This window comes from Mesosutterella multiformis (genome assembly GCF_003402575.1).
In the GTDB taxonomy this organism is placed as follows: Bacteria; Pseudomonadota; Gammaproteobacteria; order Burkholderiales; family Burkholderiaceae_F; genus Mesosutterella; species Mesosutterella multiformis.
In genome coordinates this window covers 859426-917096 of the sequence record NZ_BGZJ01000001.1, presented here as the reverse complement: position 1 = coordinate 917096, position 57671 = coordinate 859426, and the positions used below count along the sequence as shown (strand labels likewise).

Annotated in this window: 49 protein-coding genes, 5 tRNA genes and 1 pseudogene (2 of these 55 only partly in view); 36 read left to right on the top strand and 19 right to left on the bottom strand. The window is 57.8% G+C overall.

Annotated features, from left to right (window positions below; genetic code table 11):
* Together pepN and M4NBBH2_RS04320 are read left to right on the top strand one after the other, a co-directional pair.
* Positions 1-547, top strand: partial view of an aminopeptidase N gene (gene pepN, locus M4NBBH2_RS04325; protein WP_116269857.1) — the end only. 2105 nt of this gene lie to the left of the window's left edge; only the last 547 of its 2652 coding nucleotides appear in the window; its start codon lies beyond the left edge, outside the window; it ends in the stop codon at positions 545-547.
* Positions 548-590: 43 nt separating this feature from the next.
* Entirely contained in the window at positions 591-1607 is a 1017-nt protein-coding gene (locus tag M4NBBH2_RS04320) for a class 1 fructose-bisphosphatase (RefSeq protein WP_116269856.1), read from the top strand.
* Positions 1608-1693: 86 nt separating this feature from the next.
* Here M4NBBH2_RS04320 and M4NBBH2_RS04315 read toward each other — a convergent pair whose 3' ends face one another.
* On the bottom strand, positions 1694-2191 hold the full coding sequence (locus M4NBBH2_RS04315; RefSeq protein WP_116269855.1) for a DUF1049 domain-containing protein: 498 nt from the start codon (positions 2189-2191) through the stop codon (positions 1694-1696).
* A 169-nt stretch (positions 2192-2360) separates the two neighbouring features.
* Between M4NBBH2_RS04315 and upp the strand changes: the two genes are divergently transcribed.
* From upp to larC, 4 genes are all read left to right on the top strand, one after another.
* Complete coding sequence (gene upp, locus M4NBBH2_RS04310) at positions 2361-3011, top strand: uracil phosphoribosyltransferase (RefSeq protein ID WP_022443208.1); 651 nt, start codon at positions 2361-2363, stop codon at positions 3009-3011.
* 254 nt (positions 3012-3265) lie between these two features.
* Positions 3266-4063: a succinate dehydrogenase/fumarate reductase transmembrane subunit gene (locus M4NBBH2_RS04305; RefSeq protein WP_116269854.1), complete on the top strand. Its 798-nt coding sequence runs from the start codon at positions 3266-3268 to the stop codon at positions 4061-4063.
* Positions 4064-4542: 479 nt separating this feature from the next.
* Positions 4543-5895, top strand: a complete 1353-nt coding sequence (locus M4NBBH2_RS04300) for an anaerobic C4-dicarboxylate transporter (RefSeq protein ID WP_116269853.1) — start codon at positions 4543-4545, stop codon at positions 5893-5895.
* Positions 5896-6053: 158 nt separating this feature from the next.
* A complete protein-coding gene (gene larC / locus M4NBBH2_RS04295) occupies positions 6054-7286 on the top strand; it encodes a nickel pincer cofactor biosynthesis protein LarC (protein WP_116269852.1) in 1233 nt (410 codons plus the stop codon).
* 62 nt (positions 7287-7348) lie between these two features.
* Here larC and larB read toward each other — a convergent pair whose 3' ends face one another.
* The 3 genes from larB to M4NBBH2_RS04280 all read right to left on the bottom strand — a co-directional run bounded on the left by larB (position 7349) and on the right by M4NBBH2_RS04280 (position 10172).
* Complete coding sequence (larB, locus tag M4NBBH2_RS04290; RefSeq protein WP_116269851.1) at positions 7349-8011, bottom strand: nickel pincer cofactor biosynthesis protein LarB; 663 nt, start codon at positions 8009-8011, stop codon at positions 7349-7351.
* A gap of 67 nt (positions 8012-8078) precedes the next feature.
* On the bottom strand, positions 8079-9362 hold the full coding sequence (locus M4NBBH2_RS04285; RefSeq protein WP_116269850.1) for a nickel-dependent lactate racemase family protein: 1284 nt from the start codon (positions 9360-9362) through the stop codon (positions 8079-8081).
* An 81-nt stretch (positions 9363-9443) separates the two neighbouring features.
* Entirely contained in the window at positions 9444-10172 is a 729-nt protein-coding gene (locus M4NBBH2_RS04280; protein ID WP_116269849.1) for a LuxR C-terminal-related transcriptional regulator, read from the bottom strand.
* 406 nt (positions 10173-10578) lie between these two features.
* On the opposite strand from M4NBBH2_RS04280, the gene M4NBBH2_RS04275 reads away from it, so the two are divergent.
* From M4NBBH2_RS04275 to M4NBBH2_RS04245, 7 genes are all read left to right on the top strand, one after another.
* Positions 10579-11328: a YebC/PmpR family DNA-binding transcriptional regulator gene (locus M4NBBH2_RS04275; protein WP_116269848.1), complete on the top strand. Its 750-nt coding sequence runs from the start codon at positions 10579-10581 to the stop codon at positions 11326-11328.
* Between the two features lie 148 nt (positions 11329-11476).
* The gene (gene purD / locus M4NBBH2_RS04270) at positions 11477-12763 is read left to right on the top strand and encodes a phosphoribosylamine--glycine ligase (RefSeq protein WP_116269847.1); all 1287 of its coding nucleotides are present in this window, start codon (positions 11477-11479) and stop codon (positions 12761-12763) included.
* A gap of 149 nt (positions 12764-12912) precedes the next feature.
* Complete coding sequence (locus M4NBBH2_RS04265) at positions 12913-13554, top strand: hypothetical protein (protein WP_116269846.1); 642 nt, start codon at positions 12913-12915, stop codon at positions 13552-13554.
* Positions 13551-14234 (top strand): nicotinate (nicotinamide) nucleotide adenylyltransferase, encoded by a 684-nt coding sequence (nadD, locus tag M4NBBH2_RS04260; RefSeq protein WP_116269845.1) that lies wholly within the window; start codon positions 13551-13553, stop codon positions 14232-14234. Before M4NBBH2_RS04265 ends, nadD begins: the two co-directional genes overlap by 4 nt.
* Before the next feature lie 5 nt (positions 14235-14239).
* A complete protein-coding gene (rsfS, locus tag M4NBBH2_RS04255) occupies positions 14240-14623 on the top strand; it encodes a ribosome silencing factor (RefSeq protein WP_116269844.1) in 384 nt (127 codons plus the stop codon).
* 12 nt (positions 14624-14635) lie between these two features.
* Positions 14636-15103 carry a 23S rRNA (pseudouridine(1915)-N(3))-methyltransferase RlmH gene (gene rlmH / locus M4NBBH2_RS04250; protein ID WP_116269843.1) on the top strand — a complete coding sequence of 156 codons (468 nt, stop codon included), beginning with the start codon at positions 14636-14638 and terminating at the stop codon, positions 15101-15103.
* Between the two features lie 3 nt (positions 15104-15106).
* Positions 15107-15736: a Maf family protein gene (locus M4NBBH2_RS04245; RefSeq protein ID WP_116269842.1), complete on the top strand. Its 630-nt coding sequence runs from the start codon at positions 15107-15109 to the stop codon at positions 15734-15736.
* Here the strand turns inward: M4NBBH2_RS04245 and M4NBBH2_RS12015 are convergent.
* Together M4NBBH2_RS12015 and M4NBBH2_RS12010 are read right to left on the bottom strand one after the other, a co-directional pair.
* Positions 15723-16058, bottom strand: a complete 336-nt coding sequence (locus M4NBBH2_RS12015) for an FKBP-type peptidyl-prolyl cis-trans isomerase (RefSeq protein WP_269148214.1) — start codon at positions 16056-16058, stop codon at positions 15723-15725. The genes M4NBBH2_RS04245 and M4NBBH2_RS12015 overlap by 14 nt on opposite strands.
* 48 nt (positions 16059-16106) lie before the next feature.
* Positions 16107-16409, bottom strand: a pseudogene (locus M4NBBH2_RS12010) (FKBP-type peptidyl-prolyl cis-trans isomerase); the annotation flags it as partial.
* A 306-nt stretch (positions 16410-16715) separates the two neighbouring features.
* Between M4NBBH2_RS12010 and M4NBBH2_RS04235 the strand changes: the two are divergent.
* The 7 genes from M4NBBH2_RS04235 to M4NBBH2_RS04205 all read left to right on the top strand — a co-directional run bounded on the left by M4NBBH2_RS04235 (position 16716) and on the right by M4NBBH2_RS04205 (position 27858).
* Complete coding sequence (locus M4NBBH2_RS04235) at positions 16716-18497, top strand: DEAD/DEAH box helicase (RefSeq protein ID WP_116269840.1); 1782 nt, start codon at positions 16716-16718, stop codon at positions 18495-18497.
* Positions 18498-18607: 110 nt separating this feature from the next.
* Entirely contained in the window at positions 18608-19039 is a 432-nt protein-coding gene (locus M4NBBH2_RS04230; protein WP_116269839.1) for a hypothetical protein, read from the top strand.
* A 39-nt stretch (positions 19040-19078) separates the two neighbouring features.
* The gene (locus tag M4NBBH2_RS04225) at positions 19079-20866 is read left to right on the top strand and encodes an aminopeptidase P family protein (protein ID WP_116269838.1); all 1788 of its coding nucleotides are present in this window, start codon (positions 19079-19081) and stop codon (positions 20864-20866) included.
* A 61-nt stretch (positions 20867-20927) separates the two neighbouring features.
* Positions 20928-22040: an efflux RND transporter periplasmic adaptor subunit gene (locus tag M4NBBH2_RS04220; RefSeq protein ID WP_116269837.1), complete on the top strand. Its 1113-nt coding sequence runs from the start codon at positions 20928-20930 to the stop codon at positions 22038-22040.
* Between the two features lie 17 nt (positions 22041-22057).
* Complete coding sequence (locus M4NBBH2_RS04215; protein ID WP_116269836.1) at positions 22058-25219, top strand: efflux RND transporter permease subunit; 3162 nt, start codon at positions 22058-22060, stop codon at positions 25217-25219.
* Positions 25219-26613 carry an efflux transporter outer membrane subunit gene (locus M4NBBH2_RS04210; RefSeq protein ID WP_116269835.1) on the top strand — a complete coding sequence of 465 codons (1395 nt, stop codon included), beginning with the start codon at positions 25219-25221 and terminating at the stop codon, positions 26611-26613. The genes M4NBBH2_RS04215 and M4NBBH2_RS04210 overlap by 1 nt, the downstream gene beginning before the upstream one ends.
* Before the next feature lie 45 nt (positions 26614-26658).
* Positions 26659-27858 (top strand): multidrug effflux MFS transporter, encoded by a 1200-nt coding sequence (locus M4NBBH2_RS04205; RefSeq protein WP_116269834.1) that lies wholly within the window; start codon positions 26659-26661, stop codon positions 27856-27858.
* Positions 27859-27969: 111 nt separating this feature from the next.
* Here the strand turns inward: M4NBBH2_RS04205 and dnaJ are convergent, their stop codons facing one another.
* The 6 genes from dnaJ to glnE form a co-directional block, all read right to left on the bottom strand.
* On the bottom strand, positions 27970-29121 hold the full coding sequence (gene dnaJ, locus M4NBBH2_RS04200) for a molecular chaperone DnaJ (RefSeq protein ID WP_049686620.1): 1152 nt from the start codon (positions 29119-29121) through the stop codon (positions 27970-27972).
* A gap of 154 nt (positions 29122-29275) precedes the next feature.
* On the bottom strand, positions 29276-31216 hold the full coding sequence (gene dnaK / locus M4NBBH2_RS04195; protein WP_116269833.1) for a molecular chaperone DnaK: 1941 nt from the start codon (positions 31214-31216) through the stop codon (positions 29276-29278).
* 125 nt (positions 31217-31341) lie between these two features.
* Positions 31342-31947: a nucleotide exchange factor GrpE gene (grpE, locus tag M4NBBH2_RS04190; protein WP_116269832.1), complete on the bottom strand. Its 606-nt coding sequence runs from the start codon at positions 31945-31947 to the stop codon at positions 31342-31344.
* A gap of 81 nt (positions 31948-32028) precedes the next feature.
* A complete protein-coding gene (gene hemH, locus M4NBBH2_RS04185; protein ID WP_116269831.1) occupies positions 32029-33036 on the bottom strand; it encodes a ferrochelatase in 1008 nt (335 codons plus the stop codon).
* A 111-nt stretch (positions 33037-33147) separates the two neighbouring features.
* Positions 33148-34152 (bottom strand): YheT family hydrolase, encoded by a 1005-nt coding sequence (locus M4NBBH2_RS04180; protein WP_116269830.1) that lies wholly within the window; start codon positions 34150-34152, stop codon positions 33148-33150.
* Positions 34139-36979, bottom strand: a complete 2841-nt coding sequence (gene glnE / locus M4NBBH2_RS04175; RefSeq protein WP_116269829.1) for a bifunctional [glutamate--ammonia ligase]-adenylyl-L-tyrosine phosphorylase/[glutamate--ammonia-ligase] adenylyltransferase — start codon at positions 36977-36979, stop codon at positions 34139-34141. Before glnE ends, M4NBBH2_RS04180 begins: the two co-directional genes overlap by 14 nt.
* A 254-nt stretch (positions 36980-37233) precedes the next feature.
* Between glnE and M4NBBH2_RS04170 the strand changes: the two genes are divergently transcribed.
* From M4NBBH2_RS04170 to aroG (M4NBBH2_RS04150), 5 genes are all read left to right on the top strand, one after another.
* On the top strand, positions 37234-41214 hold the full coding sequence (locus tag M4NBBH2_RS04170; protein ID WP_116269828.1) for a YhdP family protein: 3981 nt from the start codon (positions 37234-37236) through the stop codon (positions 41212-41214).
* 74 nt (positions 41215-41288) lie between these two features.
* On the top strand, positions 41289-41903 hold the full coding sequence (locus M4NBBH2_RS04165; RefSeq protein WP_116269827.1) for a lysophospholipid acyltransferase family protein: 615 nt from the start codon (positions 41289-41291) through the stop codon (positions 41901-41903).
* A gap of 12 nt (positions 41904-41915) precedes the next feature.
* Positions 41916-42872 (top strand): phosphatidate cytidylyltransferase, encoded by a 957-nt coding sequence (locus M4NBBH2_RS04160; RefSeq protein ID WP_022443265.1) that lies wholly within the window; start codon positions 41916-41918, stop codon positions 42870-42872.
* A 291-nt stretch (positions 42873-43163) separates the two neighbouring features.
* Positions 43164-44240 (top strand): 3-deoxy-7-phosphoheptulonate synthase AroG, encoded by a 1077-nt coding sequence (aroG, locus tag M4NBBH2_RS04155; protein WP_269148210.1) that lies wholly within the window; start codon positions 43164-43166, stop codon positions 44238-44240.
* 296 nt (positions 44241-44536) lie between these two features.
* Positions 44537-45616, top strand: coding sequence for a 3-deoxy-7-phosphoheptulonate synthase AroG (aroG, locus tag M4NBBH2_RS04150; protein ID WP_116269826.1), 1080 nt, complete (start codon positions 44537-44539; stop codon positions 45614-45616).
* A gap of 43 nt (positions 45617-45659) precedes the next feature.
* Here aroG (M4NBBH2_RS04150) and M4NBBH2_RS04145 read toward each other — a convergent pair whose 3' ends face one another.
* Positions 45660-46025 carry a hypothetical protein gene (locus M4NBBH2_RS04145; RefSeq protein WP_116269825.1) on the bottom strand — a complete coding sequence of 122 codons (366 nt, stop codon included), beginning with the start codon at positions 46023-46025 and terminating at the stop codon, positions 45660-45662.
* A gap of 275 nt (positions 46026-46300) precedes the next feature.
* On the opposite strand from M4NBBH2_RS04145, the gene hemG reads away from it, so the two are divergent.
* Both hemG and M4NBBH2_RS04135 read left to right on the top strand, forming a co-directional pair.
* Complete coding sequence (gene hemG, locus M4NBBH2_RS04140; protein WP_022442833.1) at positions 46301-46837, top strand: menaquinone-dependent protoporphyrinogen IX dehydrogenase; 537 nt, start codon at positions 46301-46303, stop codon at positions 46835-46837.
* Between the two features lie 84 nt (positions 46838-46921).
* Complete coding sequence (locus tag M4NBBH2_RS04135; protein WP_116269824.1) at positions 46922-48604, top strand: AMP-binding protein; 1683 nt, start codon at positions 46922-46924, stop codon at positions 48602-48604.
* 11 nt (positions 48605-48615) lie between these two features.
* Here M4NBBH2_RS04135 and M4NBBH2_RS04130 read toward each other — a convergent pair whose 3' ends face one another.
* Both M4NBBH2_RS04130 and M4NBBH2_RS04125 read right to left on the bottom strand, forming a co-directional pair.
* A complete protein-coding gene (locus tag M4NBBH2_RS04130; RefSeq protein WP_116269823.1) occupies positions 48616-48846 on the bottom strand; it encodes an RNA-binding S4 domain-containing protein in 231 nt (76 codons plus the stop codon).
* A gap of 2 nt (positions 48847-48848) precedes the next feature.
* Positions 48849-49943, bottom strand: a complete 1095-nt coding sequence (locus M4NBBH2_RS04125) for an NAD(P)H-dependent flavin oxidoreductase (protein WP_116269822.1) — start codon at positions 49941-49943, stop codon at positions 48849-48851.
* A 139-nt stretch (positions 49944-50082) separates the two neighbouring features.
* On the opposite strand from M4NBBH2_RS04125, the gene mnmA reads away from it, so the two are divergent.
* Positions 50083-51192 carry a tRNA 2-thiouridine(34) synthase MnmA gene (mnmA, locus tag M4NBBH2_RS04120; RefSeq protein WP_116269821.1) on the top strand — a complete coding sequence of 370 codons (1110 nt, stop codon included), beginning with the start codon at positions 50083-50085 and terminating at the stop codon, positions 51190-51192.
* Between the two features lie 66 nt (positions 51193-51258).
* Here mnmA and M4NBBH2_RS04115 read toward each other — a convergent pair whose 3' ends face one another.
* From M4NBBH2_RS04115 to recA, 3 genes are read right to left on the bottom strand one after another with little or no spacing between them, the layout of a single operon-like run.
* Positions 51259-51972 (bottom strand): TerC family protein, encoded by a 714-nt coding sequence (locus M4NBBH2_RS04115; RefSeq protein ID WP_170135134.1) that lies wholly within the window; start codon positions 51970-51972, stop codon positions 51259-51261.
* Positions 51973-52022: 50 nt separating this feature from the next.
* Entirely contained in the window at positions 52023-52523 is a 501-nt protein-coding gene (gene recX, locus M4NBBH2_RS04110; RefSeq protein WP_116269819.1) for a recombination regulator RecX, read from the bottom strand.
* 5 nt (positions 52524-52528) lie between these two features.
* The gene (recA, locus tag M4NBBH2_RS04105) at positions 52529-53743 is read right to left on the bottom strand and encodes a recombinase RecA (RefSeq protein ID WP_116269818.1); all 1215 of its coding nucleotides are present in this window, start codon (positions 53741-53743) and stop codon (positions 52529-52531) included.
* 332 nt (positions 53744-54075) lie between these two features.
* On the opposite strand from recA, the gene M4NBBH2_RS04100 reads away from it, so the two are divergent.
* From M4NBBH2_RS04100 to trmB, 8 genes are all read left to right on the top strand, one after another.
* Positions 54076-54151 (top strand) — tRNA-Lys (locus tag M4NBBH2_RS04100).
* 22 nt (positions 54152-54173) lie between these two features.
* A tRNA-Lys gene (locus M4NBBH2_RS04095) sits at positions 54174-54249 on the top strand.
* 36 nt (positions 54250-54285) lie between these two features.
* Positions 54286-54361 (top strand) — tRNA-Lys (locus M4NBBH2_RS04090).
* A 35-nt stretch (positions 54362-54396) separates the two neighbouring features.
* Positions 54397-54472: transfer RNA gene (locus tag M4NBBH2_RS04085), tRNA-Lys, on the top strand.
* Between the two features lie 205 nt (positions 54473-54677).
* Entirely contained in the window at positions 54678-55733 is a 1056-nt protein-coding gene (locus M4NBBH2_RS04080) for a methionine ABC transporter ATP-binding protein (protein ID WP_116269817.1), read from the top strand.
* Positions 55717-56376 carry a methionine ABC transporter permease gene (locus M4NBBH2_RS04075; RefSeq protein ID WP_235005592.1) on the top strand — a complete coding sequence of 220 codons (660 nt, stop codon included), beginning with the start codon at positions 55717-55719 and terminating at the stop codon, positions 56374-56376. The genes M4NBBH2_RS04080 and M4NBBH2_RS04075 overlap by 17 nt, the downstream gene beginning before the upstream one ends.
* 60 nt (positions 56377-56436) lie before the next feature.
* A tRNA-Gly gene (locus M4NBBH2_RS04070) sits at positions 56437-56510 on the top strand.
* Between the two features lie 60 nt (positions 56511-56570).
* On the top strand, positions 56571-57290 hold the full coding sequence (gene trmB / locus M4NBBH2_RS04065; RefSeq protein WP_116269815.1) for a tRNA (guanosine(46)-N7)-methyltransferase TrmB: 720 nt from the start codon (positions 56571-56573) through the stop codon (positions 57288-57290).
* Positions 57291-57342: 52 nt separating this feature from the next.
* On the opposite strand, the gene M4NBBH2_RS04060 is transcribed toward trmB, so the two are convergent.
* Positions 57343-57671, bottom strand: partial view of an undecaprenyl-diphosphate phosphatase gene (locus tag M4NBBH2_RS04060; RefSeq protein ID WP_116269814.1) — the 3' end only. It continues 496 nt past the right edge of the window; 329 of the gene's 825 nt are visible here — the last part of the coding sequence; its start codon lies off the right edge, out of view — the gene reads right to left on this strand; it ends in the stop codon at positions 57343-57345.

The window sequence follows — 57671 nt, the reverse complement described above, 5'->3', positions numbered from 1 at the left end:
GGCGCTGATCGCGCTTCGCGGCCAGTTTGAGAAGGCCAACAATCTGACGGATAAGCTTGCCGCTCTCACCAGTGTCGTGAATTCGGCAAGCCCCGCAAAGACCAACATGCTGGTTGAGGCCGCCAAAGAGTGGCAGGGCAACCCGATCCTTATCAACAAGTGGCTTACGGTCCAGGCCTCTGCCGGCACACAGCCTGGCGAAGCCGACACGCTTACCCGTGTCCGCCAGCTGATGGACTGCGGAGCGTTCTCCATCAAGAACCCGAATAACGTCTATGCGCTTATTCTTGCCTTCTGCAACAACGAGCCGGAGTTCCACCGCAAAGACGGCAAAGGCTACGAGTTCTGGCTGCAGATTCTGAGGGAGCTCTGCTCTGTCAACGAGTATGTCGCTGCACGTGTTGCCCGGACACTTGATCACTGGAAGCGCTACACCCCGGACCGCGCTCAAATGATGTACAGGGTTCTTAACGAAGCGAAGCACATTCCCGGACTTCCGGTCGGCGTCCAGGAAATCCTCGACAAGTCTCTTGGTCTCACCGATTGATACCGTCTTTTTCAGAACTGATTACTTAAGGAGTAGTTCAAACATGGCTCTGATGACTCTTCATCAGTATCTCGCCCGCGAAGAGCGCGAGAACAGCGTTCCCCACGAGCTCACCACGCTGCTGCTCTCCGTCGCTGACGCGGCGAAGAATATCCGCGGGAAAGTCTCCCAGGGAGCGCTTGCCGGCGTTCTGGGTCTGGCCGGAACGGAAAACGTTCAGGGTGAGGACCAGAAAAAACTCGACGTGATCAGCAACGAGATCATGTGCACGGCGAATGAGCCCTGCGGCATGCTCTCCGGCCTCGCGAGCGAGGAGATGACGGAAGTCCTCCGCGTCTCAGACGAATATGCTGTCGGTCCCTACCTGATCCTTTTCGATCCGCTCGATGGCTCGAGCAACATTGATATCGATGCCCCGATCGGCACTATTTTCTCGGTTCTTCCCTGCCCGGGCGGCAAGAAGCGCGACATCACGGAGGCTGACTTCATGCAGCCTGGCATCAACCAGGCTGCCGCTGGTTACGCGCTCTACGGCACGCAGACCCAGCTCGTTTTCACACTGGGTCACGGTGTTTCTGCCTTTACGCTTGATCCTTCGACCGGTGTTTTCTACCTCACGAAAGAAAACATCCGCATCGCCGCCGAAACAGCGGAATTCGCTATCAACTGCTCCAATCAGCGTCACTGGCTGAAGCCCGTGCAGCAGTACGTCGGCGAACTGCTTGATGGCAAGAAGGGCCCCCGCGGCAAGAACTACAACATGCGCTGGATTGCCTGCTTTGTGGCCGAAGTCCACCGTATTCTGTGCCGCGGCGGTTTCTTCACCTACCCGAAGGACGATAAGAATCCGGATCGCCCCGGCAAGCTCCGTCTGATGTACGAAGCGAACCCGATGTCTTTCCTGATTGAACAGGCTGGCGGCAAGGCTACCAACGGTTTCCGCCGCATCATGGAAATTCAGCCTGAGAAGATCCACCAGCGTGTCGCCGTGTTCCTTGGCGCCGCTGAAGAAGTGGATTACATCACCCGTCTGCATCAGGAATCCGGTCTCACGGAGTAATTCCGGAAACCACACTCCCTGACGAGCAAAAGCCCCGCGGAATCAAAAGATTCTGCGGGGCTTTCAGTTTTCCGAATCCAACCGTGTCAGATCAGTCTCTGATTGGTCTGTTCCTCGACTTCCTTCAGAGCCTTCACTGAAGCATCAAGACTCTGCTTCATCTGCTCGATTGTCTGCTGCAGATCCTTCTTCACGGCTTCGTCTGACTCACGGCTCGCCTTCAGCTCACCGGCCACCTTTTCAAGCAGATCTTTTTCAAACCGGACAAAGCGCTCATCAAGCCCCTCTTCAAATTTCACGATCCGGGAGCCTTCAGCGGTCTCAGCCGCGGCGCGGGCGGTTCTCGCTTCGCGGTTTGCCTTCTGCAGGTCGACCAGCGTTGTCGCCTGTTTCCAGAGCATCCAGAGGAGACAAACCACGAAAACCAGTGCTCCGCCCACGATCAGGAAGAGCCCCAGCGGCGCATTGACGGTGAAGAGAATGAAGCTGATAGGCATCGGCGTCATGATCGGGCCCCAGTTGACCACGACGAACAGCAGCGACACCAGGAAAACGATCAGAACACCCATGGATCGAAATGTCATTTTTTTCTCCTTTCACCGCGGATTTGCTCACGAATTCCGCGCTTTGAGACAGCTCATAATTCAATCCTATAGCAAAGCCACATCTGTTGCCGAAAACTTATGCAGATTCCGAATTCATGCATGGTATTAAAATTACCCGGTTAATCATCGTTTTTATCTGGAGTCTCCCTTGAAAACCGATCCCCGCTATCCCCACCTTCACATTGTTGATCATCCGCTCGTGCAGCATAAGCTCACCCTTATGCGGGAAAAATCGTGTTCTACCAAGGATTTCCGTATCCTTCTGAAGGAAATCACGATGCTGATGGGCTATGAGCTCACCCGCGACACCCCCCTCACGACCCGCCGTATCGAAACTCCTGTCGCTCCGATGCGCGCCCCCGTGATCGCCGGCAAGAAGGATGTGATTGTTCCCGTGCTCCGCGCCGGCCTCGGCATGTCTGACGGTCTCCTCGCTCTGATGCCTTCCGCCCGTGTCGGCCATATCGGTCTCTACCGCGACGAAAACAAGCAGCCGGTCGAGTACCTGGTCCGTATGCCTCCGGAACTGAAGAACCGTCGCTGCATCATTGTGGATCCGATGCTCGCCACCGGAAACTCCTCCGTGCACGCTGTCAATGTGCTTCTGAAGCGCGGCGCCATGGAAGATAACATCAAGTTCCTCGCTCTCGTTGCTGCTCCTGAAGGCGTTGAAGTTTTCTTCAAGGCTCACCCGAATATCGACCTCTATGTCGCGTCGGTGGATGAAAAGCTGGATAAGAATGCCTATATCGTTCCGGGCCTTGGCGATGCCGGCGACAGAATTTTCGGCACGCTCTGATCTTTAAGTTTTTCGCTAAATTTAAGGGTTAACCTCTATAAAACCTGATAAATCAGGTTTTATTTAAGGGTTAGCCCTTATTTTTTGACCTTTTATCTTCCTTAATAGGGCTTATTTATTGATATAGGTTAAATTCACTTCCGGTGGCGGAGAGCACAATGTAGGCCATCAGACAAAAGTAGTATGGTCTGCTAGAAAAAATACTTACGCCGGTCAATAAACGGCGACACACTGCAATTTTGGAGACCTGTTCCATGCAACTCCCAGACAATATCCTCCGCGCCCATACGCCGACGCTGGATGAAAACATCAAGGGTGCCATCAACGATAAGGACATGCCCCGCCGCTCCAAGTGGACGGCCTGGTGCGATGTCGCCCAGTCTGTGACCGGTGGTCTGCTGGCCATTTTCCTTTTCTGCCACATGGCATTCACGAGCTCCATCCAGATCTCCAAGGATCTGTTCTGGAACCTGGTGGCGACCTCCGGCCTCACCTTTATCGGCGGCCATCCCCATGAATGGGCTCACGTGATCTTTGTCGGCCTGATCACGCTCCTCATCTGCATCCACGGTCTCTGCGCTCTGCGCCGCTTCCCGAGCAGCTATCATCAGTGCCGCGACATGAAGAACCATGTCCGCCTGATCCACCACACCGACACCACCCTCTGGGCTATCCAGATCGTGACCGCCGTCGTGCTGCTGATCTGCGTCTTCCCGCACGTGATCTCCATGCTGACCAATCCGTCCGGCATCGGCCCCAACCTTTCCGGCGTGCATGCCTATCATGACGGCCTGCTCTACACCTTCATCTTCCTCGTTGCCGCTGAAACGCACGGCCTGATCGGTCTGTACCGCGTGCTCGTGAAGTGGGGCATCTGGAGCGGCGAACGTGAAGGTCTCCGCAAGGCCATGATCGTGATCACAGTTCTGATGATCCTCTGCGGTGCCGCCACCGCCCTGAAGTACTACAGCATCGGCGCTGACCAGGTGAAACTTGGAACCCCGGCTGAACGCTATGTGCCTCAGCATCCCTGGTACGATGTGAACGAGTAATTCCGCTCACTCCGGTCTGACGACCGGAACCAGAGAAAAGCCCCGCAGAAATGCGGGGCTTTTTTTATGCCGGGAATGAAAAATGGGGCTGAACCACGGCTTCAGACCGCTCTCTGAAATGCGCCCAAAATGTTTACTCTTTATAGGTACTCATCCGGAAAAGCCCCTGATCATCTCCTCCATCAGGTGAATACACCGTGGAAAACAGCATGTTTCGCCGGATTCTATGCAATCAGTGCTTCATGAATGCAAGATATCACCCTCCGACATGCCCGATTTCCGGGTTTCTTTATATGTTCGGATATATAAAATCTATCTAAGCATTTTTCCTGAATTCATTAGTACCAAGTCAACCCGATAAAAAATAGCTATCTTTACATATCGTCCTAAATCAAGAATTAGTCCTTTTTTCCTACCTAGTACTACCTCCTTATGAGAAACTAACACCGTCTTATTCTTCTCGGAGTAGAGAGAGAAAAATGATTCCAACAATATTCTGGATTGAACTTCTAGTCGTACTGATCTGCTTGTTCTACGGTGCAAGAAAGGGCGGTATGGCTCTCGGCCTGATCTCCGGTATCGGTCTGATCGTACTGGTGTTCTGCTTCCATGTGAAGCCTGGCAAGCCCCCGGTTGACGTGATTCTGACCATTCTGGCCGTGATCATGGGTTCCGCTACGCTGCAGGCTTCCGGCGGTCTTGACTGCCTGCTGCAGATCGCTGAAAAGGCTCTTCGTTCCCATCCGCGTCTCGTGGTGTACATCGCTCCGTACTGCGCCTGGATCCTCACGATTCTGTGCGGTACCGGCCACACGGTTTACACCCTGCTGCCGATTATTTATGACGTGGCTATCAAGACCGGCATCCGTCCGGAGCGCCCGATGGCCGCTTCGACGATCGCTGCTCAGATGGGCATCATCTGCTCTCCTGCTTCCGTCGCTCTGGTGTCTGCCGTCGCAATTCTTGACGGTCACACTCTGCCGAACGGCCAGGCTGTCAACCTTCTGACGATTCTGTCCGTCACGATCCCGGCTGGTTTCATCGGTGTGTTCGCTGAAGCCACCTACTCCGTGTTCCGCGGCAAGGATCTGGACAAGGATCCGGAATTCCAGAAGCTGATCTCCGATCCGGAGCAGAAAGAGTACGTCTACGGCGACTCCACCACGCTGCTCGGCAAGAAGTTTGCCAAGTCTCAGTGGGCTGCCCTCTGGATCTTCCTCGGGTGCGTGGCAATCGTGGCTGTCTTCGGTGCTACCAAGGGTCTCCGTCCGGTGTTCGGCGGCAAGGCTATGTCCATGACGCTCATCATTCAGATGATGATGCTGACTGCCGGCGCTCTGATGGTGATCTTCTGCCGCACCCGCGCTGCTGACGTTGGCAAGAGCTCCGTGTTCCGCGCTGGCGCTGTCGCTATCGCTGCCGTGTACGGCGTGGCGTGGATGTCTGACTCCCTCTTCCAGGCTCACCTGCCTGAACTGAAGGTTGCTCTGACGGGCGCTGTCACGTCCTACCCCTGGCTCTACGCCGTGGTGCTGCTGGTCGTGTCCAAGTTCGTGAACTCTCAGGCCGCTGCTGTGGCCATCATTCTGCCTGTCGCTGTTCAAGTCGGTGTTCCGACCGGCATCGCAGTCTCCATGATCTCCGCCTGCTACGGTTACTACATCCTGCCGACCTACCCGTCTGACCTGGCTGCTCTGCAGTTCGACCGCTCCGGTACGACCCACATCGGCAAGTTCGTGATCAATCACTCCTTCATTCTTCCGGGTCTGATTGGCGTGATCACCGCTACTGTTGTCGGTGCCATCCTTGGTTACCTCTACGGCTGGCTCTAATTCACAGCGGCTCATCTTGCTGCATCAAAACATAAAAACTGAGAGAAATTAAGACACAGTAGGGCTCCTTCGGGAGTCCTATTTGTTTGCCCGGTGTCAGCTGTATTTCTGATTCAGCTGATAATGATTCATCCATAAAACCGAATATCCTGCTGTCTATGAAAATCCTCTATCTGCAATGCAACATGGGAGCGGCGGGCGATATGCTGACCGCAAGCCTCGCATCACTCCTCCCGGATCCGAATGTTTATCTGGATACCATCAATGGAACGGGGCTTGATGGCGTAAAAACAACGCTCGTCAGATCAGCCTCAAAGGGAATGGCGGGCCTTCACGCCCATGTCGTGATCAACGGCGTTGAGGAAGAAACACTTCTTGCTCACCCGCCGGTTCATCACGCTGAAGAGGATCACCACCATCATCACCATCACAGCCATTCGTCGCTTGCTGATGTGCTGTCGATTATTGATAAGCTGCGTGTTCCGGAGGACGTACGGAAGGACGCCGCTGCGGTCTATCAGAGGATTGCTGAGGCAGAAGCCTCGGCTCACGGTGCCGCGCCGGGAGAAATTCACTTTCACGAAGTCGGTATGAAGGACGCGATCAGTGACATCGTGTCCGTCTGTCTCCTGATCCGGATGCTGGGGGCTGACAAAATCGTCTGTTCCCCGGTCTGTGTGGGAAGCGGTCTGACGTACACCAGTCACGGTTTCCTCCCCATCCCGACACCTGCCACCGCGAAGCTGCTTGAAGGGATCCCGTCTTATGGGAGCAAGTTCCCCGGGGAGCTCTGCACGCCTACCGGTGCCGCCCTGATCTCCTATTTCGCGGATGAATTCGGCGCTATGCCGGCGATGACTCCGATTGCAAGCGGATGCGGCATTGGAGCGAAAGAGTTCCCGGAACCTAACTGCCTGCGATCCCTTCTTGGAGAATCCTCCGAAACGGGAAACGCTGTCACGGACGACGTCGCTGAGCTGTCCGCCAATATTGATGACATGACGGCTGAGGATCTGAGCTTCGCACGGGATATCCTGCTCGAGAACGGCGCGCTTGACGCCTGGCTCACTCCGATCATCATGAAGAAAGGGAGGGCTGCCACAATGCTCTCCTGCCTTTGCCACGCGGAGGATCTCGACCGGATCCAGTCACTCTTCTTCCGTCACACATCCACGCTCGGGATCCGCTTTGAGATCCGTCACCGTGTCATGCTGAAACGGAGTTTCTCAGAGGTGTCCACCCCGGCTGGAGCGATCCGCCTGAAGCAGGCTTCCGGCATGGGGGTTTCCAGAGCGAAGCCTGAGTTTGACGATCTTGCGGCGGCCGCCCGGCGCCTGGGGGTTTCGCTTCGGGAAGTCCGCGAACTCCTGAAGGCGGATAAAGAAAAGTAATCCGCCTCATCATCGCAAAGATAAACCCCGCAGATCAACCAGAGCTGCGGGGTTTTGATCGGTTAAGCGCGGGAATTCAGAATCCGGACCGCCGCGCAGGCAGCTCCATAGCCGTTATCAATATTCATCACGGCCACGCCCGGCGCGCAGGAGCAGAGCATTGAGTGAAGCGCCGTTTCGCCGCCACTCGCGGCCCCATACCCTACGGAAGTGGGCACCGCAATCAGCGGCCTTCCTGTCAGGCCGCCGAGAACGCTCGCGATCGCAGCGTCCAGCCCCGCACAGACAATCACAACACTATGGCGGTTGATCTCGGGAAGACGTTTCTCGAGCCTCCAGAGCCCCGCCACGCCGCAGTCCTCAAAGTATTCGTGCCTTACCCCGAGATACTCAAGCGTGCGTCCGGCTTCATGCGAGACAAAAGCGTCAGAGGTCCCGGCCGTGACAATAGCAACTGAGCCGTAACCTTCCCCTCTCTCCGGCAGCTTTTCGCCATACGCCGTACGGGAAATCGGGTCGTAGCTGTATCCCTCACGGACATCTTCGGGAAGAGCTTCCAGGGCTTTGATACTCAGTCTCGTAAAAAGAATCGGATGCCCGCATCCTCGCCGGAACCTCAGCAACAGCTCCTTCAGGCTCTCGGGATCCTTCCCCTCACTGAACACCGCCTCCGGCAGGCCAATCCGCGCGTCGCGGGCCTCATCAAACAGAATTCTTTCACTCATCGCTTAAAAATAAGACCCCATGGCGGAGCACCGACATGGGGTCAGAGCAGGTTTTATGCCTGGTTAATTATGCTTCCTGAAGACGGGGCACCGTGAGGCTGCCTTCCGGCATCAGAATGATCTTCGGATGATCGCCCACGTAGGTCTTCGCCATTTCGAGCGCTTCCTCAACGGTGTCGACTGCGCCCGTGAAGAGCATTTCCTTCGCCATCTTGCGATCCAGGCTCGTCACCAGAATGAACTTCGCATGCTTCATATTCCGGGTCACGGCATAGGCTTTGTTCGCGCCGATCACAAAGTTATGCTCCAGCTCCGCTTCAATCGCGTCCGGGGAGCCCAGACGGCGGCAGGTTTCTTCCAGCACCTGAGAGCCGCTGCCTTCCTCGCAGTCAGCAAGCAGAACCACAACGCCGCCGTCCCGCACCGCGAGAGAGGCGTTATCCATCGTCTTCTGCATCTGGTAGACGTTGATATCTTTCGGCCAGCCGCCGCAGGAGGCAATCACAAGATCCGCCTTCTGATTGATCACTTCGCCGTAAACCTTGTCAACGAACTCACAGGCCACCTGATGGGCTTTCACATAGTCACCGGCAAACATCTTCAGGAACTGATGTTTGGCGTTCAGCACCGCGTTGAAGAGGAAGAGCGAGCGGCCCTTTGCAAAGCGAGCCACACCTTCCATCTGGTCTTCGTAAACAGGGTTGCCCACCGTCTTGCCGAGGCCCGCATGGGGATCCAGCATGAAGCTGTGATTCTTGCGCACGGTTTCCATCGCGGCGCAGCCCGGAAGAACGGCCTTGCGTCCTCCGCCGTAACCAGAGAAATAGTGATAGACAATCGTGCCGGTCAGAATGACATGATCCACGTCACAGATATTCTTATTGATCAGCACAGGCGTGCCGCGGGAGGTCTGACCAAAATAGAGGAAGTCCTGATCCACATGGCAGTCCGAATTGATCATCTTCACGCGGGAAGCGACTTCCGCCCCCACGGCTTCAACCATTTCGTCATGCGTCATATTGCGGTGAGTGCCGAGCGAGAACACGATCTTCATGTTTTCGTCCGGAACACCAAGCCGGTTCATTTCATCAAGGAACACCGGCATGAAGTCGTACGAATTCGCAACGCGCGTGAGGTCGTTGCAGATGAAGGCGACCGTCTGCCCCGGCTTTACGATTTCATCCAGCGGCGGGCATCCGATCGGATGGCGGATGGCTTCAAGCACCCCGCCTTTGATATCCGTCATCGGAGCGAAATCCTCAGTACGGATCTCCTTCAGGACGAGCGAGTCATCCAGAGAGAACTGCTTGCGGCCACGCCCATAGGCGAAGTCATAGCTACGAATTGCCATTTGAACCTCAACTTTCTTCAGAAGGAAAGAAAAACTGCGAGTAAATGTTCTGTTCAGAAGCGCTGTTTCCGCAGCGGTCTGTCAGGCGAAATGCACCCGGGTAGGAAGATCGGTCTGCTGAGAGGAAGCGGCCGAATCCGCTGCAGGTTCGTCAGGGCTCTTGAAACCCCGCTCGCTCGCCCAGACAGCGGCTTCAACGCGTGAGCGGAAGCCAAGCTTCTTCAGCATATGTTTCACATGCACCTTGACCGTGCCATCGGTAATGGAGAGACGGGCCGCGATCGACTTGTTGCTCATGCCCGAGGCGATATAGCTCAGCACTTCCTGCTCGCGGGAGGTGAGGCAGTCAACATTCCGCTCCTCTTCTTCGTTCCCGTTTCTGAGCGTCAGCGCGAGCACATTCGTCAGACTGTCACTGATCACCATCTCGCCCTGCAGCACGCGGCGGATCATGGTCACCATGTCATCAGGCATGTGGTTCTTTGTCAGGAATCCATCTGCCTCGAGGCGGATCGCCGCCATCAGTTCGTCGTTATGAGCTCCCTGCAGGAGAATCACGCCTTTGCAGGCTTTCTTCTGCTCCTTCACCTGGCGAAGAATCTCCAGCGCCTTATGGTCAGGAAGCGCGAGATCAATAATCACCATGGTGAAGTCCTGAGTGGAAATATCCGACTCTGCCTCGGATACAGAACCTGTCTCCACAACGTCAGTAAACACCCCTTTCTGCTTCAGAAGCTGAGCCAGGGCCTGACGAAAAATGGGGCTTTCATCCACGATCAACAGCGTCCTCTGCCCGTGTTCTTCGACCATTTTGTCCTCTTATTTACCTACGCATGGATCCTCACCCGCCTCCACAGGAGCTCGGAATCCATGGTCAGGAAGGGTACTCACAATACTACAAAAGGATTATGAACTTTTCTCAACAAGGAGTGTTAGATACAGCGTATTGCTGTACTCATTTTGATAGATATTCAGGGTAAATTCTGATATTTTTCTATCCCTTCTCGGGTAGACGCCCGGCACCAAAAGCCTCTGGAACCGCTTTCAGAGTGCTTTTAAACTATCTCCTCAGGAATAATCCTCAGTTTTTCCTATTCTGTTTCCTATCCCCCCGTCGGGATGATTAGAATACAGACACTTTTGACTTTCTGTTCATCTTCAGCACCGTCAGGCGCCGTTGATGAGGTTTTATCTGAACATTCATTAAGGTACTAGCATGTCCGGTCATTCAAAATGGGCCAACATCCAACACCGCAAGGGTCGTCAGGATGCGAAGCGCTCCAATATGTGGACGAAGATCGTCCGTGAAATCATCATCGCGGCCCGCACTGGCGGCGGCGGTGATCCCGACATGAACCCGAAGCTCCGCCTCGCCCTCGTCAAGGCCCGCGGTGCCAATGTCCCGAAGGACACGATCAAGAACGCCATTCTGAAGGGCACCGGCCAGCTGGAAGGCGTGAGCTACGAAGAAGTCCGCTATGAAGGCTACGGCGTTTCCGGCGCGGCCCTCATCATCGACTGCACGACGGATAACAAGGTCCGTACGGTGTCTGATGTCCGTCACATCCTTACCTCGAACGGCGGTTCGCTCGGCACTGAAGGCTCTGTGGCCTTCATGTTCAAGCACTGCGGCCTGATCGTGCTGCCCTCGGGCGCCGATGAAGACAAGGCGATGGAAGTCGGTCTGGAAGCGGGTGCCGAGGACGTCGTGGCAAATGAAGACGGCACGATCGAAATCGTGACGCCCCCCACGATCCAGGAATTCGAAGCCGTGCAGAAGGCTCTGGAAGATGCCGGCATGACCCCCATCTACGCTGAAATCACGATGAAGCCGGTCAACAAGACGGTTCTCTCCGGCGAAGATGCTGAAAAGATGCAGCGCATCATCGACGAACTGGAAGACAACGACGACGTGAGCCAGGTTTACTGCTCCGCCGAACTCGACCTTCCGGAAGACGAAGAGTAAGAGCAATCAGGGCGCTCCCGCGGTTCGGCCTGCCGGACCGCCCTTCTGCTCAGGATTCACATGGCCGTGTTCTTCAACACGGCCGTTTTTTATATTTGGCGCTATTTTCCACGCTCATCTATAGCATGAGCGCACTATGGAGTTCTCTATGAAAGTTTTGGTTGTCGGCAGCGGCGGTCGCGAGCATGCTCTTGCCTGGCGTATCGCTCAAAGCGAACATGTTCAGACGGTTTACGTTGCCCCCGGCAACGCTGGGACCGATGCGGATCCTCTCCTCACGAACGTTCCCGTCAAGGCGACGGATCTTGAAGGCCTCCTGAAATTCGTGCGCGAAAACGGCGTCGACTACACCGTGGTCGGCCCCGAGGCACCGCTTGCCGCGGGCATCGTGGACGTCTTCCGCAAGGGCGGCGAAAAGATCTTCGGGCCGACACAGGCTGCCGCGCAGCTTGAGTCCTCCAAGGATTTCGCAAAGGCCTTCATGAAGCGCCACGGTATTCCGACGGCTGAGTATCAAACCTTTACCGATGACAAGGCCGCCCGCGAGTACATCCTTCAGCACGGCGCTCCGATCGTCGTCAAGGCTGACGGTCTTGCCGCCGGCAAGGGCGTGATCGTGGCAATGACGGTTGAAGAAGCTCTGAAGGCTGTCGATGACATGCTGGAAGGCAACAGCTTCGGCTCCGCCGGCTCTCGCGTGGTTATCGAAGACTTCCTCGATGGCGAGGAAGCCTCCTTCATCGTCGCCTGCGACGGTGAGCATGTGATTCCGATGGCAACCTCCCAGGACCACAAGCGTCTGCTTGACCACGACAAGGGACCGAACACCGGCGGCATGGGTGCCTACTCCCCCGCCCCCGTGGTGACGCCTGATGTCTATCAGATCGTGATGGAAAAGGTGATTCGCCCGGTGATCGATGGAATGGCTTCTGAAGGTCATCCGTTCACGGGCTTCCTTTACGCCGGCCTCATGATCAGCCACGCGGCTGACGGCACGCCTGTCGTCAAGGTGCTTGAATTCAACTGCCGCATGGGCGACCCGGAAACGCAGCCGATTATGAGCCGCGTGAAGAGCGATCTCTCTGACGTGTTTGAAGCCGCGATCGACGGCCGCCTTGATCAGGCCAAGATCGAATGGGATTCCCGCGTGGCGCTCGGTGTGGTCTGCGCTGCCGAAGGCTATCCGGAAAGCCCGAAGAAAGGCGCCGTGATCACGTCTCTCCCTGAGAATGACGAAACGCATCACGTCTTCCATGCCGGTACGGCCTGGGACGCGGAGCACCGCATGATCGTGAACGGCGGCCGCGTGCTCTGCGTGGTCGGGCTGGGTGACGGCATTCGCGAAGCCCAGGCCCGCGCGTACGAAGCCGTGCGCAAGGTGAGCTGGCAGGGTATGCAGTACCGCACGGATATCGGCTGGAGAGCGATCAAGTAAGTTTTTCCGCTCAGCCGGGTTCTGTCGCAGCTCCCCAAAAAGCCTTCCTGCTTTTTGGGGATTTTCATCCGACTCACTGCCTCTCATCCCGGCTTTTGTGGTACTTTCTGTGACAAGAGGCGCGCCGTTTCCGCGCCTTTCCGCACATTATGAAAACACTTTCATCTTTCAAGCTCCTTATTGGCGCAGTGGTCACGGCGGGTCTGCAAACCGCCGCTTACGCGTCTTCCGTTGCCGAGCCTTTCGCTTATCCCGAAAGCCTGGTGGCCGGGCGTCCTGTTGAAGGCAAACCGGTTACTCAGGGCATCCGGATCGGGTCCGAGGAAGTTACGCTCGAATCCACCCCCATCCGGGATCTGGCGAAGAAGCTTCACTTTTCGCTGATGCGTGAGGGAGACGGCGACTACACCCGCGACTGGACCTGTCTCACGACGGGAAGCGGGAGCGATGATTTTTCAATCTGGCTGATTGCAACCGGTTCTCCCGCTGTTACTGAGGCTCAGATGGCGTCAAATGGTCTCAGTCCGCGCGGCAAAGGCACGTGCCATCTGCTGAAGGGTTCTGAAAAGAATGTCTCCATCGGCGGCATCACGCCCGGCATGACCTGGAATCAGGTACTCGCCAAGTTCGGCCAGCCCACCTACGCGGCAGACGATGACTGGTACTTCTGGTCCACGAGCAAGACCATCGAGGAATTCAGCAACAGCCGCGAACAGATGAACTGGACAGGCGTACAGCTGGAGAAAGGACGGGTTTCCCGGCTGTTTTCAAGCCAGGCCACCAATCCATGAGCCAGGACGCCTTTGAGGCAAGAAAAGGCATCGGCCTTCTCGGCGGTACATTTGATCCGATCCATCAGGGGCATCTTGCTCTCGCCGCTTCGGCGCTAGAGCAGCTGAAGCTTCAGCAGATTGATTTTCTCCTTGCCCCCCGCCCGTGGCAGAAGAGCGTACTCACGTCCGTCACGGACCGGGCACGGATGATCGAGCAGGCTATCCGGGGGAATCCCCGTCTGAAACTGAATCTCACGGAAGTTTTCCGCCCCGGTCTGACCTATACGATTGACACCCTGAAGGCGCTCCGGGAGAAGCTGGGCGGCAACCCTGTTCCTCTCGTGCTTCTGATGGGGCAGGATCAGTGGGCCAATCTGAAAACCTGGAAATCCTGGCAGGCACTCACGGACTACGCGAACCTCGCGGTTTTCAACCGCGGAAAGAAGCGTCTCTCAGTTCCTCAGGAAATCACCTCCTGGGCTGAGGGAAAAACAGTGCCGCCCGATCTCATCACGGCTTCGCCCTCAGGCTCCGTCTGCTTCTTTCAGATGGCGCCGCATGAAGCGAATTCCTCCGAGATCCGAAAGCTTCTTGCAGAGCCCGCCTCACTGCAAAATGCAATTAAACTTGAGAGTTGGCTCCCGCACGGGGTAGCTCTTTACATCAACCAACACGGGCTTTATCGCCCCAAGCATTAACTTTTATGGATATCAGAAAGCTTCAGCGCATTATCGTCGACGCCCTCGTTGAGATCAAAGGCAAGGACATCGTCGTGTTCAACACGGAAAAACTGACCGATCAGTTCTCGCGCGCCGTCTTCGCCTCCGGAACTTCGAACCGTCACACCGTGGCGCTTGCGGAAAACGTCAAAGAAAAGGTCAAGGCTGCCGGCGGCAGCGTGATCGGTTTTGAAGGCAAGGAATCCGGTGAATGGGTGCTCGTCGACTGCGGCGACGCCATCGTTCACGTGATGCAGCCTCAGATCCGCGAATACTACAACCTCGAAGAAGTCTGGGGCGCCAAGCGGGTCAACATGAAGATTGATCCCGAATACGCCCTCCCGGTCCGCAAGACTGAAAAGGCCTGACGGGGGATACCCGTGAAAATCACCATTGTGGCTGTCGACCTCCGGTCCCCGGCCTGGGCTTCCACGGCGGTTGAGGATTACCTCACCCGCTTTCCCCGGGACTGGAAGGTTGAACTGAAAACCGTCAAGGAAGAACCCCGGCATGGGCAGAGCAAAAGCGACCTGATGGCCGCTGAGGCTGACCGTATCCGCAAGGCCATCCCGAAGGGATCACTCCTCGTCACGCTGGACGAACGGGGCAAGGATCTGACGACAGTCGAATTTGCGAAGAAGCTGAGCGCCTGGCAGGACAGCGGTGAATCCGTTGCCTTCGTGATCGGCGGTACTGACGGCATTGATCCTGCGCTTAAGCAGGAAAGCCGCATGATGATCCGCCTCTCCTCCATGACGCTGCCGCACGCCCTCGCCCGCGTTATTCTCTCGGAGCAGATCTACCGCGCCTGGTCGATTCTGAATAATCACCCCTACCACAGGGCCTAAAGCATGACATCAAGAATCTATCTGGCGAGCAAGAGCCCCCGCCGGCGCGAAATTCTCGCCGGGCTCGGGTACGAGATCTGCCTTCTCGCGCCGGAAGCCTCTCCGGCATCTGCCCCTCAGACTGATGAGGAACGCCGTCCGGGGGAATCGGCCCGCAGCTACGTGCTGAGAACCGCCCGTGAAAAGGCGCTCGGTGCTATCCGGATGATTGAGGAAAAAAAACTGGAAGTGCTGCCTGTCGTATCAGCTGACACGACAGTGGTTTTCGGTGAAACCATTCTGAGAAAACCTCAGTCCGTTGAGGAAGAGCTCCGGTTCCTTGAGCTGCTCTCGGGAAAAACGCATGTCGTCCGCACTGCGGTCGCTGTCGGCACGACGGAAGAGAATCTGGAAACCGTGATTTCCGAGTCCCGCGTCACGTTCTGCACGATGACGGACTCGATGATGAAGCTTTACGCCGGCACCGATGAGCCTTATGACAAGGCCGGCGGCTATGCCGTGCAGGGGCTGGCAGGAGCCTTCATCACGCATATTGAAGGCTCCTACTCAGGCATTGTCGGGCTACCCGTTTTCGAAACGGTTGAACTGCTCAGCCATTTCGGCCGGGGGCTCGAATCACTTACGGCTCCGTAGCCGCCTTCTGAACCCGGACGAGGTTCACTTCAAAGACGAGCGTCGCGAACGGCGGAATCACGCCGCCGGCGCCGTTTGCGCCATAGGCAAGGTGGGAAGGAATCGTCAGACGGCGGCGGCCGCCTTCCTTCATGCCGACAAGACCCTGATCCCAGCCCGGAATCACGTAGCCAACGCCAAGCGGGAATTCAATCGGTTCACCGCGGTCAAGGCTCGAGTCAAACTTCGTTCCGTCCTCAAGCCATCCCGTGTAGTGCACGGAAACCGTGTCCCCGGGCACAGCCTCCGCCCCGGTGCCGGCCTCGAGCTCCTCAATCTCCAGATCGCCCTCTTCGGGGTACTGGTTCGAGCGGGCGCCGACCACTTCAACGTCAAACACGAGAACGGCGTTCGGCGGGATCACATCACCCGCGCCGTCTTCACCATAGGCGAGCTCGGGAGGAATCACGAGCTTTCTCTTTCCTCCGACGCGCATGCTGCGGATACCCTGTTCCCAGCCGGGGATCACCATGCCGCCGCCCAGGGGAAACTCAATCGGTTCGCCGCGGTCGAGGCTCGAATCAAACTTCGTTCCGTCCTCGAGGCAGCCGGTGTAATGAACGGAAACCCAGTCCCCGTCCTTCACCTCATCGCCTTCGCCAACGACGATCTCTTCAATCTTCAATTCACTCATAGTTTCTCCAAAACTTCACTCTCGTGAAGAACCCCCGATCAGAAGTAATCAGGTACAATGGCCACACATGCAGAAAAGCAAATTTTCGGCATTCTTGACAGTTATCCCGCGGCAATCCAGGTTTGCCGGGGTTTCGGCCTGATACAACTAAGCATCTGCCTACGCCTCACAGGTGTCCAGGGTTCACCCCGCACCGATAACAGCGCCATCCTGTCTTCCAATATATTAACCGGGGACTGCCCCAAACCTGGACCAGCTTTCTTTTTTACGACTGGCTCCGCGCAGTTCTCATAGGTTTCTCTCAAAGTGAACCAATCTTTTGCCTCTCTGGGTCTGATTGACCCTTTGCTTAAGGCTATTGACGAATTAAATTATCGCGAACCGACCCCGGTTCAGCAGAAATCCATTCCGTCCCTGCTTGAAGGCAAGGACATGCTGGCCGCCGCTCAGACCGGCACCGGCAAGACCGCGGCCTACAGCCTGCCGATCATTCAGAAGATCGCTGAGTCCGGCGTCCGCGCGAAGCCGAAGGAAGTGACAGCGCTGATTCTGGCTCCGACCCGCGAACTCGCGGCTCAGATCCACGAGAACATTACGGCGTACTCGAAGTATCTGGACATCCGTTCCGCCCTCGTTTTCGGCGGCGTAAACCTGAAGCCCCAGACCGCGGCCCTTGCCCGCGGCGTCGATATTCTTATCGCCACGCCGGGCCGCCTTCTGGATCATCTCGGTCAGAAGCATGTGTCGCTCTCCGCGGTGAAGTTCCTGGTGCTCGATGAAGCCGACCGCATGCTCGACATGGGCTTCATTCATGACATCCGGAAACTGATCAAGCTGATCCCGGAAAACCGCCAGAGCCTGCTCTTCTCGGCCACCTTCAGCCCGGAAATCCGCAAACTCGCGGACTCCCTTCTCAATTCCCCGGTCTCCGTCGAAATTTCCCCCAATAAGGAATCGGCCCTGATCGAACAGCAGGCTTATGCCGTGCCGAAGAACCGGAAGCGTGAACTGCTCCGTGATCTGATCGTCGATGAAAAGTGGTCCCAGGTGCTGGTCTTCACCCGTATGAAGCACGCCGCGAACCGCCTCTGCCAGCAGCTGATCAAGGATGGTCTGACCGCTGCCGCCATTCACGGCAATAAGAGCCAGAACGCCCGCACCAAGGCTCTCGCTGACTTTAAGGATAAGAAGGTTCAGGTGCTCGTCGCGACGGATATCGCGGCTCGCGGCCTTGATATCGAACAGCTTCCCCACGTCGTGAACTACGACCTTCCGGATGTGCCTGAGGATTACGTGCACCGCATCGGCCGCACGGGCCGTGCCGGCGTCCCCGGCCACGCCGTGAGCCTGGTGTCGCCCGAAGACCGTCCGCTGCTTTCCGCGATTGAGAAGCTTCTGAAGGAAAAGATCAACCTGATCGTTCCCGCTCAGTACGCCGGTCCCCAGCCTGAGGATCTCGCAGAGGATGACCGCCGCGAGGAGCAAAATCATCATCAGCGTCTCTCCCAGCAGAGCCGTGCGAGAAGACGCCCCGCCGCGGCTCCCCGCCGCAGCCGTGAAGAAGCTTCCGAGTCTTCCGAGGTCTCCGCTGAAGACTCCCGCTCTGACCGTGACAGCTCCGCGCCTGAACGCCGCGGTGCCGCCCGCCGTCATCAGGTGAAGCGCAGCACCTCCCGCCGCAGCCCTGAGGCTTCCTCCCGCCGCGGCAGCTCCGACCGCTCGGATCGGGGTGACCGCGCTGAACGCTCTGACCGTTTCGATCCTGATAACTTCGGCAACTCGATCAACTACACGCCCCGCCGCAAGGCTCCAGGCCGCTCCCGCAGCCGCGACACCATCGCGCGCTATGAGCCGGTGGATCCGTTCGCGCCCGAGCATCAGGCTCTCTTCCTTCCGCAGAGCATGCCGGGCGAACGCCCCTACCGCGCAGGCGGTGCCGAAAAGCGCCGCCGTCCTTCCCGCGGCCCCCGCTCGGACCGCAGCACGGACTACTTTGAACGCAACTCCCGCTACACCGACAGCAACACCCGCAGCAATCTGCCCCCGGGTCTCGCTCCCCGCCGCGGCGGCCGTTCAAGAAACCGCTAATACCATTCAATAATCCTTACATTTTCCTGATTCCCGCAGAGGGGATCAGGGAATTTTTAATTTCTTCGGAAATTAAAATGTAGGGATTATTCTTTTTTCGGAGTTTGGGCATGAAGCGCTCATGTCTCGTTTCCCTGCTCGCAATGCTGTCAGCCGCTGTGCTGAGCGGCTGCGCCGCGACTGCACAGGGCGACCTGTCCGCCGCCTCGCCTTCAGCTGATCAGGCGTCTGACGGTCCCGCGCCGACGGCACTTCCCCGCCACCGCGCGAGGTCCGGCCCCCGGGCACTCAGCGACCTTGCCGATCCCCTGCTCGACGCGCCTTATCAGACACTCGTCCACTGTGAGGCCGAGGATCCGCTGGTCTCAGGCGAAAAGCTCGGCAGCGTCCGCCTGATCTGTCACAGTCTCCGCGTTTCCGCTACGCTCACAGAGTTCCGTGATGCCGGGTGGCGTATCGAGGATATCCATATGATGGAATCCAAAACTCCGGAAGGCATCATCACCATTCCCTTCAGCGTCAGCCTGAGAAAGCTCTTCTGATCTGCGACCGGCGCGAGAATCTTTGATTGGATTAATGAAATGTCAGACGTTCAAAACAGAATTTCATCTCTAAGACAGCTTCTCGAAAAAGAAAACCTGTTTGCGTGGGTTTCCATCACATCAGACCCCCACGCATCGGAATATCTGCCGCCGCACTGGGCTGACCGTGAATGGCTCTCCGGCTTCACGGGGAGTGCCGGAACGCTGATTGTCACGCAGCATGACGCGCTGCTCTGGACTGACAGCCGCTACTGGACACAGGCCTCGGGGCAGCTCGAAGGCTCCGGCATCACGCTGATGAAGGACGGCGCTCCGGGGGTCGAAGGCTGGGATCAGTGGATGTCGCGTCACGCGCCCGATGGCTCCTCTGTCGGGATCAATGGCCGTTCGCTCAGCGTCAGAACCGCGGACCGGCTGACCGGGCTTCTTACCCCCAAAGGCATCTCGCTCCGCGAGGATCTGGATCTTCCGTCCCAGATCTGGAATGATCGTCCCGCCATGCCCTCCTCGACGGTTTTCGCGCATACGCTCGCGCCCGAATCCCGTCAGAGCAAACTCTCCCGCCTGGTGGCGCAGCTTGCTTCGCTTGGTGCAGACTCCTTCATGACCTCGGCGCTCGATGAAATCGGCTGGCTCACCAACCTCCGGGCGTCTGACGTTGACTACAACCCGGTTTTCCTTTCCCACTTTCTGCTTTGCCGCGGGAAGCCCATGCTTTTCATCGATGAAGCCCGGCTTCCGGCTGATCTGAAGGCGGCGCTCCTCTCTGATGGCTTTGAAGTCCGATCCTACGCGGCGTTCGCCGACGCCATCGCCTCGCTTCCGGAAAATGCGTCTCTGCTCTTTGATCCGGCGGTAACCACGGATTACTTCCGGAACCGCATCCCGAAGCAGGTCCGTGTTACCGAAGGCCTCTCGCCTCTCGCGCTCTTCAAGACCCGCAAGACACCTGAGGAAATCCGTCTGATCGACGAAGCCATGATCGAGGACGGTGCCGCGCTCTGCCGCTTTTATGCCTGGCTTGAATCCGCGCTCGCTTCGGGTGCCACAGTGACTGAAATGGATGTGGTCCGCCGCCTGCATGATGAAAGAGCGAAAGGCCGTGGCTATGTGAGCGAATCCTTCGGCACGATTGCCGCAGTGGGCGCGAACGCCGCGCTGCCTCACTATGAGCCGTCTAATGAACATAACGCGGTGCTGGATGGGGACACGGTGCTTCTTATTGACTCGGGAGCCCAGTACGAGTCCGGCACTACCGATATCACCCGCGTCACGCCGATTCATCGGCCTGATGACGCGATCCGGCGGGATTACACCGCGGTGCTCCGCTCACACCTTCACCTGCTGGACGCCTATTTCCCGGAAGGCGCCTACGCGTCTCAGCTCGATACCTTTGCCCGCGCCCCGCTCTGGGAAGTGGATGCCGATTTCGGGCACGGCACGGGTCACGGCGTCGGTTTCTTCATGAATGTGCATGAGCGCCCGTACTCGATTTCTCCCCGCTCGCTTCCCTCTGAAGCCACGAAGACCGTGGAAGGGATCGTGGTCTCCGATGAGCCGGGGCTTTACCGCGAAGGACGCTGGGGAATCCGGATTGAGAATCTGATTACGCCGGTTCCGCAGGCCTCAAGCGAATTCGGCCGCTTCATGACATTCCGTCCGCTCACTCTCTGCCCGATCGACACGCGGCTCATTTATCCCCGCATGATGAAGTCGGACGAAATAGCGAAGCTGAATGACTATCACCGGCTTGTGAGAGAAAAACTGAAAGATCGGGTATCCGGAGAAGCACTCACCTGGTTACTCGAAAGAACTGAGGTTTTTTAACCCGTTAGCAGTATACAATCTGGGCAATCTACGCCTTAAAAAAGGCCCTCAAAGGTTCATCATGCCCAGAAAGTGGTACAAAATCATCCTGGCCGCAGGACTCTCCGCCATTTGCGTCCTTGGCTGCTCGAAAAAGACCGACACAAAGGCTCCGACAAAGCCTGTGCCGGTCACTACGCTTGCTGTAACTCCCGAAGATGTTCCCGAGTGGCATGAAGTGATGGGTCAGACCGAGGGCGCCGATCAGGTGGAGATCCGCTCTCAGGTGAGCGGCATCCTGAAGCGGCAGCTTTATAAGGAAGGCGAATTCGTCAGACGCGGCCAGCCGCTTTTCATCATCGATCAGGCACCTTTCCAGGCAGACCTCGAAGCGGCCCGCGCTGCGGCGAACCAGGCGAAGGCTCAGCTTGAGCAGGCTGACCGCGAACTCGCCCGCACGCGCAGACTCTACGCGCAGCAGGCCGTACCCCAGAAAGATCTGGATGACGCCCAAAGCACGGCTAAGGTGGCCCGTGCAGCTCTGAAGGCCGCTGAGGCAAAGGCGGCCGCGTCCTCCATCTCGCTCTCCCACACGCAGATCACCGCTCCCGCGGACGGCATTGCCGGCATGGCTCTCGTGAACCCGGGCGCCCTGATTACCGCTCAGTCGACGCAGCTCACCACGCTCACGCAGAAGAAGGATCTGAAGGTCGTCTTCGCCATCAGTGACCGCGATCTCGGGAACGCCTCGATGACTCTCGGGAACGCGGTTGAAGTCGTGAATTCGGATGGAAAGCGGATTCCCGCGAAGCTCGACTATGTATCTCAGTCCGTGACACCGGACCTCGGCACGCGTCAGATGCGGGCAAAGATCACCTCCCCCGCCAATATCCTCTCCGGACAGTTTGTGCGGGTGAGAATCCAGACCGGGACCGAACACGCTGTCTATAAGGTACCGCAGGCCTCTGTCCTCCAGCTTTCTGACGGCACTTACGCGGTCTATCTCCGGGAGGGCAACAAGGCAAAGCGCGTTCCGGTGGAAGTCGGTCCCTGGGATGACACCAGCTGGATTGTGCGGAAAGGGCTGAAGACCGGCGATCATGTGATTACCGACCAGATTCTCAGGCTTCGTGACGGCCGCGAGGTCACCGATCCCGGAAAGGGCTCACCCGCCGCTTCCCGTGCCGCCTCCTGACCGCGGAGTCTGACGCCATGCTCTCCCAGTTCTGCATCAAGAGGCCGATCTTCGCCACCGTGATGGCGATTCTGATCGTGCTCGCCGGCATCATCTCTGTCCGCGTGCTGCCGGTTTCCCAGTACCCGAACATTACCCCGCCGTCCGTGATGATCAGCGCATCCTATGACGGCGCTGACATCCAGACACTCTCCCGAACCGTGGCTCAGCCGATTGAGGCCCAGCTCTCCGGCATTCAGGGACTGATCTACTACACGACGACGCTCCGCTCAAGCGGTGAAGTCCGTATCAACTGCACGTTCGAGATCGGCACAGATCCGAATAACGCCGTTCTCGAAATCAATAACCGCGTCCGTACGGCTGAGAGAAAACTGCCTCAGGCTGTGCGTAACGTCGGTGTCACGGTAAGAAAGCGCAGTTCCGATAACCTCCTTCGCATCATTCTCACGTCTCCCGATAAGAGCATGTCGCCGCTCGCCATGGCGGACTATGCGAACGTCAATATCGTTGACGAACTGAAGCGCGTTCCCGATATCGGTGACGTCATGGTCTACGGCAACGTGGAATCCGCCATGCGTATCTGGGTGGATCCGCTCCGGATGGCGAAGCTGCGCGTCACGACGTCCGATATTGAAAAAGCGATCTCGGCCCAGAACCAGCAGTATGGTGTCGGCCGAACCGGCACAGCGCCGACCCCCGAGAACCAGCAGCTCTTCTACACGGTAACCGGCCGCAACCAGCTCGTGAATCCGGAGCAGTTCGGAAACATCGTGCTGAGGAGCGACCCGACGCTTGGCACCATCCATCTGCGTGATGTAGCCCGGATCGAAGTGGGCCGCCGGAATTATGAATTCCAGACGGAGCAGAACGGGTATCCGGCCGCGAACATCGGCGTCTTCCTGCAGACTGGCGGAAACGCCCTTGCTGCCGCCAACGCGGTTGTAAAGCGGATGGATGAGCTGAAGGAGCATTTCCCGAAGGGCAAGCTCACCTACACCGTGACAGACGACACCACAGTTTTCGTGAAGGCGTCTCTGAAAGAAGTGATCACAACGATCGGTGAAGCGATTCTTCTCGTGCTGGCCGTGGTATTCCTCTTCCTGCAGTCCTGGCGCGCCACGCTGATCCCGATGATCTCGGTCCCGGTGTCACTCATCGGCTGTACAGCAGGACTCTGGCTCTGCGGCTTCTCCATCAATACGCTCACGCTTTTCGCCATGACGCTCGCGATCGGCATTGTGGTGGATGACGCGATTGTCGTGCTGGAGAACGTGGACCGTCTGATGATTCACGAACGGCTCTCGCCCCGCGATGCCGCGGTCAAGGCGATGCAGGAAGTGTCAGGAGCTCTGGTCGCAATCGTTCTCGTGCTGTCCTCTGTCTTTGTCCCGGTCGCCTTCCTCGGCGGCATGGCGGGTGAACTCTACCGGCAGTTCGCCATCACGGTTGCCATGGCTGTCGTGATCTCAGGCTTCAATGCTCTCACCCTCACGCCGGCTCTCTGCGCTCTCTTCCTCAAGGCACCGGATAAAAAGCACCGCAAAGAGAAGCCCGCGTTCTTCGTGTTCTTCAACCGTTGCCTCGATAAGATCACGGCGAAGTTCGTCCGTACCGTGCAGCTCGCGCTCTCGCACAGCCTTGCCTGCGCGGTCATTCTGGTCGCGATCACGGGTGTTGTGTGGGAACTCGTGCAGATCACTCCGACCTCCTTTGTTCCTTCTGAGGACCAGGGGCTCGTCCGCATGGTGCTGCGGCTTCCGGAAGGCTCCGCTTACCCGAGAACGCAGAAACTCGCGGCCGAGGTCGGAGCTAAGGTTCAGAAACTTCCAGGGGTTGACTCCGTGCTGACTGAAGCGGGGCGTGACGCTACCTCTTCAGACTTCCGGCCTGACGTAGCCTCCATCACTGCGAAACTGAAGCTCTGGGAAGACCGCGCCGTCAGCGCCACGGATGTCCGTCAGATGCTGCAGAAGATCGCGAACGCCCGTACGGACGCGATCGGCACCGCGACGCTCCCCGCCGCCATTCCGGGACTCGGCAGCGCGAACGGTTTCACAGGCTTTATTGAGGCCCGCGGGAACGATGACCCCAAGGCGCTTCAGGCCGTCTCGGACGAATTCGTCGAAGCCCTCCGCAAGCGTCCGGAACTCACGTCGCTCCGCAGCTTCCTGCAGGCTGAATCCCCGCAGCTCTCGGTCTCTGTTGACGAAGACAAGGCCGTTGCCATGGGGGTCAGCATCGCGGATGTTTACGACACGCTCGGAACGCTGATGGGCAGCACCTATGTGAACGACTTCCCCCGTGACTCGAAGCTCCTCCGCGTCATCGTGCAGGCGGATACCGCCTACCGCATGACGCCTGAGGATCTCGGCCGGTCCTGGGTCCGGTCTTCAAGCGGCGCGATGATTCCGCTCTCCACGCTGATTACAGTGAAACGCACATCGGGTCCGATCAGCATGATGCGTCTGAACGGCTACCTCGCCGCGCAGTTCATGGGTGCCGCGACACAGGGGATCAGTTCGGGTGACGCCATCCGGATTGTTGAGGAAACCGCGCAGCAGGTGCTCCCCGAAGGCTATACGGTGGAATGGGTTGATCAGGCGTGGCAGGAAAAGCGGATCGGAAGCTCATCAGTCACCGCGTTCGGGTTCGGCATTCTTGTCGTCTTCCTCATTCTGGCCGCGCTTTACGAACGGTGGTCGCTCCCGGTCGCCGTGGTGTTCGCACTGCCATTCGCGCTTCTCGGCGCCTTTGTGTCACTCACGCTCCGGGGGTTCAGCAACGGCATTTACTTCCAGATCGGCCTTCTTGTGCTGATCGGTCTCTCTGCAAAGAACGCCATTCTGATCGTGGAATTCGCGCTCCAGAGACTGGCGCTCGGCGATACACCGGCCCAGGCCGCCGTGAACGCCGCCCGCATCCGACTCCGTCCGATTCTCATGACGTCGCTCGCCTTCATGCTCGGCGTTCTGCCGCTTGTCACCGCGGCGGGCGCGGGATCCGCTGCCCGTCAGTCGATGGGTACCGGTGTGTTCGGCGGCATGCTGATATCGACCTTCATCGCGACGATCTTTGTTCCGGTGTTCTTCACCTGGTTCACGAAGATGCGAAAGAAGACGAAGGACACGCCGCCTGACGGTGACTCCGCGTCCGACAAACCCGGGAAAGGAGAGCTGTAATGAAGAAAACCGCCATTACTCTTGCGTCCGGCCTGGCCGCTTCGCTTCTTCTTGCCTCCTGCTCCACGCCGCCCGGACTTCCGAAAACGCTTCCCGATACCCGGGCTTCGCTGCCGGATACCTGGAACGCGCCTGAGGTAAAGGGCGGCGCTTTCAGCGCCCGGAGCGACTGGTGGAACGAATTCTCGGATCCGACGCTGAGCAGCCTGATTGAAACCGGTCTCAGCCGCTCGCATAACGTCCGGGCCGCGCTCGCGAGACTTGAAGAGGCACGGGCGTACGCCGAGGAAACGGGAGCCGCGCTCTACCCAAATATTTCACTGGGAGCTGACGCATCCAACGGCCGGACGGAAAGCGCCACGTCTGGCGCTTATCAGAAGTCCAAGATCCATCGCGTTCAGGGCGAAGCCGCCTGGGAGATCGACTTCTGGGGCAAGAACCGCAAAGCCCGTGAAGCGGCGCTTGCCAGCGCGGACTCAAGCCTTTGGGCGGTCCGGGCGGTGGAGCTGTCACTGGCCGGCAATATCGCCCGCCAGTATTTCGGATGGGTCGCTGCTCGGCAGAGTCTCGCGATTTCAGAGAACACTCTTGCGTCCCTGGCAAAGACTCTCTCCATTACGGAAGCAAAATACAGGCTCGGCACGGCAACCGAGGTCGACGTGAATACCGCTCGGTCCGACGTTGAGACGCAGCGCACAGCGGTGAGCAGCTGGAAGCTTGCCGCGGAGCAGCATCTTCACGCGCTCGCGCTTCTCACCGCGCAGCCTGAGCTGAAGCTCCCGGATTCTCCGTACGGACTCCCCGAAGTGCCCGCGATCCGTCCCGGTATCCCCAGCACCCTTCTGCAGAACCGGCCCGACGTCCGTGAGGCTGAGGCGATGCTCCGAAGCGCCCATGCCTCAGTCGCTGTCGCTTATGCGGCCTTCTTCCCCAGTATTTCGCTGACCGGGAGCGCCGGGACGCAGTCACGGGCACTCTCTGATCTCTTCACGCATTCGATCTGGTCCGTGGGACTCTCGCTTGATCTTCCGATATTTGACTTCGGACGCCGCTCAGCGCGGTTCTCCCAGGCAAAGGCCGCGGAAACCGCAGCGCTTGAAAGCTATCGGATGGCCGCTGAACAGGCGTACTCAGACGTGAGAGACAGTCTCTCGGCTGCCACCTACTACAGCGAGGAAGCGAGGAGCCGGACCGTTGCCCGGAGCACGGCTGAGAAAGCGGCCGCCCAGGCCTCAACGCTTTACGAAGCGGGCAAAGGCGGATTCCTATCGCTTCTCACCGCTCAGAGATCCGCGAACGCCGCGGCTCTTTCTGAAATCAGCACCCGGCTGAACGGGCTGAATAACGCCGTGGCGCTCAATCTGGCGCTCGGCGCAGGTCCCGGAAATAGGTAGGTTTTCCGTTCAGAGCCCGATCTGAAAAACACTAGAATCCAGAGCATGAAGATATCAAGAACCTACCTGCTCTGGACCCTTGGCCTTCTGACAGCCTTCGGCCCCTACATTACTGACCTCTACCTCTCTTCCCTTCCGGAACAGGTCGAATACTTCGGCACGACGCCCGCCCTTGTGCAGCTTGGCCTCACCACCAGCATGGCGGGGCTCGCTGTCGGCCAGCTCGTGATCGGACCGCTTTCCGATCACCTCGGGCGCAAGAAACCGCTTCTCGTCTGTCTCGTGCTCTTCATCGCCATCACGGTGATTTCGATCCTGTCACCCAATATCCTCACCTTTATCACCCTCCGGTTCTTCCAGGGCTTCGCGGGCGCAAGCGGCATCGTGCTGTCACGCTCGATCGCGACTGACCTCTTTGAGGGCCGTGAGCTCATGAAGGCGATGGGAACCATGGGATCCGTCAATGGCATCGCACCGGTCACCGCGCCGATCATCGGCGCGCTTCTCATCACCGTCACTGACTGGCGCGGAATTTTTGTTTTTCTCACGCTGATCGGGGTCGCGCTTCTCGCGCTCGCCGCCAAGCTTCCGGAAACACTCGATGAGACCCGCCGCAATCCCCGGAATCCGATAACCGTTTTCCTCTCACTCGGCTCTGTTTTCAAAGACCGCTGCTTCAGGCTCACGGTGCTCCAGCAGTGCTTTGCCTTCTCGGTGCTGTTCGGCTACATCGCTTCCTCCCCCTTTATCTATCAGAAGATCTATGGGCTCTCCAGCATCGGCTACAGCGTGATGTTCGGTATCAATGCCTGCGGTATCGGTCTCGGCGCGGTGGTGTCCAGCAAAATGATGAATCCTGAACGGGTTCTCGTCTTCGGCTCCGCGGGGCTTGTGCTCTTCTCGCTCCTCGTCGGAGGGTCGCTGCTCACTGGCGCTTCGCTCTGGCTCCTTGAACCCTGCTTCTTTCTGCTTCTCGTGTCCCTTGGAACCACTTTCCCAACCGCGTCTTCAATCGCCATGTCGAGACAGAGAAAGATGGCCGGCGCCGCTTCAGCGGTCCTTGGCGCCTCAGGCTTTGTCGCAGGCGGCATCGTCTCGCCTCTGGTCGGCCTCTACTCCGTCACGGTCTCCACTTCAATCGTTCTGATCGCGGCGGCGCTCGGCGCTCTCGGCCTATCGCTGATTGTCAGAACTGCCGTGCAGCAGGCGACCGACTCCCCACAGGGCGTTCCGCTCGACATCTGAACCTGCCCCGGTTCTCCACAACAAAACAGCACCTCTTCCTTTGGAAAGAGGTGCTGCTCTGAATGGTTTTCCCGATTTTCAGTTCCTGATCCACTTCAGGAACGATTCGAGTCAATCCGAAAAGAACTTCTTCACGCGATCCAGGAATCCCTGATGCTTCGGGGAGTGCTTCGATTCGTTCTTCGCGATGCTCGTATCGAAGCTCTTCAGGATCTTCTTCTGCTCGGCGCTCAGATTCACCGGCGTCTCAACATACACGCGGCAGAAGAGATCACCCTTCGCACCTGAACGCAGGTTCTTGATACCCTTGCCGCGCAGGCGGAAGACCTGACCGGTCTGTGTGCCTTCCGGCAGCGTGATCCGGGACTCGCCATCGAGACTCGGCACCGTGATTTCGCCGCCGAGCGCCGCGAGCACGAAGGAAATCGGCTGATCCACGTAAAGGTTGGAACCCTCACGGCGGAAGAGGTCATGCGGCTTCACATGAACCACCACGTAGAGGTCACCCGGCTCGCCGCCGTTCGTGCCCGGACCGCCCATGCCGGAAAGGCGGATACGCTGGCCGTCATCAATACCGGCAGGAATGTTCACCTGGAGAGTCTTCGTCTTTCTCTGGTGACCGGTGCCGCCGCAGTCAGGGCACGGATCCTTGATCACCTGACCGGTGCCGTGGCAGTGCGGGCAGGTCTGCTCAACCGAGAAGAAGCCCTGAGACATACGGACCGTACCGCGGCCGCCGCAGTGCGGGCAGGTCGTCTTGGAGGTGCCGGGCTTGCAGCCGGAACCGTGACAGGTTTCGCAGGTATCCCAGACCGGAACCCGGATCTCGGGCTTCATGCCCTTCGCCGCATCCTCGAGCGTAATCGTGAGCTCATACTGGAGATCCTCGCCCGGGTACGCGTAGGAACGCGCATCCGCGCGGCCGCCACCCGCCTGGTTGCGGAACATGTCGCCGAAGATATCTCCGAACACGCTTCCGAAAATATCGGCTCCGTTCATTCCGCCCATGCCGCCCATATCCGGGCCGCCGGCGGCGCCATTCAGACCTTCTTTTCCGAATCGGTCATAGGCCGCGCGCTTCTGCGGGTCGGACAGCGCCGCATAGGCAGCCCCGACCTCTTCAAACTTTTCCTTTGCGGTCTCATCCCCAGGATTCCGATCCGGGTGGTACTTCATAGCGAGACGCCGATACGCCTTCTTGATTTCTTCAGCCGTAGCATCGCGCGAAACACCCAGGACCTCGTAATAATCTCTATCAGCCATTTAATTTTGCCGTCCGCTGTGGAAAGAAACACCGCAAATTCTGCAGCATCCTAATCAATCAATTTGCATCAAAACCGCAAAAGGGCCGGTTCCCTTAATCGGGGAATCGACCCTGTGTGCGGTTACATTACTTCATTGCCGCATCGGGCGCGGATCAATGCTTGACTTCTTTGAAGTCAGCGTCGACCACGTCGTCATCGGACTTGTCAGACTTGGCAGCGCCTTCCGGTTTAGCACCGGAGGCCTGCTGCTGAGCGGCACCCTGCTGCTGAGCAGCAGCGTTCAGCTTCTCACCGATCTTCTGAGCGGCAGCCATCAGCTTCTCAACTGCGCTGTTGATCGCGTCCTTGTTTTCGCCGCGCTGAGCGGTTTCAACAGCCTTGATCTCAGCTTCACAGGCGGCACGGTCAGCCGGATCCACCTTGTCACCGAGGTCCTTCAGGGTCTTCTGAACCTGGGCGATGGCGGCATCAGCCTGATTGCGGGCCTGAGCCAGATCGAAGCGGCGCTGATCCTCAGCCTTGTTCGCTTCGGCTTCCTTCATCATGCGGTCGATTTCCGTATCCGACAGACCGGAGCTCGCCTTGATCTCGATGTGGTTCGCCTTGCCGGTAGCCTTGTCCTTCGCGCTCACGTGCAGGATGCCGTTCGCGTCGATATCGAAGGTCACTTCAATCTGCGGCAGTCCGCGCGGAGACGGCGGGATGCCTTCGAGGTTGAACTCGCCGAGGAGCTTGTTGCCTTCGGCCATCTGACGTTCACCCTGATAGACCTTGATCGTCACGGCCGGCTGATTGTCTTCAGCCGTCGAGAAGACCTGCTGATGCTTCGTCGGGATCGTGGTGTTGCGCTTGATCATCGGGGTCATCACGCCGCCCAGGGTCTCAATGCCGAGGGTAAGCGGGGTCACGTCGAGCAGCAGCACGTCGCGGGTGTCGCCGGAAAGCACAGAACCCTGAACCGCAGCACCGATAGCCACAGCCTCATCCGGGTTCACGTCCTTACGCGGTTCCTGACCGAAGAACTCCTTCACCACTTCCTGGACACGCGGCATACGGGACTGACCGCCGACCAGAATCACGTCGGAAATGTCAGACGGCTGCAGGCCGGCATCCTTCAGAGCCTTGCGGCAGGGTTCGATGGAACGCTGCACGAGGTCCTCAACGAGGCTCTCGAACTTGGAGCGGGTCAGCGTCACATTCAGATGCTTCGGACCCGTGGCGTCAGCCGTGATGTACGGAACGTTGATTTCCGTTTCCTGACGGCTGGAGAGTTCGATCTTCGCGGATTCAGCGGCATCCTTCAGACGCTGCAGGGCGAGGGAATCCTTCGAGAGGTCGATGCCCGTATCCTTCTTGAACTCGCTGATCAGGTAGTCCATCACACGGCGGTCAAAGTCCGCGCCGCCGAGGAACGTATCGCCGTTCGTGGACAGCACTTCAAACTGCTTGTCGCCGTCAACGTCCGCGAGTTCAACGATAGAAATATCGAACGTGCCGCCGCCAAGGTCATACACGGCGATCTTACGGTCACCCTTGCCGCCCTTGTCAAGGCCGAAGGCCAGAGCAGAAGCGGTCGGTTCGTTGATGATGCGCTTCACTTCAAGACCAGCGATACGGCCGGCATCCTTCGTTGCCTGACGCTGGCTGTCGTTGAAGTAGGCCGGAACCGTAATCACGGCTTCCGTCACCGGCTCGCCGAGATAATCCTCAGCGGTCTTCTTCATCTTGCGGAGCACTTCAGCGGAAACCTGCTGCGGGGCAAGCTTACGGTCACCCTGCACCTGCACCCAGGCGTCACCGTTATCGGCCTGAACAATCTTGTACGGCAGATGAGTCATGGCGGACTGAACAGCCGGATCGTCATAGCGACGGCCAATCAGACGCTTCACCTCAAAAATCGTGTTCTTCGCGTTCGTCACGGCCTGGCGCTTCGCGGGCACGCCCACGACCACTTCGCCGCTGTCCATATACGCCACGACGGAAGGCGTCGTACGAGCGCCCTCGCTGTTCTCAATCACGCGGACCTTGTCGCCTTCCATCACAGCCACAGCTGAATTGGTTGTACCAAGGTCAATACCAATGATCTTGCCCATTTATTTGCCAGTCCTTTATCTGCGAGGCCGCTGTCTTGAACAGCCTCATTTCATTAGTCAAATCAGTTCTGAGGTGACCTGTTTGGATCACCCGTAATCCCTATATGGGGACGTTTTGTTTTTTTTCAACCCTGCGCAACGGCAACCATCGCAGGACGGAGCACCCGTTCCTGGATCATCCAGCCTTTCTGGAAAACCGTTGCGACCGTGCCGGACTCCTGCCCTTCAGCGGGAGGAACCACGGTGACTGCCTGATGCCGGTTCGGATCAAACTTTTCTCCGACGGGTTCAAAGCTCTTCATGCCGGAAACTTCCATGGCGTGAATCAGCTGCCGATAGATGGCGAGAAGGCCGTCCTTCATCGGGCCCTCTTCCTTCTGGGCATGCTCCATCGCCTTCTCAAGAGAATCCATCACGGGAAGCAGATTCGTGGCGAACTTGTCGATACCGAACTTTTCGGCCTTCAGCACATCGGCTTCTGCGCGCTTGCGGGTGTTTTCGACTTCCGCCATCGCGCGGACATACATGTCGTAGTTTTCAGCGATCTTCTTCTCGGCCTGCTGAAGCTTTTCGGTGAGCTCAGCCACCGCCGTGTCCTTCTTTTCTTCTGAAGAAGCGGCTTCCTTTCCGCACCCGCAGGCGGTCTTTGCATCCGCCTGGGCAGCATCCGGCATCACGTTTTCCGTGTCCTGTGCCTTAGCCTTCTGTTTGTCGCATGCTGCTTCCGTCATTTATTCCTCCAAATCCGCATAAAAAGAGCTACCAAATTTATATGGGGTCGGCGGAAGCAGATTTACATAAGGGTTAACCCTTTATAACCAGCCCTGAAGCTCATCCCGGATGAGTCTTTCATAAAAATCAATGGCGCCCGGCGTGCTGTTAAGACAGGGAATGTAGTGAAAATGGCCTGAGGGATTGGCCTCTTCATAGACCTTGCGGATCCCGAGATCGACTTCCTCATCCGTTTCAAGGCAGTCACAGGTAAAGCTCGGGCAGATGATATCGAGACGGTTCACGCCTTCGGAAGCGAGCGTCTTCGCGCGATCAATCGTATAGGGCTGCAGCCATTCCTGGGGGCCGAACCGGGACTGGAAATCGGTTTCCCACTGCTCAGATGTGAGATTCAGAGCCGCGGCGATCGCCTTTGAGGAGTCGAGGCATTCCTGCTGATAGGTGTCACCCTTTTCCTTCACACACTCCTCCGGAACACCATGGAAACTGAAAATCAGTTTCCCGCCTTCGCTCCAGGGTTCGCCATGCTCCGCCCAGTAATTCCGGACGTGCTGCGCCATCGCCTGCACCCAGTCATCACGGTCACAGAACCGCTTCACGGTTCTCGTTGCCGGAATGTTCCGCAGTGTCCGATAGGTTTTGCCTACGGTATCCATGACAGACCCGACAGTCTGAGGAGAATACTGAGGGAAAAGCGGCAGGATAAAGAGCTTCTCTATCCCCTCGGCCACAATCTTCCGGATCTGGGCGTCAAGCGACGGATTCCCATAGCACATGGAATATTCAACACGCACGGGAAGGTCTGAAGCCTTCATCCGTTCATTCAGGCCTTCCGCGATTTTTCTCGCGTGAACAACGAGAGGCGAACCTTCCGGCGTCCAGATCTGGCGATACTTCGCCGCGGACTTCGCCGGCCGCTTCCTGAGGACCGTGCCGTACAGGATGGGCAGCCAGATGAAAGGCGGCATTTCGACAATACGCCGGTCCTTCAGATAATCCCGCAGATAGCGGCGCACCGCTTCGGGAGAGGGATCATCCGGAGTTCCTGTGTTCGCTAGCAAAACCGCAATCTGAGGCTTCTTACCCATAGTTCTTCGTCCTAACTTACGCCGGGCCGGAAGACTCCTCCGGTCACGGATCCGAGCCCGCCGTCCAGCGGGCTGCTTCAGTAAAGAAGAAGAAATTTTACGGGATACGTCTTATTTATTCCTGATTAATGCCGGAGAGCCTTCAACAAAGTCAAAGAAATGCAGAATATGACGCGGCAGCCAGTCAATCGTACCGGGCCACTTTCCCGTGGGGAAGCCGATATGACCGCCCTCAGCGGGCTGCTCCAGGAACACAAAGTCCGATATATCGCTTTCCGTCGGCAGCGCCCAGATCGGCTGGAAAGGATCATTCAGCGGATTCAGCAGCAGGAGCGGCACTCTGACATCCGGCAGTACGTACTTCGCGCTGCAGCGGGTCCAGTAATCCATCCCGTTCTTGAATCCGTGGATCGGCGCGGTGTAAACCTCGTCAAACTCATAAAGGTTTTTCACCCGGCGGAAGGCCCGGACGTCAATAAAGTCACCGAAAATCTGGATCTTCCTCTCCACCTTTTCCTGCAGCGTGCTGAGGAACATCTTGGCATAGAGCCGGTTCGCGCCGTGGCTGACGATTTCGGAGCCGGCCACGAGGTCAAGCGGCGCGCCGACTGCCGCGATCGCCCTGACGTAGGACGGGATGGACTCCCCCATATCGCCCGCGTACTTGGCGACATAGTTGCCGCCAAGCGACATCCCCGCGAGATAAATGGGAGCCTCCGGAAAACGGGCGTGCACACACTGAACAACCCATGCGCACTCAGCGGTATCACCCGCAAAATACGCTCTCGGGAGACGGTTCAGCTCGCCGCCGCAGCTCCTGTAGCAGGCCACGCACCCTCTCCAGCCCCGAATCGACGCTTCATGCATCAGAGCGATCGCGTAGTGGCTGTCTGACGCCCCCTCCAGTCCATGGAAGTGAATCAGAATCGGGGTTTTCGGGTCTTTGGGCTCAGGCAGACACCAGTCAAAGAGAATGAAGTCCCCGTCCGGCGTGTCCCAATGCTCTCGGCGGTACTTAACCTCAGGTCTCGGAGAAATCCTCGCCGGGATAATGGTCTGAAGATGCGCGCCAGGCGCCCAGGAGGGCGCAGCATAGTCGCACTCAAGATGCGGCATGATGCGCCTCCTCACCCGTCTGCGCGGCAGCGCCGATAACGTCATTCCAAAGCTGGTTCACAGAGGCGATTTCTCCCTCAACCCGGGCGGGATCCACTCTCACGGGGCCATCCCCCTGAGCGAGCCGGACCTCACGCTGAATGGCCCGGTACTTCCTGTAGGCCTCAGAGCAATCACGGGCAAGGTCCTTCGAAATCAGCCCGGCATCCGCCGCGATGGCGAGCAGATGAATATTGCCGAGATTCCCAACGAGCTCCGGGAAATCCTTTGAATAGGCAAGCACCAGATACTGGACCGCAAACTCAATATCCACCATGCCGCCCCGGTCATGCTTGATATCGAAAAGCTCTGTCGGGTTTTTATGCCCGTCCAGCATCCGCTGCCGCATGCTGATCACCTCAGAGGCAAGCTCCGCGCGGTTCCTCGGGCTCTGAAGAATCCGTTTCCTTTCAGCCTCAAACTTTTCACCGATCGAGGGGTCACCTGCGCAGAACCGGGCCCGGGTCAGGGCCTGGAGCTCCCAGGTCCATGCTCCCTTGCCGTCCTCATTCCGCTCGTACTTCTGCCAGGAGTCAAAAGAGGACACCACGAGACCATCGGCACCGTTCGGACGAAGCCGGAGGTCAACCTCGAAAAGACGCCCGGATGACGTCTGCATCGTGAGCCAGTTCATCATCCGGCGCACGAGTCTCGTGTAGACCATATCGGAATCCATCCGATCGTCGTCATAGAGATAAATGAGGTCGAGATCTGAGGCGTAGCCGAGCTCCTTGCCGCCAAGTTTCCCATAGGCGATCACAGCGAACTTCGGATCCCCTTCAAACTTTCTGGAGAGAGAGTTCCACGCCAGCTCCAGCACAACCTCAATCACCGCGTCCGCCAGAGCGGAAAGCTGATCGGCGAGCCGCACCGTGGAGAGCCTTCGGTCGAGGTCTGCCATCAGAAGACGGAAAACAGCGCCGTGATGAGCATCGCGGATCAGATTAAGCTGCCGCTCCTGATCATCTGACGCAGCCCGGAGTTCGGTGCGGAGGCGGTCGGCCCAGGCGGACCAGTCCGCCGGCGTGTCGTCACTGAACTCTTCAACACGCTGATCCATCAGCTCATCCAGAATGATCGGATGCTCTTTCAGGTAATCCGCGGCCCAGCGGCTCGAGGCAAGCACCCGGCCGACCCGCTTCAGCATGTCGGGATACTGATAGAGCAGCGCCACATAGGTCGGGCGCCCCGCAATCACTTCGAGCAGCCCGAGGCAGCGATCCAGCTCCTCATCGCTGCTCACCGTACTCGTATCAAATCTGGCCCATTCGGTGCAGTGCTCAAACACCTGCTTCAGCACACTCGCCATGCGTTCAAGAGCCCCGTTGCTCCGGCCGATATTGCGGGACGACATCAGAGCGAGAACCCGGGCCGCGAGTGAATCCGAATCCTGATACCCGAGGGAGGCGATTTTCGCGGCGAGCGGCTTCTCGGTATCCGGAAGCCCGGCGGTCCATCCTTCGGGCCAGTCAGAGGCGGATTCCTCTGTCTGCTCCTGAGCGTGAAAGATCGAGTCAAATGTCGTCCGGACAAATTCCCGCACTTCCTGCAGCTTCGCGTCCAGCGCTGACTCCTCTTCTCCGTACAGCATGGCAACGCGGTGACGCGCCGCCGGATCTGTCGGCCAGAGCTGCGTCTGCTGATCATCCACATACTGAATGGCGTGCTCCAGATTGCGGAGCATCACGTAGCTTCGCTTCAGGCGTTCAGCAACGCTCGCGGTCAGAGCTCCCCGGTCCGCAAGATACCCCAGCGTCTGAAGCGTGCTGTGGGAGCGGAGAAGCGGGTCACGGCCGCCGCGGATCACCTGAAAGGTCTGCGCGATAAATTCAATATTGCGGATACCTCCGCTGCCAAGTTTGACATTGACCCCCTGTCCCTGATGCTTCAGCTCGCGGCGGATGGTTTCCGCGCGGATCATGTCATGCAGCGCGGCAAGGGACGAGATGGCGCTGAAGTCTACGTACTTCCGGTAGACAAACGGGCGGACCAGTGACTCAATCGAGGCGCACTGCGACTTATAGGCGTCAGGGGTCGCGAAGACCGGTTCCGACACGATTCTTCCCTTCAGCCAGGCGAAGCGCTCCCAGTCGCGGCCCTGCGTATAGAGGTATTCCTCAAGCATGCCGCTTGAACAGACCATCGGGCCTGACGTTCCATTCGGGCGGAGCCGCATATCCACGCGAAACACAAAACCGCATCCGCGGATATCGGACAGCATCGGAATCACACGGCGCGCCACCCGCTCGAAAAACTCGCGGTTGGAGAGCGACCGCCGGGCCGGGAATTCTTCTGTCGGCCGGGTTTCGCCATCACAGTCATAGAGGAAGATCAGATCGATATCAGAGGACACGTTAAGTTCCGCGCCGCCCAGCTTCCCCATACCCACGACGAGCAGATCCTGCGGCACGCCGTCCTCTGACATCGGAACACCGAACCGTTCCGCGAGCAGCCGGGTCTGACAGCGGACAGCTGCCTGAATCGTCTCCTCGGCAAGCTCTGTCATCACGCGGACTACCTCCGGATAACCGCCAAGCCCGGTCGCGTCCCGCGCGGCCAGTGTCACAAGTATCCGGCGCCGGACCTCCCGCATGCGAAGCGCAAGCGCCTCCTCGTCCTCCGTCTCCCGGATCTCGGAGCGGATCTCTTCGGCCGAGGGCGACATCTGAGCGAGCGCTTCCAGCCTCGCGGGCAGCTCCGCTTCATCCGTTCCCGGATACATGCTCTTCAGAGAACGTTCAACAAAGGGGGAATTCTCGATAACTCCTCGGAAATCACATTTCGGCATGGGGAACCCTTTTTTCTGATTGACTTCTGACAGCTGATCTTTGGATTATGGCGCAGCAAGGCTCTCCTCTGATAAAGCCTCCCCCTAATCTATGGAAACTCATACCTGAAGAGCGGGATTCCAGCTCCTCTGCACTCGCCCTCCCCGCCGGGGTCTTCAGCCCGGATTAGCACTTTTCCTCTTTTCAGCTTTCCTCGCTGTGTTACAGTGTTTTCCGTAGGATTTTTTTCGGTCTTTGTTGGGCGGCGGAGAGGATGAAAAAGGCGGAGGGCAATGCTTTTTGGAAGCATCCACGCGGGTGGCTGAGAGTGATCGCGGCCACGCTGATCGGACTCTATTTGCTTGCCGCGCTGTTCATCAACGCACTTCGTTTTGTGGTTCTCCCCCACGTCAATGACTATCGGGACGAGATATCCGCCTATTTATCAAAGACACTGAAAGCGAATGTCCGGATCGGCGAAATTTCCCCCGCCTGGGACACCTACTGGCCGAAACTCACACTGAAAAACGTCGAAATCAGTTCTGACGCCTCTCCCCGGGCTCTCCGGGTGCCGGAAGCGGAAGGCGATCTCGACTGGTCTTCCATCCCCCGGCTTACACCGATCTTCGTCAATCTCTCGATCAAAAGCCCCAATCTGACGGTAACCCGTCTCTCCGGTGCCAAGTTTGATATCGGCGGCATCACGGTTGACTTCGGGACCGAATCCGAAAGCGGCGGCTTCATCAGCTGGCTCCTCGCGCAGAAGCAGATCCACCTGAGCGGAAGCCGGATCCTGTACCGCGACGCGTCGAATGCTGAATTCCCGACGATTGAGCTTCAGGATGGCCGCATCTCTTACATCAAGAGCCTGAAGTCCTGGAACACCGGTCTTCAGGGGAACCTTGCTGTCGCCGGACAGACCGCAGAGCCGCTTGATATCCGCTTCTCCATCCGCCGGCATCCATTCCGCCGCGCTGACGACTGGAAGAAGTGGGACGGCCGCATCTATGCGGATTTTTCGCAGAAGGATCTGATGCCGGTAATCCGGGCTCTTCCGGAAAAGCTCCCGGTGATCGGCGCCGGCGCTCATGGAACACTCTGGGCTGACTATGCAAACGCCTCTGTGAGCCATCTCCTCGGGACATTAAGCCTTGATAACCTGAAACCCGCGTCCGCCACCGACCGGTCTTTCAGCGTGTCCGCTTCCGCGCTTTTCGATGGAAAGCTCGATAAGAAGCAGAATCTCGCGGTCTTCACCATTCCTCAGCTTTCTATTCAGTCCTCCGGGAATCCGGCCCGGACACTGAAGGCTGACGCCAGAATTTCGCTCTCCGATGACCATACGCATGACACCGTCAATGCGGCGGGCGACTCGCTTGGCCTGAAGGAAGCGGCCGCTGCTCTCGAAGGGTTTGCGCCTAAGAGTGACGCGGCGGCGCTCATGCGCCAGATGACCCCCACGGGACAGCTCGAAAACTTCCGCTTCGCTCTTCTTGGCTCTCCCAAAGGAACACCTGTCTGGGATTTCACCTCCGACTTCCGCGATGTCAGTTTCCGCGATATCCCGGACCGTGATCCCGAGATTCCCGGCATGCCCGGTGTCCGGCATCTGAATGGCAGCATTGCCACGAACCCCGAGACCGGCATGGTGAAAGCCTGGGGAGAAAACGGTGAGGCCTCTTTCCCCGGCATCTTCCCGGACCCACGGGTTCCGTTCCGGAAGCTTTCCGGCACGGCATTCTGGTCTGTCTCTCCGAAGCTTGAACTGAATTTCCGCGATATTGAACTTCACAATCAGGACATCAATATCAAGGGCGATGCGGACTGGATTGACACCGGCGGCAGCGGAACTATCCGCGTGACAGCCACAGCCGCGAACAGCCTCGTCAAGTCCGCTTATAAGTACGTGCCGACACTGGCCGGTGCCGGAATCATCGACTGGCTGCATCAGGCGCTTCTCGGGGGCACCGCCCAGAACGCCGCAGTCGAGTGGTACGGCCCGATCGACCGCTTCCCCTATAACGGACGGGACGCAAAAAGCGGCCTCTTCCTCGTGACGGGTAACTTCCGGAATTCAAGCCTCGACTTTCTGCCTTCTGACAAACGAACAGAAACCGGTGCTCGGGTGATCGGCGGCGACTGGCCGATTGTCAGCCGTGTGAACGGACAGTTCCTTTTTGAAGCGGACCGTATGGTGATTGCGGGAGACACCGGCATTTCGGACCAGGTGCCACTCCGAGGCGTGATCGCGGAAATCCCGCACATGGGCGGGCACGCTCCGGACTCAAACCTCTTTATCAGCGGACGCGCCTCAGGAAGCTCGCAGCAGATGCTGCACTACCTCACGCAGTCCCCGGTTTCTGGATGGCTTGATCACTTCCTCGACCCGGCACGGGCCACCGGCACCGGCTCCCTCTCTCTTGCGCTCAGCATCCCGCTTTCCGCCCCCGAGAGAACCCTTGTCGCCGGCACCGTCCGTCTCGACAACAATCGGGTTGATCTTGGAAACAACATCCCGGAATTCGATAACGCCTCCGGCACCATCCGGTTCACGCAGGGAAACTTCTGGTCTGACGGCCTGAATGCTTCAGTCTGGGGGATTCCGGCGCGGGGCACCCTCCGGATGGCAGACGATGACTCCATCCTGGTGGATGCCAAAGCCCGCGCAGGGATTGATGATCTCAAACGGCTCTTCGGCAGTGATGGATCGCTTGATCCGGTTCTCGCTCATTTTTCCGGCAGCTCGGACGCGCAGGTGCATGTCCGTGTCGCGGACGGCAGCAATCTCGCCTTTACCGTCAATTCCGACATGAAGGGCATCGCTGTCGATTTCCCGCATCCCTTTAAAAAGAGAGCGGACGAAACCCTCCCTTCAGTGTTCACCTGGGATACGAATAAGGACGGCACAGTTTCTCTCACCGCAAAGGCTGGCAGCGTTCTGAACGCTCTCGCGACCATGAAGCCTCTGAAGACGGAGGGCTATGAGCCGCTCAACGCGGCGGTCGGTGTCGGTGAGGCTGCGAAACTCCCGAAGAAGGGGCTCTCTGTCCGTGTCACGACAGACCGTATCAACGTCAATCACTGGCAGCAGGAACTGGAACCGATCACGAATTCGTCCGCTGTGGCCAAGTCCCAGCTCCCGCTCCCCATTACGGAGATCCGGGCAAAAACAAAAGACCTCGTGATAGGGCGCCGCTCGTTCCCGGATGTCAGCCTCGCGATTGAACCCGAGGGTGACTGGTGGCTCGCGAGTCTCCATTCCTCCAGCGCTTCCGGAAACGTCCGCTACCGCGCGGCGGCCGGAAGACGTCCTGCGGAAATCCGAGGTGAGCTTTCCCACCTCTATATTCCGGAGGAAGGCGGCACCCGGTTCCGCCGCTACATCGCCACGACTCCTGCGGAGCAGCTCCCGTCGATGGATCTCCGAATCCGCGATCTCCAGCTCGAGGATATGAAGCTTGGCAGCATTGCGATTGTGGCGAGTTCAGCTGCCACCTCAGGCGGCGGTCATGTCTGGACGCTGAAGAACCTCTCCGCGGATAACGGGGCAGCCAAACTGACAGCCTCAGGCTCCTGGACAAAGAACAGCAAAGAGAATCTCACCAAGGTCAGCGCCGAACTGATTTCCCGCGATACCGGACGGCTTCTGAAGGAGCTCTCCGCCCCGAGCGGCGTCATCAGCGGCGCTCCGGGTGAGGTGTATCTCAATCTCTCCTGGAAGGGAGCACCGCAGGACTTCAATGCCGCCAATCTGAATGGCGATCTGGTCTCTCACATCAGAGGCGGCCGGTTCCTGCAGGTGGATCCAGGTCTGGCCGGCCGGTTCCTCTCTCTGCTCTCCATGCAGTCTCTGCTCAAGCGGCTGACGCTCGACTTCAGGGATGTTTTCGGCAAGGGTTTCTCGTTTGACACGATTGATATGACCGGGCAGATTCATTCCGGCGTTCTCTCGACGAAGAACATGTCGGTATCGGGATCGGCGGCGTCCATTGTGGCCGAGGGCTCCGTCAGTCTTCCCCGTCAGCGAGTGGACGCCAAGGTGCTCGTACTGCCTGACATCCATATTGAGGGTCCGGCACTTGCCCTGACCCTCGCGAACCCGATTGCCGGTATCGGCGGTTTTATCGCCTCCTTCGGCCTCAAGGTTCCGCTTTCTCACATCCTCTCCTCCGAATATGTGGTTGAGGGGCCGTTCGACAATCTGTCCGTCACAAAAGCCAATTCGGGAACACAGAAAGAGTCTGGGAAAAAGTAGCGATCTCAGGCGCCAACCCGGTATTTTGCTGCTTAGTGAGATAATGGGTTATCTACGATTATTCAGTGACCGTTATGTTTGAGTCTTTTCAGGTTGTAACCCTGCTCACCCTGCTTACGAGACTGCTGGTAGGTGCGTACCCGCAGTGGCAGGGCTGCGCACCGTCACGTACACAGCGCATTTATTTCGCCAACCACTCGAGCCACATGGACGCGATAGTGATCTGGTCGTCCCTTCCGGCTGAGCTCCGGGCGAAAACCCGTCCGGTCGCCGCCAAGGACTACTGGGAAAAGGGCGCTCTGCGCCGCCGCATCGCTATCAAGGAACTGAAGGTTGTGCTGATCGACCGGCACCATACAGCGCACGCCAATCCTCTCGACCCGCTGATTCAGGCGCTTCACGAAGGTTCATCTCTCATCATCTTCCCGGAAGGCACCCGCCGTCCTCAGCCTCTGCCCTCTCCCTTTAAGAGCGGTCTCTGGCGTCTGATGCGCGAGTTTCCGGATGTTGAGCTGATCCCTGTCTACATTGAGAACCTTCATCGCTCCATGCCGAAAGGCACTCTGATTCCGATCCCAACGATCTGTTCAGTCCGATTCGGCGCGCCGCTTCCACACTCACCTGATGACAGCAAAGAGGACTTCCTCAACCGCGCCCGCAATGCCGTTATCCAGCTGGCTGAGTCCTAGGAGGAATTCACGATGATGCGCTTAGGTTTTCATCTTGAAGAGGCTTATCTCCTCATCCTCTCTGTCCTGATTCTGCTCGCCGCGGTTGCGACCGGGTACGGCCAGTGGGCCTCATCCCGCGCGACCACAACCCAGCAGCAGCAGCGGATCCGCCTTGTTAACTCGCGGGTTCGGTCCGCCTGGTGGCTGATCGGTATTTTTGCCGTCGCGTTCTGGCTGGGACAGGGAGCGCTTCTGGTTGTTTTCGCCTTTCTCTCGTTTTTTGTCCTGAGAGAATTCATTGCTCTCACGCCGACCCATTACACCGATCACTGGGCTCTCGTGATTGCTTTCTATGTGGCGATCCCGCTTCAGTACCTCCTGATCGCTTTTGAGCAGTACTGGTTCTTCACGCTGTTTATTCCGGTCTACCTTTTCCTGCTGCTCCCGGTCGTGATGGCGGCAACGCATGACACTGACCGCTATCTGGAGCGCGTTGCCAAGGTGCAGTGGGGCATCATGCTTTCCATTTTCTGCGTGAGCCACGCACCGGCCATTTCGCTTCTCGACTTCAACCGGTTTGCTTCCAGCGGCCCGCTGATGCTCGTCTACTTCCTCATGATGATCTTCTTCGGTGACCTCTTCGCGGTGCTGATGAGTTCGATCCTCGGAGGCAAGCCTCTCATGTCGAACCCGAACAAGACATCGAAGGGCGTTTTTGTCGGCAGCTTCATCACACTGCTCTGCGGTCTTGCGCTTTACTGGCTTACGCCGTTCCGTCTCTGGCAGGCCGGGCTCATGACACTCGCCATCATTGTGTCTGGCATCATGGGTGACCTCGTGATCTCGTCCGTGAAAAAGAGTCTCGGCGCCCGCTATAACTCAGTCGACAATCTCTACATCACGCGAGGGATTCTGGAACGCATGGCCCCTCTCACCTTTGCGGCACCGGTGTTTTATCACCTCACCGTGATCTTCTTCATGAACTGATATCCAGCCGGCTGAAAGAAGCGGAATTACTTTTATCAGCCGGTTAGGAGTAGAGTTCTCTGAACACTGTCACACTTTTACTGCGACTCCAGATCAAATGCTGAATCACGTTTACGGCGCTTACTACTATTACGGCTTTTTTCGTCTCCCGGCGGAAAGAGTTCTTTGGTGCGCCTGACGTTTTCAAGCACTGATCAAGAACGCAAGAAAAAACCGCCGGATTCCGGCGGTTTTTTTGTACCTGAACACCAACCCCTCTTCATTAACCCATCACGATAAACGGATAACAACATGCATCAGGAATTTGAGCGCTACATGACGGACGACCTTCGGATCAAGGAAATACGGGAACTGACCCCGCCTACGCATCTGATTCACGAATTCCCCTGTACGGATCTCGCTTCAGCCACGGTGCAGCGTGCCCGAACGGCCGCCCATCGGATTATCCACGGCGAAGATGACCGCCTTCTCGTCATTGTCGGCCCCTGCTCGATCCATGACCCGAAAGCGGCCCGTGAGTATGCGGAGCGACTCGTCGCAGAACGCCGCCGTCTCGCGGGGGACCTTGAAATCATCATGCGTGTCTACTTCGAGAAGCCCCGCACCACGGTCGGCTGGAAAGGCCTTATCAACGACCCGGATCTGGATGGATCCTTCCGCATCAACCACGGCCTCCGCGTGGCCCGGGGACTGATCTCTGATATCACGGAGATGGGACTCCCGATCGGCGTTGAGTTCCTCGATATGATTTCCCCGCAGTACATCGCGGACTTCGTCAGCTGGGGTGCAATCGGTGCCCGGACGACCGAGAGCCAGGTGCACCGCGAACTCGCCTCCGGTCTGTCCTGCCCGATCGGTTTCAAGAACGGGACGGATGGCAATATCAAGATCGCGACGGACGCGATCGGCGCCGCGAACCATCCGCACTGCTTCCTTGGCGTAACAAAGGCCGGTATCTCCGCCATCGTTTCCACCACCGGAAATGACGACTGCCACCTGATTCTCCGCGGCGGCAAGGCGCCGAACTATGACGCCGCAAGTGTCAAGGCGGCCTCTGAAGGTCTCGTCAAAGCCGGCCATGATCCCTTCCTCATGATTGATGCAAGCCACTCGAACAGCCACAAGATCTGCCGCAACCAGATTAATGTTGTGAGCGACATCGCGGAGCAGATTTCTGAGGGCTCCCCGAACATCATGGGCGTGATGATTGAAAGCAATCTGGTCGAAGGACGTCAGGATATCGTGCCGGGGCAGCCGCTCACCTACGGTCAGTCAGTGACGGACGCCTGCATCAGCTGGGAAGATACCGTGCCGCTGCTCGATCAGCTCGCGCGGTCCGTCCGCGACCGCCGCGCCCGCAACATGTAAAAGTCCTTATGCTGCCTTCAGATACGTTTTTTGCCATCATCCTGCCGCGGGTGTAGAGTATCTGAAGGTTTGCTATTCAGAAGTGTGCAGCAATCCTCTTTTGTTTGGAATGTCAATGAACTACCGCGCCCGTTTCTACTTTACGTTCAACTTTTTCCCCTGTCCGGCGGAAAGAGTTGTTTCGTGCGCCTAGTTTCCTCTGCACTCTCGAACGATCTCCAAACCGCCAGGACATTGGGTCCGGCGGTTTTTTTGTACGTCGGTCCCCATCCCCATTCAAACTGCTGAGGTGAAACATGAATCAAGAATTCGAACGCTACATGACCGACGACCTTCGGATCAAGGAAATCCGGGAACTTGCGCCCCCCGCGCATCTGATCCACGAGTTCCCCTGCACGGACAAGGCCTCAGCCACGGTGCAGCTCGCGCGCAACGCCGGTCACAGCATCATTCATGGGAAAGATGACCGGATGCTCGTGATCGTGGGCCCCTGCTCGATCCACGATCCGAAAGCGGCGCGCGAATACGCTTCGCGTCTTGTCGAAGTCCGGAAGCGCCTCTCTCCTGATCTTGAAATCCTGATGCGCGTCTACTTCGAGAAGCCCCGTACCACGGTTGGCTGGAAGGGGCTTATCAATGACCCGGATCTTGATGGCTCCTACCGCATCAATCACGGTCTCAGAATCGCCCGCAGCCTGATTCTCGATATCACGGAAATGGGGCTTCCAACCGCGGTTGAGTATCTCGATATGATCACCCCGCAGTACATCGCGGACCTCGTGAGCTGGGGCGCCATCGGAGCCCGGACGACCGAGAGCCAGGTGCACCGGGAACTTGCCTCCGGTCTTTCCTGCCCGATCGGGTTCAAGAACGGCACGGATGGCAATACCAAGATCGCGATCGACGCGATCGGCGCTGCGGCTCACCCTCACTGCTTCCTCTCTGTCACGAAGGGCGGCATCTCGGCTATTGTCTCAACCACCGGCAATGACGACTGCCATCTGATTCTCCGCGGCGGCAAAGAACCGAATTACGATGCCGAAAGCGTCCGCGCGGCCTCTGAAGCCCTCGTCAAAGCCCATCACCTGCCGTATCTGATGATTGACGCGAGCCACTCGAACAGCCGCAAGATCTGCCGAAATCAGATCAGCGTCGTAGAGGATATCGCCCGCCAGGTGTCGGGCGGCAGCGCAAACATCATGGGTGTCATGATTGAGAGCAACCTGGTGGAAGGCCGCCAGGATATTGTCCCGGGGAAGGAGCTTGTGTACGGCCAGTCCGTCACGGATGCCTGCCTCAGCTGGGAGGACACGGTGCCGCTGCTCGATGAACTGGCCGCGGCCGTCAGAGCCCGCCGCGCGAAGAACGCAGCCTGATAGGAAAACGGGGCGGAATTATCCGCCCCGTTCTTTTTTCCTGTCAGCTCCACTCCTGCTTCATATGAAGCAGCATAAGGAGGAATGAAACGATGGCTGCCGCGATATGAAGAGTCATCCAGTCGAAAGACGGCAGGATTGAGGCTCCCATGAAGTAATTCAGGAAGATCACGCAGCCGGAAAGAATAAGGAGAATCACGGCCGCCGCGATCGCGAGAATCACCGCGGCATCTTTTTTCCGCTTCCCTTCCAGCTTCCCTGCGGCAAGATCACGGTAAAAGCCGAGGCTTCCGGCATTATGCAGAATGACGGCCGCGAGGAAACAGAGACCGAGCACTTCGTGCGTATATCCCGGAAGAAAAAGCCCGATCAGGGCAGCTGCAAAGAAAAGCGCGGAAATAATGGCCATGTGGGGTCGCCTGGCGGAGAAGTCCTGTATTGATGCGAATTATAAGAGAGCCTTGCGGACGACCAAAAATTTGTGCGGCAGAAAAGATGAACCTTTTTTAAAATAGAGGTTTTGAGTGCCGCTTTTTCTTACTGGCCATTCTCTGAAACCCGCGCGTAAATCCGTATTAACCACGATTTCCGGCCTCGTTTCTCCCGGCCCGGCTCTTCTACCCTTTTATATAGTTGCTGCGCTGCCGCTGTTCGTATCCCGAACCGCGGGGCCTGGAGTTACGCATGAAAAATGTGCTGATTATCTACTGGAGCCATGACGGACGCACCGCCCGCATCTCGCGCCGGATCTGCGAAGTCATTGAAGCAGAGGGGCACAAGGCGACCATGATGCACGTGATGGAGGCCGAACGCGAAGGCGTTGACCTCGACAGCTACGACATCATTCTCCTCGGCTGCGCCATCCGATACGGCGAATTCAATAAGCAGTTCGTCAACTTCGTGAACAAGAACAAGGCGAAGCTCGACGCCAAGCCGAACAGCATGTTCAACATCACGGCTATCGCCCGTAATCCGGAAAAAGCGACAGTAGCGGGCAACGTTTACGCGCGCAAATTCATGGAAAACAATCCGTGGAAGCCGCACGAGATGAAGTGCTTTGCCGGCAAAGTTGACTACCCGAACTGCGGCCCCGTGGACGGATTCCTGATCCGTCTCATCATGATGATGACGAAGGGGCCGACCGACAAGCATTCCGTCAATGATTTTACGAACTGGGATGATGTCGAGGCGTATGCCCGGCACTGCCTGACACTGGCCTGAAAACAGGCCTTAGCCCGCTCCGACTCTCCTCCTCACGGTCTCTTACGAAAGAGAGCCTCCCAGTCATAACAGAAGGACTTAAAAATGCCAGAATTTCCGTGGATTTCTCATTATGCGAAGGGTGTTCCTGCAAAGATCGATCCGGACTTCTGCCCCAGCATCCCTGGCCTTCTTGAACGGGTGGCAAAGGACTACGCCGACTACCCGGCTTTCATCAGCATGGAGCAGCCGCTCACCTATCGCCAGGTGAATGACATCTCCTCTGACCTCGCGGGCTATCTCCAGTCGCTCAGCACACTGAAACCCGGCGACCGCGTCGCCATCATGATGCCGAACATTCTTCAGTATCCGGTGTCCCTTTTCGGCGTTCTGAAGGCGGGCTGCATCGCGGTCAACGTGAACCCCCTCTACACCGCCCGCGAACTGCATAATCAGCTCGCTGACAGCGGCGCGAAGGTGGTGATCATCGCCGAAACTTTCGGCAAAACGCTCGAAGAAGCCATTCCCGGCACCGCCGTTGAAACGGTGATTTCCACCGGTATTGCCGACCTCTTTCCGTTCTTCAAGCGGACGCTCGTGAATTTCGCTGTGAAGTACGTGAAAAAAATGATCACGCCCTTCAGCGTGCCGCATCTCGTCCGTTTCCGCGACGCGCTCTCCCAGGGACACTCCTCCGGTTTCCGCCCCGTGCCGCTTAAGAACACGGATGTCGCGCTTCTTCAGTACACCGGCGGCACGACCGGCGTCGCAAAGGGCGCCATGCTGACGCATCGGAATGTGCTCGCGAACGTCGAGCAGACCGGCACGTGGATTTCCCAGACCTTTGTGATCGGCAAGGAAACCGCGCTCACCGTGCTTCCGCTCTATCACATCTTCTCCTTCACCGCGACGCTCTGCTTCCTGAAGCGTGCCGCGCGCCAGGTCCTGATTGCGGATCCCCGCGACATCAACCACGTCATTGATGAGTTTGAGAAGTGGAAGCCCTCCGCTTTCCCGGCTGTCAATTCGCTTTTCAACGCGCTCACGAACAGCGAGCGTTTCTCGAAGCTCGACTTCTCAGGACTCAAGATGACGGTAGGCGGCGGCAGTCAGGTGCAGAAACCGGTCGCCGAGAAGTGGGAAAAGATCACCGGGCACACGATTCTGGAAGCGTATGGCCTTACGGAAGCATCCCCCGGCATCTGCGGCAATCTCCCGGACACCCCTTGGGACGGGTCTGTCGGTTACCCGCTTCCGTCAACCGAAATCTCTATCCGGAGTGATGACTTTGAGGATCTTGGGCGCTGCGCTGATCCTGCCCAGATTGAAGCCCACACTGGCGAAATCTGTGTGAGAGGGCCTCAGGTGATGGCCGGATACTGGAACCGCCCGGATGAAACCGCCAAGGTTATGAACGGCGACTGGCTCCGCACGGGAGACATCGGCTGGATGGACGCGGAGGGCAAGGTCACGATCACCGACCGCAAAAAGGATCTGATCATTGTCTCGGGCTACAACGTCTACCCGAATGAAGTGGAAAGCGTGATTGCGTCGAACCCGAAGGTGCTCGAGGTCGGCGTGATTGGTGAAAAGTCCAAGTCGTCAGATGAAACGATCAAGGCCGTGATCGTGAAGAAGGATCCTTCCCTCACGGCACAGGAAGTCCGCGACTGGTGCCGCGAACGGCTGACAGGCTATAAGCGTCCGAGAAAGATTGTCTTTGCGGACGCGCTTCCGAAGTCCCCGGTCGGAAAGATTCTCCGCCGGGAACTGCGGAATATCCGCTGAAAGCCTGTAAATCAGGACGCGGCGGCTTCGACGAGAATCTCGCGGCCGCTTCCCTGAACGGATACCACCTCCCCGCCCCGGAGCTTCGCTCCCCGGCGGGTTTCTTTTTCGCCGTTCACGGTCACATCGCCCGACTGAATCATCTCCTTCGCGACACCGCCGCTCGGGGCGAGTCCGGTCGCCTTGAGAAGCGCGTCCAACTTGATGAATTCACCATTCAGCAGAAACTTTTCCTGAGCCATTCTTACTTTCCTTCTTTATCCATGAGTTCGATCACTTCGAGAAGCGCAGTCCGGATCTCGGAGAGGGTTTCTGCCGCGCTGCGGCAGGAGAATGCATTGACCGCCTGTCCGACCGGCATGCGGAGCAGATCCTGACGGCCGGCCCTGACGGCTGCCTCCATCATATCCTGCATGATGTAGCGCTGGTACGGATAACCGGCAGAACGGACACCTGCCCTGCTGAGAGCCTCGATAAGACCATTCTTCATCACGCGTTCCAGCCGCCCGGAGAAGAGATCCGTGAGACAGGTGGCCGTGTCGCTCGCCGCAATCATCGCGTCGCGCATCAGTTTCGGGGCTCCGGCTTCAGGAGAGCAGGCCAGCGCGGAACCCACCATCACGGCGGATGCTCCGGCCATCATGGCCCCTTTCACTGAGAATGCGGAACCAATGCCGCCTGAGGCAATCAGGGGCAGCTTCAGTGCCCGGGCCGCTTCGGGAAGCAGAACGGAAAGCCCCACGGAGGCTTCCTCGGGATCACTCTCAAAGTAGAGCCTCGGGCCGCCCGCCTCAACACCCTGCAGAATCACCGCGTCGCTGTCCGCCGCACGCTGCACCTTGGCTTCACGTAGCGTCGTGGCGGCTCCCAGGATATAGACCCCGGCCTGATGCAGTTTTTCTCCGTAGACCTCGCGGAAACCGCCGAAAGTGCAGCTCACAACAGGCACTCCGGTTTCGAGAACCGCCTCCAGCTGAGACTCAAACTCGGGTTCGCTGAAACGGCTGAAGTCGACCTTTTCCTCGAGTCCCAGTTCCTTTCTCAGGTCGGAAAGGGCATACGCCACTTTCTCAGCCTGCTCCAGAGATCCTCGGTCACGGGGAGGAATCCGAAGATTGATGCCGAAAGGACGGTCCGTGAGTCGTTTCGTCTGAGCAGCCGCCGAAATAATTTCCTCCGGACTCATCAGGTCGGCCGCCAGGATCCCAAGACCTCCGGCGTTACTCACGGCAGCTACCAGTTCCGGCGTCGTAATACCCGTCATCGGCGCTGAAAGCAGCGGCACCTCAATTCCCAGCCGCCCGCAGAAATCACGGATTCTCTTTACCCTCAGCGTCATGGCCAAACCTCCCGTTGTCACTCTGTCCGCATGATGCGGAACGCCTCAGCGGGCCGCATCTGTCATGCGGGAATTGAAAAGACTTTATTATGAGCTCTAATTGAAAATCACTGGATGCATGCATCCGTCAGATCGGGTTATGGAAAAAGTCGTTGTAGGAATGTCAGGCGGCGTGGACTCCGCGGTCAGCGCCTGGCTGCTGAAAGAGCAGGGGTACGACGTGGTCGGCCTCTTTATGAAGAACTGGGAGGATGACGATAACGGCGAGTACTGCACTAGCCGTCAGGATCTCATCGATGCCTCAAGCGTCGCCGATCTGATCGGAATCGATCTTCAGGCCGTGAATTTCGCGAAGGAATATAAGGAACGCGTTTTCTCCATTTTTCTTCGCGAATATGAAGCCGGCCGTACGCCGAACCCGGATGTGCTCTGCAACTCGGAAATCAAATTCCGGGCGTTTCTCGATCACGCGGTCAATATGGGCGCGGACTGGATCGCGACAGGTCACTATGCGAGAACCCGCCGCCTTGATGACGGCACGGTGCAGCTTCTGAGGGGATCGGATCCCGGGAAGGATCAGAGTTACTTCCTGCACCGTCTCTCTCAGGAGCAGGTGAGCCGCGCGATTTTCCCGGTGGGCGGCATGATGAAGACTGAAGTCCGCGCCATCGCGAAAAAGATCGGGCTGCCGGTTGCCGAGAAGAAGGACTCCACCGGTATCTGCTTTATCGGTGAACGCCCCTTCCGGGAATTCCTCGAGCGCTATCTGCCGACGAAAGAGGGTGAGATCAGAACGCCTGACGGCACGCCTGAAGGCCGTGTGATCGGAAAGCACATCGGACTCGCTTTCTATACGATTGGTCAGCGAAAGGGGATCGGTATCGGCGGATGCCGCGATTCGGAAGAAAAGCCCTGGTTTGTTGCAAAAAAGGACATCCGGACAAATACACTTTGGGTCGTGCAGGGGCATGACCACCCGTGGCTCCTCGGTGACCATCTGTTCGCGGATTCCCCTTCCTGGATTTCCGGTCACGCGCCAGAAGCCGGATCAAAGCTCGGTGTCAAAACCCGCTACCGCCAGGCTGACTGCCCGGCCACGCTTGCCTCAGTTGACGGAGAGCAGTTTGCGGTGAAGTTTGATGAACCGCAGTGGGCCGTTACCCCTGGTCAGAGCGCCGTGCTCTATGACGGGGAAGTCTGCCTCGGCGGCGGTTTTATTGAAGGGCTCAGCAACGGCCAGGCACGGTAGGCCCCTGCTTTCAGGCACAAAAAAGAGCCCCCTCAGGGGGCTCTTCTTTTACGGTTTCAGTCTGACTCAGGAAGCGGAAGCGGCTTTCTTGGCCGCGATCTTCTTCCGGGTATAGAGACCTGCGAGAAGCACAATCAGGGCGCAGATCACCTCAGCGACCATCTTCCAGCTTTCCACGCCGGGGACATGGTTCACCACGAACGAGTCCGACGTAAAGAGACCGCCCGCGATCCAGCCAAGCATCGCGCCGCCGAACAGCACGATCACCGGGAACTTATCAAGAATCTTCATGATGATCTGGCTGCCGCCGACAATGAACGGGACTGAGACAAGCAGACCGAAGATCACGAGCATCGTCTGATGCGCTTCATGTGCCTGCTGGGCGGCGCCTGCAATGGCGATCACGTTATCAATCGACATCACCATGTCGGCAACAATAATCGTCTTGATCGCGCTGAAGAGCTTCGTATTTCCTTTGATATGCTCCTCCTCACTATCGTCATCCGGCAGGATCAGCTTGTAGCCGATCCAGAGCAGGAGGCAGCCGCCGACCACCTTAAGGAAGGGGAGATTCAGCAGGAGCACTGCGAAGGTGATCAGGATCACACGCAGAATGATGGCGCCAGCCGTACCCCAGAAAACACCCTTGGATCGCTGATCCTTCGGCAGATTGCGGCACGCAAGAGCGATCACCACCGCGTTGTCGCCGCCGAGCAGGATGTCGATCATGATGATCTGACCGACCGCTCCCCAATGCATGTTTGTAAATACGTCAATAATCCAAGCTAGCACTTCATCCTCTTAAAGTTGATTTCTACCAACCAGTTATCTTATATGTTCTGACGGGCTCTTTGCAGTACCCGTGACACAATTGCATACGAAAACCCCCGGGACATCAGAAAGCGGATCTGTTTAGCCTTCTCTTTCTGATCTTCCGGATAAGAAGAAAACCGCTTCTCCCAGACACTCCAGGCACGGTCCTCCTCGCTGCCGGCGAGTCCCTCGATCGCCCGATCGATTTCCTCCCCGCTTAATCCCCGCTGTCTCAGCTCCATGCGGAGCCGGGACTGACCGTAGCGCGAAGCTTTGGCTCGCAGAAACTGCTCAGCGAAACGTTCGTTTGAGAGATATCCCTTCTCTTCAAGATAGTCGAGCACCTCGTCCACCTTGGCGTCGTCCTCGGAACCCAGGCGGCGAAGCTTTTCCCCAAGCTCCCGCCTCGAATACTCACGGCGGGAAAGATAGGAAACCGCTCTTGCGAGAAGGGACGGCTTTTCTTTACGGGAACCGGCGCGACGGCCGGCTCCCATCTCTTCAGGAGTCTGCTCCATCACTTTCAGAGCAGCTCATCCGGGGAGAAATCTTCTTCCTCATCCAGATCATCCACGCGGGTCTCTTCCTCCGGCACTTCATCCGAAGAATTCTTCTCAGCAGCGGGCTTGTCAGCCGCTGCCGCCGGGGCCTTGGCGGGGGAGGCGGGTTTCACGGTGCCCTCCCCAACGCGGTTTACACCCTTGATCGCCCGGATCTTGTTCTCAATTTCGAGAGCCACTTCCGGGTGTTCCTTCAGGTATTCGCTCGCCTTATCCTTGCCCTGGCCGATCTTCTCGCCGTTGTAGCTGTACCAGGCACCGGCCTTGTCAACGATATCGAGGTCAGAGCCCAGCGTCAGAATCTCGCTCTCGCGGGAAATGCCTTCGCCGTAGTAAATATCAAAGATGGCCTGACGGAACGGAGGCGCAACCTTGTTCTTCACAACCTTCACGCGGGTCTCGGCGCCGATAATATCGTCCCCCTTCTTGATGGAACCGGCGCGGCGGATATCAAGACGCACCGAGCTGTAGAACTTCAGCGCGTTGCCGCCCGTCGTCACTTCCGGGTTGCCATAGGAAACGCCGATCTTCATACGGATCTGGTTAATGAAGATCACCATGCACTGAGTCCGGTTGATCGATGCCGTGAGCTTACGGAGTGCCTGGCTCATCAGACGGGCCTGGAGACCAGGGAGCGCATCGCCCATTTCACCCTCGATTTCAGCCTTAGGCGTCAGAGCGGCAACCGAGTCAACCACAATCAGGTCGACCGCGCCGGATCGGACCAGCGCGTCGCAGATATCGAGCGCCTGCTCACCATTATCCGGCTGGGAAATGAGGAGCTTCTTCAGATCAACGCCGATCTTTTCAGCGTACTGCGGGTCAAGCGCGTGTTCCGCGTCGATAAAAGCGCAGGTGCCGCCCATCTTCTGCATCTCGGCCACAACCTGCAGCGTGAGGGTCGTCTTGCCGGAGGATTCAGGGCCGTAGACCTCGATCACACGGCCGCGCGGCAGGCCGCCGACGCCCAGCGCGATATCCAGGCCGAGGGAGCCTGTCGACACAACGCTGATATCCTGCGCGACGCTCGTGTCGTCCATCTTCATGATGGAACCCTTGCCGAACTGCTTCTCAATCTGAGCAAGGGCGGCGTTCAAAGCCTTCTGACGCTCCTGTTCCTCTTCGATGCGGACCGCGCGGACAGGTGCCTTATCCTTGGACTTCTTATCTGCTGCCATAACTTGTTCCCTTTCCCTCTTTCCGGTGACGCCCTTAGGTAAGGCCGGGACACGGGGGAAGATTGATCCTATTATTGAATTTCGGACACCCGGTGCGCGTCAGGCAGGGGTACCAAATCGTTTTTTCTGCACATCATCTTGACTGCTGTCGTAAATACTGTAGAGGCTTATTGAGGTCAGATGTTTTAGTGTTTACCCTAAACAATGAGACCAAATTGTAAGCTCAAATTTTTTTATTTTCCGATTCCCTTGACATCTTTAGGAATCCGTAACATAATTCGTGATCTGATTAGCTGTATCCCTGTCTTTCACAAGAGAGGCCTGGGTTGCGAGGGTCGTTAGCTCAGCCGGTAGAGCAGCGGACTTTTAATCCGTTGGTCGCGAGTTCGAATCTCACACGACCCACCATTACAGTTAACTAAAGAATTTCGGGCGCGTAGCTCAGTTGGTAGAGCAGCGGACTCTTAATCCGTCGGTCCAGGGTTCGACCCCCTGCGCACCCACCAAAATTCGATGTACCAAAGCGAAAGCTTTGCAAGTATGGGCGCGTAGCTCAGTTGGTAGAGCAGCGGACTCTTAATCCGTCGGTCCAGGGTTCGACCCCCTGCGCACCCACCATACAATTAGTTCGACAGAGCCTTCGGGCTTTGCTTGGGCGCGTAGCTCAGTTGGTAGAGCAGCGGACTCTTAATCCGTCGGTCCAGGGTTCGACCCCCTGCGCACCCACCAATTCAGAAGGGCAGAACGTAACAGTTCTGCCCTTTTTTCTTAGCCGCCGGACCGTATTCAGATTCTTCAGCCCGGCCTTGGTAATACGGCATAAGATCACGCATTAAATCCGAACTTTCCGCATTTTTCGGCTTTTCACCGATACACTGCATGAAAGTCAACTTCTTTGGCAGGCTTTCGAACTGTCAATGCTGAGATTTGGGAAATGATTGAACTTAAACATATCTGGCAGACCTATAAGTCCCCGGACGGAAAGACGACACTCGATGCCGTCAAGGATGTCTCCATCACAATCAATGACGGAGAAATTTTCGGTGTCCTCGGACGAAGCGGCGCGGGCAAATCCACGCTGGTTCGATGTATCAACCTCCTCAACCGGCCCACAAAGGGCAATGTCATTGTGGACGGTCAGGATCTCACGAAGCTGAGCGCCTCCGAGCTTCGCCGCGTCCGTCACAAGATCGGCATGATCTTCCAGCACTTCAACCTGCTCTCCTCCCGCACGGTCTACGACAACGTGGCCCTGCCGCTCGAGCTTGCCGGTGTCAGCCGTGACAAGATCAGGGAAAAGGTTACGCCGCTGCTTGAGCTCGTCGGCCTTACGGAACATGCGAAGAAGTATCCCGCGCAGCTTTCCGGCGGTCAGAAGCAGCGTGTCGGTATTGCCCGAGCCCTGGCCAACGACCCGACTGTTCTGCTTTCTGACGAAGCCACCTCGGCTCTCGACCCGGAAACCACGACGTCCACCCTCGCCCTGCTGCGCAAGATCAATAAGGAACTCGGCGTCACGATCGTGATGATCACCCACCAGATGGAAGTGGTGAAGCAGATCTGTGAACGCATCGTCGTCATGGATCATGGCGAAGTGATCGAAGAGGGCAGCGTGCTGGATGTCTTCCGCAATCCGCGTCACCCGACGACCCGCAGCATGCTGAGCGGCATCCTGTGCACAGAGCTTCCGGCTCAGGTCGTGCAGCACATCCGCGACATTTTCAAGGCTCACCCGAACGATTGCAATAAGGCGCTGCGCATCACCTTCGTCGGCGAAGAGGCGACGGAGCCTGTGATCGCCACCTGCGCGACCCGCTACGGCGTGAACTTCAATATTCTCGCTGGCCAGATTTCCGAAATCCAGGAAAGCACTTTCAGCAGCCTCACCGTCGTGTGTTCCTGCTCTCAGGAAGCTTACGACCGGGTCCGCGAATATCTGATTTCCAACAACATTCAGATTGAGGAGCTTAACGATGCTGTTAACGCCTGAAATGATTGATATGATGCTGGACTCCTTCATCGAAACCCTCATCATGGTGGGTATCGCTGGAGTCATCGGCGGGGCGATCGGCATTCCGCTTGGCATCCTTCTGCATGTCACTTCCCCTCAGGGCATTCTGTCGGCGAAGGTCTTTAACCGCACGATCGGTGTGCTGGTCAACGCGGTCCGTTCTACCCCGTTCATCATCCTGCTCGTCGCCATTCAGCCGCTCACGCGCCTGATCGTTGGCACGTCTATCGGCACCTCCGCCGCTCTCGTGCCGCTGACGATCGCGGCCGCTCCGATGATCTCGCGTCTCGTGGAATCGAGCCTGCGTGAAGTGGACAAGGGACTGATTGAGGCCGCTCTCTCCATGGGCGCCACCAGCATGCAGATCATCCGCAAGGTCCTGCTCCCTGAAGCTCTGCCTGGCATTATTGCCGGTATCACGATTGCACTCGTGTCCCTCGTCGGTGCCTCGGCCATGGCCGGCGCGATCGGCGGCGGCGGTCTCGGCGACCTCGCCATCCGCTACGGCTACCAGCGCTTCATGCCTGAAATCATGTACTCGGTCGTGGTGATCCTGATCGTGTTCGTCCAGGCCATGCAGTCTCTCGGTGACTGGACCGTCCGCAAGGTCTCTCACCGCTGATAACAACGGAGATCGGAGATTGGCAATTTTCTCCGATCCCTGTTATTATTCAATGCCTATGCGGGCGTAGCTCAATGGCAGAGCTGTAGCTTCCCAAGCTACTGACGAGGGTTCGATTCCCTTCGCCCGCTCCAGATTAGAAACCGACATACCTTTGAGTGTGTCGGTTTTTTCATAGGAATTTCCCGTTTCAAATGCCGAATGAACTTTCCCCCGAACAGCTTGAAGAACTGAAGTCGAGGCATATCCGAAGCTTCTCCATGCGCCGCGGCCATATCAGCCACGCACAGGAAAAAGCCTTTGAAGAAGTCTTCCCGCTTTACGAAGTGCCTTACGCTGAAGCCCCGCTCAATTTTGAAGAGGTTTTCGGGCGCAAAGCTCCCGTTGTCTTCGAGATCGGCTGCGGCATGGGAGAAACCACGGCAGCGATCGCTCAGGCCCATCCTGAAGTCAATTTCCTTGGCTGCGAAGTGTTTGTCGCCGGCGTCGGCGCACTGTCAAAGCGCATCAAGGAAATGGAGCTGAAGAATGTCCGCATCATCCGTCATGACGCGGTCGATGTGATCGAGCATATGATCCCGCCCGAATCGCTTGACGGCGTCCATATCTATTTCCCGGATCCCTGGCGCAAAGCCCGCCATCATAAGCGCCGCCTCGTCGCCCAGCCTTTCATTGGGAAACTCTGCACGAGAATCCGTCAGGGCGGCTATATTCACTGCGCCACAGACTGGCAGAACTATGCCGAGCAGATGCTGGACGTGCTGTCCCACGAGCCTGCGCTCCAGGACTGGAAGGGAGAGGGCTACTGCCCGATCCAGGGGAATCCGCTCTGTGAGCGCCCCCGCACCAAGTTCCAGGCCCGGGGAGAAAACCTCGGTCACGGAATCTGGGATCTCGTTTATATCAAGCGATAAAACGACCGCCCACGAAAAAGCCGGCTTTTAACGCCGGCTTTTTTTTCATGTCTTAGAGAATCACTCCCGTGTACCAGAGCCCCATCACCAGAGCTCCGAAAAGGATCCGGTACCAGCCGAATCCCCGGAAATTGTTGTGAGCCACAAACCGGAGCAGCCAGTTCACGACGATCAGAGCGGAGAAGAATGACACGGCGCCGCCGAGCAGCAGGCCTCCGACATTAAGCTCCGCCACACTGTCACGCATCTTCCAGAGGTCATAGACCGTTGCGCCGAAAATGGTCGGGATCGCAAGGAAGAAGGAGAACTCCGTCGCCGCTTTCCGGGAAAGACCGCAGATCATGCCGCCGATAATGGTGGCTCCGGATCGGCTGACCCCCG

Bases quoted from the DNA above. Each gene is read 5' to 3' on its own strand.
- M4NBBH2_RS04320 (WP_116269856.1), top strand. From the start codon at position 591: ATGGCTCTGATGACTCTTCATCAGTATCTCGCCCGCGAAGAGCGCGAG.
- M4NBBH2_RS04315 (WP_116269855.1), bottom strand. From the start codon at position 2,191: ATGACATTTCGATCCATGGGTGTTCTGATCGTTTTCCTGGTGTCGCTG.
- M4NBBH2_RS04305 (WP_116269854.1), top strand. From the start codon at position 3,266: ATGCAACTCCCAGACAATATCCTCCGCGCCCATACGCCGACGCTGGAT.
- M4NBBH2_RS04300 (WP_116269853.1), top strand. From the start codon at position 4,543: ATGATTCCAACAATATTCTGGATTGAACTTCTAGTCGTACTGATCTGC.
- larC (WP_116269852.1), top strand. From the start codon at position 6,054: ATGAAAATCCTCTATCTGCAATGCAACATGGGAGCGGCGGGCGATATG.
- larB (WP_116269851.1), bottom strand. From the start codon at position 8,011: ATGAGTGAAAGAATTCTGTTTGATGAGGCCCGCGACGCGCGGATTGGC.
- M4NBBH2_RS04285 (WP_116269850.1), bottom strand. From the start codon at position 9,362: ATGGCAATTCGTAGCTATGACTTCGCCTATGGGCGTGGCCGCAAGCAG.
- M4NBBH2_RS04280 (WP_116269849.1), bottom strand. From the start codon at position 10,172: ATGGTCGAAGAACACGGGCAGAGGACGCTGTTGATCGTGGATGAAAGC.
- M4NBBH2_RS04275 (WP_116269848.1), top strand. From the start codon at position 10,579: ATGTCCGGTCATTCAAAATGGGCCAACATCCAACACCGCAAGGGTCGT.
- purD (WP_116269847.1), top strand. From the start codon at position 11,477: ATGAAAGTTTTGGTTGTCGGCAGCGGCGGTCGCGAGCATGCTCTTGCC.
- M4NBBH2_RS04265 (WP_116269846.1), top strand. From the start codon at position 12,913: ATGAAAACACTTTCATCTTTCAAGCTCCTTATTGGCGCAGTGGTCACG.
- nadD (WP_116269845.1), top strand. From the start codon at position 13,551: ATGAGCCAGGACGCCTTTGAGGCAAGAAAAGGCATCGGCCTTCTCGGC.
- rsfS (WP_116269844.1), top strand. From the start codon at position 14,240: ATGGATATCAGAAAGCTTCAGCGCATTATCGTCGACGCCCTCGTTGAG.
- M4NBBH2_RS04245 (WP_116269842.1), top strand. From the start codon at position 15,107: ATGACATCAAGAATCTATCTGGCGAGCAAGAGCCCCCGCCGGCGCGAA.
- M4NBBH2_RS04230 (WP_116269839.1), top strand. From the start codon at position 18,608: ATGAAGCGCTCATGTCTCGTTTCCCTGCTCGCAATGCTGTCAGCCGCT.
- M4NBBH2_RS04225 (WP_116269838.1), top strand. From the start codon at position 19,079: ATGTCAGACGTTCAAAACAGAATTTCATCTCTAAGACAGCTTCTCGAA.
- M4NBBH2_RS04220 (WP_116269837.1), top strand. From the start codon at position 20,928: ATGCCCAGAAAGTGGTACAAAATCATCCTGGCCGCAGGACTCTCCGCC.
- M4NBBH2_RS04215 (WP_116269836.1), top strand. From the start codon at position 22,058: ATGCTCTCCCAGTTCTGCATCAAGAGGCCGATCTTCGCCACCGTGATG.
- M4NBBH2_RS04210 (WP_116269835.1), top strand. From the start codon at position 25,219: ATGAAGAAAACCGCCATTACTCTTGCGTCCGGCCTGGCCGCTTCGCTT.
- M4NBBH2_RS04205 (WP_116269834.1), top strand. From the start codon at position 26,659: ATGAAGATATCAAGAACCTACCTGCTCTGGACCCTTGGCCTTCTGACA.
- dnaJ (WP_049686620.1), bottom strand. From the start codon at position 29,121: ATGGCTGATAGAGATTATTACGAGGTCCTGGGTGTTTCGCGCGATGCT.
- dnaK (WP_116269833.1), bottom strand. From the start codon at position 31,216: ATGGGCAAGATCATTGGTATTGACCTTGGTACAACCAATTCAGCTGTG.
- grpE (WP_116269832.1), bottom strand. From the start codon at position 31,947: ATGACGGAAGCAGCATGCGACAAACAGAAGGCTAAGGCACAGGACACG.
- hemH (WP_116269831.1), bottom strand. From the start codon at position 33,036: ATGGGTAAGAAGCCTCAGATTGCGGTTTTGCTAGCGAACACAGGAACT.
- M4NBBH2_RS04180 (WP_116269830.1), bottom strand. From the start codon at position 34,152: ATGCCGCATCTTGAGTGCGACTATGCTGCGCCCTCCTGGGCGCCTGGC.
- glnE (WP_116269829.1), bottom strand. From the start codon at position 36,979: ATGCCGAAATGTGATTTCCGAGGAGTTATCGAGAATTCCCCCTTTGTT.
- M4NBBH2_RS04170 (WP_116269828.1), top strand. From the start codon at position 37,234: ATGAAAAAGGCGGAGGGCAATGCTTTTTGGAAGCATCCACGCGGGTGG.
- M4NBBH2_RS04165 (WP_116269827.1), top strand. From the start codon at position 41,289: ATGTTTGAGTCTTTTCAGGTTGTAACCCTGCTCACCCTGCTTACGAGA.
- M4NBBH2_RS04160 (WP_022443265.1), top strand. From the start codon at position 41,916: ATGATGCGCTTAGGTTTTCATCTTGAAGAGGCTTATCTCCTCATCCTC.
- aroG (WP_269148210.1), top strand. From the start codon at position 43,164: ATGCATCAGGAATTTGAGCGCTACATGACGGACGACCTTCGGATCAAG.
- aroG (WP_116269826.1), top strand. From the start codon at position 44,537: ATGAATCAAGAATTCGAACGCTACATGACCGACGACCTTCGGATCAAG.
- M4NBBH2_RS04145 (WP_116269825.1), bottom strand. From the start codon at position 46,025: ATGGCCATTATTTCCGCGCTTTTCTTTGCAGCTGCCCTGATCGGGCTT.
- hemG (WP_022442833.1), top strand. From the start codon at position 46,301: ATGAAAAATGTGCTGATTATCTACTGGAGCCATGACGGACGCACCGCC.
- M4NBBH2_RS04135 (WP_116269824.1), top strand. From the start codon at position 46,922: ATGCCAGAATTTCCGTGGATTTCTCATTATGCGAAGGGTGTTCCTGCA.
- M4NBBH2_RS04130 (WP_116269823.1), bottom strand. From the start codon at position 48,846: ATGGCTCAGGAAAAGTTTCTGCTGAATGGTGAATTCATCAAGTTGGAC.
- M4NBBH2_RS04125 (WP_116269822.1), bottom strand. From the start codon at position 49,943: ATGACGCTGAGGGTAAAGAGAATCCGTGATTTCTGCGGGCGGCTGGGA.
- mnmA (WP_116269821.1), top strand. From the start codon at position 50,083: ATGGAAAAAGTCGTTGTAGGAATGTCAGGCGGCGTGGACTCCGCGGTC.
- recX (WP_116269819.1), bottom strand. From the start codon at position 52,523: ATGGAGCAGACTCCTGAAGAGATGGGAGCCGGCCGTCGCGCCGGTTCC.
- recA (WP_116269818.1), bottom strand. From the start codon at position 53,743: ATGGCAGCAGATAAGAAGTCCAAGGATAAGGCACCTGTCCGCGCGGTC.
- M4NBBH2_RS04080 (WP_116269817.1), top strand. From the start codon at position 54,678: ATGATTGAACTTAAACATATCTGGCAGACCTATAAGTCCCCGGACGGA.
- M4NBBH2_RS04075 (WP_235005592.1), top strand. From the start codon at position 55,717: ATGCTGTTAACGCCTGAAATGATTGATATGATGCTGGACTCCTTCATC.
- trmB (WP_116269815.1), top strand. From the start codon at position 56,571: ATGCCGAATGAACTTTCCCCCGAACAGCTTGAAGAACTGAAGTCGAGG.